The organism is Janthinobacterium sp. GW823-FHT03B06 (assembly GCF_058796955.1).
Genome location: NZ_JBXAJE010000001.1, coordinates 311,400 through 369,070, shown reverse-complemented (window position 1 = coordinate 369,070; position 57,671 = coordinate 311,400). Strand labels below are relative to the sequence as shown.

Below are 57,671 nucleotides of genomic sequence, written 5' to 3'. Positions count from 1 at the left end.
AGACGATGGCCTCGGCGATGGCATCGGTGGAGATGCCGGCGGAAGCGGTGGAAGTGTCGGGAGGTGGGGTCATGATGGATTCACAATAAAACGCTGCGGCGCGCCGGTCGGGCGCGCCGCAGCGGGAACGCTATCGCTTGCGCGATGAGCGATGAGCGCTGATTAATGAGTAATAATTAAGTCAGCGCGGAAGCGCCCTTGCGGCGGCGCGCCATGAAGCCCAGCAAACCCAGGCCCGCGACCAGCATGGCCCACGTCTGCGCTTCCGGCACTGGCGACACGGCCAGCAGGGTTTGCGAAGCTGGGTTGACGCTCGTCAAGCTCGTGTAGTTGTACAGGTTCTGGATGGCGCCATTGCCCGTGGCCACGCCCAACATGGTGTTGGCCTGGCTGACGACGGCGTTGCTCAGGTTTTTGAAGCGCAGGTCGCCCGTCAGCAGGTTCGTGTTGTCGTTATTCAATTCCCACAGGGCCAGCTGGAAGGCGGCGGCGCTGTTGGCGCTGGTCGACACAGCCGCGATGGACGAAGCGTAATACCCTTCATACAGGCGCTTGACGGCATCGCTGGCGGCGAAGGCGCCGCTGCTGTAGCTGTTCGAACTGTTGCTTACGGCCACATGGGGATCGAGGCAAAACGCCAGGAAGGTGTTGCTGTCGTATTTGACTTCCCACAAGGTCGGCGAGATGGCGCTGCCCGAGCCGAAGGCACCGCCAGCAGCCGTAAACAGGCTGACGCTGTGCGAATCGACGACTTGCAGATTGGAGGCGGCCAGGGCGCTGCCGCTGGCGAGGGCGAAAGCGGCTGCGGCGATGGCGCCGCGAACGATCAGGTGCATGGATTGTTTCATTGTGGTTTCCCTATTTCGATTATCAAGTGTGAAAAAAGCGTGGAAAGCGCCGGCGCCCCGTGACGGGCGCGCCGGTGCGGCATTGCCGGGCAGGCTCATGGCCCGGCAAGGGACATCAGGCAGCCATTTCCTGGGGCTGGGTATTTACGTGAGCCATGGCGCGGCGCAAGAGGTCGGCCATTTCGCACTGGGCCTGGGCTTCCGCGGCAGGGGCTGCGGCGGCGGCCGGCGCGGCGGCGACGGTGGTCACCGTGCCATCCTGGCCCAGCACCACGTCGAGCGTGCTGTCGTCGCGCAGCAGGTCGGCCATGCTGGGCAGGGTGACGCCGGCAGCGGCCGCATCCTTGGCATCGACGTTGAAATACACGTCCGTCATGTCGACCGTCTTGCCGTCGGCCAGGGTGGCGCTGCTGCGTTCGAGGTGCAGATTGCTGTTGGCGTCGAGGAAAGGCAGTTCCGTGTAGCTGACCGCCAGGCTGGCCACGCCGGCGTCGTGCAGGGACATCAGCTCGCCATCGTCCGTGACGCCATTGCTGTTGGCGTCGCGCCAGATGCGCAGCTCGGCGAACTTGTCATCATGCGCATCGACCACGCCGTCATGGTTCGAGTCATAGCTGGACAGCTTGGCGAAGCCCGTGCCCTTCTCGTTACCACCGAACAACTCGGAGATGTTGTCGATCTTGCCATTGCCATTGCTGTCGATGGCCAGCAAGCCGTCATGCGCCGAGACCCAGCCCGTCTGGATGGCGCTGCCCGTGCCCAGCAGGTCGAAGCTGCCGTGGAAGTCGGCGCGGGCGATCGTGTGCACGCCGTCACCGTTGAGGTCGATGACGATGGGCGTGATGGCCGCATCCCAGCTCATGTCGTTCTGACCCGACGCCAGCTTCAATATGTCCGTGTAGACCACGTTGGACGTCGTGCCGTTGCTGTTGACATCCGAATCGATATTGTCGTTCGTGCCCACGTTCTTCGCGCCCCATTTCCACGTATCCATGGCGTAGCCCGCGTGGTACACGCCCGACTTGTCGAACTTGAGCGAATAGCTGCCCGGATCGAGGTTGCTGAACAGATAGTTGCCGTTGGCATTCGTGTAGGTGGTGGCCAGCAGCACGCCGCTGCCCGAGTACAGCTGCACCTTGATGTTGGCGATGCCCGCCTCGTTGTAGTCTTGCACGCCGTCATGGTCGGCATCGCGCCACACCTTGTCGCCCAGGCTGGCCTTGCGGTAGATGCCCGCATCCCAGCTCATGTCGTTCTGGCCGGCGGCCAGGTTGATCAGGGACGAGCGCCCCGTGCTGACATCGACGTCGGAATCGGCCGTATCGCTGCCCAGATTGGCCTTGGTGTAATAAAAGCCTGATGGACGGATGACTTCCACCTTGTAGCTGCCGGCCGCCAGTTCGCTGAACAGGTAGTTGCCGCTGGCATTCGTCGTCGTCGAGGCGATGACCACGTTGCTGGCGTTGAGCAGGTTGACCTTCACGCCCGCCACGCCCAGTTCGCCCGCATCCTGCACGCCGTTGTAGTTATTGTCTTCCCACACGCGGTCGCCGATGGAGGCCGTGTTGAGTTTGACCAGGCCGGCATCCCAGTCCAGCTGCACATCGCCCGACTTCAAGCTAGCCCATGTGGTGGTGAAGCCGCTGGCCGGATTGACGTCCGAATCCGTGGCGTAACCGCCGATATCGGCCTTGGTGAAGCCGTAGCCGGCCGGCGGCACGAAGCCCAGGTAATATTCGCCCGGCACCAGGTTGCTGAACAGATAATTGCCGCTGGCATCCGTGGAGGCGCTGGCCACGACGACGCCTTGCGCGTTGTACAGATTGACTTTCACGCCACACACGCCCGCCTCGCCCGCATCCTGCGTGCCGTTGCCGTTCGCATCGAACCAGACACGGTCGCCGATGGACGCCGTCTTGTACAGGCCGGCATCGAGATCCTTGTAGTTCTGGCCCGCGGCGACCGTCACCTGGCCGCTGTTGCCCAGCGTGTTGATGTCGCTGTCGAGCGCATCGCTGCTGCCCGCATCCTTGACGGTGGTCAAATAGCCAGCGGGGGCGACGACGGCGATGGAATACGTGCCCGGATCGACATTGAAGTTGTAATAGCCGGTGGCGTCCGTCAGGGTCGAGCCGATCACGCTGCCGGCCGCATTTTTCAGCTGCACGGTGACGCCGCCGATGCCGGACTCGCCCGCATCCTGGATGCCGTTGGCGTTGCTGTCATGCCACACGCGGTCGCCCAAGGTGGCCGGCAAGGCCACGATGCCGGCATCCACGCTGTGGTTGCTGTCGCCCGAGGCCAGCAGCACTTGCGCCGTCTTGCCATCGATGGCATTGGCGTCCGAGTCACGCTGCTCGTCGCCGCCCTGGTCCTGGCCCGTGAAGGTATAGCCGGCTGGCAAGGTGGTCTTGTCGAATTGCACGCTGTAGGCGCCCGGTTTCAAATTCGTGAACAGGTAGTTGCCGTTCGCATCCGTCACCAAAGGGCTGCCGACGGCGTTGCCCGACGCGTCGAGCAAGGTCACTTTCACGCCAGCAGCACCCGCTTCGCCCGCATCCTGCACGCCGTTCTTGTTGGTATCGAACCAGACCCGGTCGCCCAGCTCGGCCGCGCGGTACAGGCCCGCGTCCAGGGTCAGGTTGGTTTCGCCCGGCGCCAGGGTCACGGGCGCCATCTTGCCGCTGGCATCGATATTGCTGTCCTTGCCCGCATCGCCGCCCTGGTTCGCCGCCGTCGGCACATAGCCGGCGGGCGCCACCACGGTCACGGAATACGTGCCCGGGTTGACGTCAAAGTGGTAGCCGCCGCTGGCGTCCGTCGTGGTGGAGGCGACCACATTGCCGGCCGTATCCTTCAATTGCACGACCACATTGGCGATGCCCGCCTCGCCCGCGTCCTGCACGCCGTTGGCATTCTTGTCTTCCCAGACGAAGTCGCCCAGGTGGGCCATCGGCACCTTGAAGGTCAGGTAATGGGGCGCCAGACTCAGGTCTTGCGCATTGCAGCCGGCCGTGCCGCCGTCATCGCGCACCTTGAAACCGAGGTCGAAGTCGCCCGCCACGGTCTGGCTCGGCACGAAGACCAGGTGGCCCGCGCGGATGTCGTCGATGGACACTTCCGTGCCCACCGTCACGGCCACGCCATTCAACAGAACCTGGCCCGCCGTGGTGGTATTCGTGATGACGATGGACTTGAAGCCGTCGTGCTCGACGTCGTCGTGGAAGCCGAAATCGCCTTCGCTGAGCACCACGCTGTTGCCATTGGTCAATGTAAACGTCTTGTCGGCCGCGTCCGGCGCGTCGTTGACGGGGTCGATGATGACTTGCAGGCTCAGCTGGACGATATCGCCATTGCCCTTGTCAATCGTCACTTCGATGGTCGAGAAGCTGCCGTTGTAGTTGGCGGCCCAGTCGCCGGGACGCACATACACGGTGTCCGCATCGAGCATGCCGAACAGCGGTGTGTTCTCGGTCGATTCCGTATCGTCAGGCAACAGCACGGTGAAATTCTTGATGTTCAGTTCGCCTTGCACCGAGTAGCCGGCCTGGATCAGCAGGTCGCGGATATCGAAATTTTTGTTGATGTCTTCGCAGACGTGGACCGTGGTCGACAGGTTGTAGGTAGTCATGCGGCCTCCTGACGGCATGCCACGGCGGCAGCAGGAGCGGAAGTACGAGGGGCCAGGGCGCGATCAGCCTGGCCGCGCAAAGCGGCGAATGTATACATAAGTGGGCTTCCAAGAAGGGACTTGTTTAAAAATGAAGCCGGCAGATCTTGTATACAATTTCGAGGGACACAGGAGCCAGACGACGCAACCACGCAGCAGGGGGTGATTGTCTTTCTGATATTAAGTTAGCGCAATTATATCCACTATCTTTTCAAAAGAGAATCATTTTCCGATGATAAAAATAAAATTTAAATAATGAAGATGCTTTATTGATATTTTTAATATGCAAGGCGGCTGGCTTGCCCGCGCCAATCTGTGGCAATGATCGAGGCGAAAACACATGCGCCCTACTCGCACGCCGCCGCTATCGCCTACAATCTCGGGATGAATCAACTTACCCTCGTCTTGCCCTTCGCCTTGCCCAACGCCGAACTGGCTGCCGACCTGCTCAAGGTCTTGCAGGCGCCCGCGCTGGCAGCGCTGCTGTCGCGCACCTCCACTTGCAATTTAGAAATTTTTGACAACGCCAACCGCTTGCTGCCGCATGAAGCGTGGCTGGCGCACACCCTGGACCTGTCGCCCGCGCCCAACGGCGCGGCGGCGCAGGCGGCCTTTGCCGCCCGGGCCATGCGCGGCTACGGCCTCGTGCCGGAACCGGGCGCACGCTACTTCCTGCTGCATCCGGCCCACCTGGCCATTGCCCGCAGCCATATCAGCCTGGAAGACTTGCGCCAGCTCAAGCTGAACGAGACCGATGGGCGCGCCCTGTTCGACATCGCTGCCCCGTATTTCGACGAGATCGGCCAGCCGCTGGCGTATGGCGACGCGGGCACCTGGTTCATGCGCGCCGACGGCTGGTCCGACTTGCAGTGCGCCACGCCCGACGCCGCCACCACGCAAGACCTGTCCGTCTGGATGCCGGAAGGCGAGCACGCGCGCGCCGCGCGCCGCCTGCAGAACGAAGTGCAGATGCTGTGGCATGAACACCCCGTCAATGCGGCGCGCGAAGAACGGGGCTTGAAAGCCATCAATGCGTTCTGGATCTGGGGCGGGAGCGTGGCCACGAGCGAAGCTGCACGCTGCGCGGCCAGCCTGCATACGCAGAATGCACCGGGCTGGTTGGCAGCGCTGGCGGAACCGGCGCGGCGCGATGCCAGTCCAAACAGTGTGCTGACGGACCAATCCGACACGATCGTCGTGCTGGGCGGCTTGACCGAAGCGGCACAGGCCCAGGAATGGGGCATGTGGCTGCAGCAATTGCAAGCGCTGGAAACGGACTGGTTCGCGCCCCTGCTGGCGGCCTTGAAAGATGGCCGCCTGGGCCAGCTGCGCCTGGTGCTGAGCCACCGCGACGCCTGGCTGGACGTCAAGACCAGCAAGCATGCGCAGCGTAAATTCTGGCGCGCGATTACCCTGAACAAGTTGAAAGCATCATGACCCGTACCCGCATCGCCACCCGTCCCTGCCCTTACCGCGAATCCGAATTGCTGCGCCAGGGAGGCATCCACCCCGTGCTGGCCCGCCTGTACGCCTCGCGCGGCCTGTCCGACGCGAAAGAACTGTCGATTGAGGCCAAGGACTTGATACCGCCGTCCGGCTTGCTGCACATCGGCGCGGCCGGCGTCTTCCTGGCCGATGCGATTGCCGCCAAGAAACGCATGGTCATCGTGGCCGACTACGATTGCGACGGCGCCACGGCCTGCGCCGTGGCCATCCGCGGCTTGCGCGCCATGGGCGCCGACGTCGATTTCATCGTGCCCAACCGTTTTGAATACGGCTACGGCCTGACGCCGGAAATCGTCGAACTGACGGCGCGCGAAAAATCGCCCGACATCATCATCACCGTCGACAACGGCATCGCCAGCATCGATGGCGTGGCCGAAGCGAACCGGCGCGGCATCCAGGTCGTCGTCACCGACCACCATTTGCCGGCCGACACCCTGCCCGACGCGGCCGTCATCGTCAACCCGAACCAGCCCGCCTGCGGTTTCCCATCCAAGCATCTGGCGGGCGTGGGCGTCGTGTTCTACGTCCTGCTGGCCCTGCGGGCCGAGCTGCGCCGGCGCGGCATCTTTGACGCGCAAACGCAACCCAAGCTCGACAACCTGCTCGACCTGGTGGCGCTGGGCACGGTGGCCGACGTGGTGCGTCTCGATACGAACAACCGCATCCTCGTCGCGCAAGGCCTCAAACGCATGCGCAAGGGCAATTTGCACGCGGGCGTGGCGGCGCTCTTTCGCGTGGCGGGCCGCGAAGCGCGCAGCGCCACGCCGTTCGACCTGGGCTTTGCCCTGGGACCGCGCCTGAATGCGGCCGGCCGCCTGCAAGACATGTCGCTGGGCATCGAATGCCTGATCACGGACGACGAAGGCCGCGCCTGGGCGCTGGCGCAGCAATTGAACGACATCAACCTGAAACGCCGCGAAATCGAGGCGGAAATGCAGGATACGGCCCTGCTGCACCTCGACGATTTCGAGCCGGCCAACAGCAGCACCATCAGCGTGTTTGACGAATCCTGGCACCAGGGCGTGATCGGCATCGTCGCTTCGCGCCTGAAGGAAAAATTCTACCGCCCGACGATTACCTTTGCACCCGGTGCCGACGGCTGGATCAAGGGTTCCGGACGCTCGATTCCCGGTTTCCACTTGCGCGACGCGCTCGACCTCGTGTCGAAACGGGCGCCTAGCCTGATCGACAAGTTCGGCGGCCACGCCATGGCGGCGGGCTTGACCATCCGCGCCGACGCCTTCGACGCCTTTTCCCAGGCCTTCGAAGCCGTGGGCCAGGCTTGGCTCAGCGCCCAACAGCTGGAACGGGTGGTGGAAACGGATGGCCCGCTGGAAGACGCGTATTACACGACGGCCTTCATCGAGCTGATGGATGGCCAGGTGTGGGGCCAGGGCTTCGCCCCGCCCGTCTTCTGCGACGAATTCCGCGTCGTCAGCCAGCGCATCCTCAAGGAACGGCATTTGAAACTGTTGCTGGAAAAGAACGGCGTGCGCTTCGACGCCATCTGGTTCGGCCATACGGATGCCCTGGGCGAAAGGACAAGGGTCGCCTTCCGGCTTGATGCGAATGAATACAATGGCACGACCAAGGTGCAATTGATGGTGGAGCACGCCGAGCCTGCCTGATGGCACCGGCCCAAACCTCGCGCGAAGCGCTTTGCCGCAACTTATGAAAATTTTGGTTGCGTGTACTAAATTTCAACACGCGGTATGACGGTTCCCCGCCATGCTCAACAATAGGAATATCTTTACACACATCGCCAGCCAGAGCTGGGCACCCCATCTACATGCAGTAAAGAGTAAAGCAGATATCCATCACTGTACTCAGCCGCGTGCTGCCAGCATAAGAGACAGATGTTAAGTCTGCTCCGCACATTCTGCTTCGGAGGTGTTCAACATCTTGCGTAGCGCCTTTGCGGACATGCCAAGATTTAGTTCAATCTCTGCCTGTCCAGCGGGATCCTTTAGCGTCTTCTGCAGTTCTTTAGATCTCAACAAAAGGGCACGGAGCCGGCAGGCAGCGGGTGGATGGGAGTCCTCTCTATATTGTTTGCTGAGTTCTTCATCACTGATGAAGGCCAGCAAGGTAGGAATGGCACCGATGAAGGAATATCCGGTCTTCTCTACCAAATCCAGTGCAAATTTATCTGCCGCATATTCATTCGCACGCGAAATCTTATTGTTTTGTGCATTATGCCTCAATGCAATATGCCCAATCTCATGAGCCACGACAAATGCAAGTGCCTCGTTCATGAGCATGTTAACAATGCCGCTAACCCGCACCTGTTCCTGTGGCGACCAAGATGCCATATCGACATGAGCCCATAATGGAAAAGTAAGAATTTCTAGCTCGACAAACACCATGCCGCGGCGCGCGGGCGGTTCCACAATAGCCCTAAGATACTGTATATATTTTAGCAAATTTCGACGCTGTGTTGGCCATTGCTCACATACGGCGAAGGCAATAGAAAGCAGCCATATCTGCGAACATAAACCTTGGTTAATGACGATCTGCATGCTATCGACTTGAGCCCGCGCGTTCATTTCAAGCCAAGGGACGATAGTAATGATATCTTCTTTATCTCTGATGTCTGGATATGCGGCCAATTTCGGGCGAAAAACTGCCAATGCACGGGACATGGATATCTTGCAAGCTATATCGACTTGAGATGCTATTTGCGTCTGCATGGCTGTGGCGGCTTGCGCCCCCGAAGCAGCTAACAATGCCGCCAGCATGTAGCAGTACCGTAAACTTGTACAGGCTCTACTCATGGTTTTCCTTGGATGTTGATCAAACCTCGCTGCTGATCGAATTTCAAAGGTAGGCTCAAGTTGGTCGGCCGCACACGCTCGTCAGTGCGACGAACAAAATCTTCGAATTGCGATGCAGTTCCCTTCAGGAAAAATTCTTGCAGCGCCCCATCATATTGCTCTTTCGCTTGCTTCCATGCCGGTACGGTTTCTGCATTCCCCATGCCATTAAAACTGGGATCCCCCCAAACCTTGACGGCATCGCGATACACGATTGCTAAAGCTTCACATGGCGGCTTTCCGCGGTTAATGCTACGCATGGCTATATAAAAATTGTTATCACAAAGGTGTTTGCGGTTGATAGCATCAACAGTGGACTTTACCAGCCGTATATCCTGCGTGCATCGAGGAGAATGGTACAAGTCCCCGCCTTCTTTACAACGCATATAAGCACATTCGCCGTCTATCCGTCCCTCGCAATGACTGTAGCAAGTATCGTGATCGTTGCAACAGGAGGCGAACGAGCATACTAGCAATGGAATTGAATTCGGTACTACCCACACGTTCCAACCACTACCGCAACCGTTCGGTGCTGCGATTGCCCAGTTCCATTGAAATAATATTATTAAAAAAAGGAAGTAACGCATGGCAACTCCTTGATATAGGCTAGGACAGGGCGTCACGCAAGGCGCACCAGCAGCCCTTTAAGCATAGTCTTGACCAAGTACTTAACTTTGATAGTTATCAAGGCTAGATAGGCTGAATCTATGCAAACAGTATCCATATCAGCAATTGAGCGAGCTCTTGTTTGGACACTGCCAGTGGTGGCGTAAACAATTTTCAATCACAATAAGCGGATAAAAATGGCCGAATGCCATCACATAAATTCATTTAATTCGTTATATTCATCAATTCAACATAAAACCCTGCATCATTGCGACAAAATAACCTCTGATCTTCCCATGCTCTCTTGATAATCTTGCTTTTAAGACTTAACAAAGCTAACAACATTCCATCCGCAATGGGCAAAATCGCCACATTTTATTGCAACAATAAAAATATTGATTGGAAATAGTTAACACTTATTTGGCAAATTCACTAGAATTGATAGCACATCAGGTAATTTCCAATGATGCATGATCAGTTCTGAGGGCAAACCCGTCGAAAGGCGGGGACGCAAAGCCACCGGCCTACCGCGCGCAAGCGCCATGGCAGCGGGGCTGCCAATGCAGGGCCGGGACCGCCAACGCGCGCCACCAGCCTCGATGCATTGTCGAGATGTGGCCCTCGCCCAACTCGGAGAGTTTCGCCATGAAAAAATTCATTCCCCCGCATGCCCGCCACGGGCGCCTGCTGCTGGGCGCCACGGCCGCCATCCTGCTGGGCGCGTGCGGCCCCGGCCAGGAGACGACGGCGCCGCCCGCCGCCATCGCCACGGCCGCGACACAGTTCAGCGTCGAGGTACCCGTCATCCCCGCCGGCGTCGGCACGCTGGTGGCGCAGCCGATGTTCCATGCGGCTCCTGCCCTCCTGGATGCGCCGGACGGGCGCGACAACGCCAACAGCAGCGGCTCGGCCCACTGGCGACCGCATTTGCAGCGCGTGCCCCGCGCCATGGCGGACATGGCCACGCGGCGCCTGACGGCGCAAAAGATCGCTGCAGCGGAACAGGCGGCGCAGAATATCGCGCCGTTGCTGTCCGGCGGCACGAGCGACACCGTCGCGCCGATGGCCGGCAGCAGCGTGGTGGCCACCTACTCCCCCGCGCAAATCCGCGCCGCCTACGACTTGCCCGCCCTGCCTGCGGCGGGCACGGCGCTGACGCCAGCCCAGGCGGCCCAGCTGGGTGCCGGGCAGACGATCTACATCGTCGATGCCATGCACAACCCGAACGCGGCGGCCGAACTGGCCATCTTCAACCAGAAATTCGGCTTGCCCGGCTGCACCACCAAAGCCATCGCCACGAATGCCGCCCTGCCATTGCCGCCAGCACCACTGAGCGGCTGCGAATTGTCCATCGTCTACAACACACCGTCGAGCACGATGACGGCCACCGCGCCCGCCTATAACTCGGGCTGGGCCATGGAAATCGCGCTCGACGTGCAGTGGGCGCACGCCACGGCACCGCTGGCGCGCATCGTGCTGATCGAGGCGCCCGACGCGTCCGTCAACAGCCTGCTGGGCGCCGTGCGTCTGGCCAACCTGATGGGCCCTGGCGTCGTCTCGATGAGCTTTGGCGCCGCCGAAGGCAGCTGGACAGCCTCCGTCGACAGCGCCTTCACGGGCAAGAACATGAGCTACCTGGCCGCCACGGGCGACTCGGGCAGCGGCGTGTCCTGGCCTTCCGTGTCGCCGAACGTGCTGGCCGTGGGCGGCACCACGCTCAGCTACAGCGGCAGCGGTGCGCGCAGCGAAGCGGCCTGGTCCGGCACGGGCGGCGGCATCAGCGCCTATACGGCCCTGCCCAGCTACCAGACGGTAAACGTGCCCGGCCTTACCAATCTGCTGCGGCGCAACGTGGCCGATGTAGCCTTCAATGCCGACCCCGCCACGGGCCAGTACACGGCCGTGATGGCACAGGGCAGCAGCACCGCAAGCTGGCTCAGCATCGGCGGCACCAGCCTGTCCACGCCGCAATGGGCCGGCCTCGTCGCCATCGCCAACGCCAGCCGCGCGCTGCAGGCGAAGGCGGCGCTCGGCTTGCCGCACAGCATGCTGTACGGCCAGATCGCCACCGTGCCCGGCACCTTTGCCAGCAGCTTTGCCGACATCACGCGCGGCAGCAACGGCACCTGCAGCGTGTGCACGGCCAGGGTCGGCTATGACCCGCTGGGCGGCCTGGGCACGCCGAACGTGAAAAACCTGCTGGCCAGCCTGTCGGGCACGCAGATCGCCCCCGCCGCACCCGTGGTGGCGCCGGCCGGCATCAGCGGCGCGGCCGGCAAGCCGCTGTCGTTCACCGTCTCGGCCACCGCTTCCAATCCACTCAGCTACACCATGCTGGGCGCACCGGCCGGCATGAGCATCGCCGCCACGGGCGTGGTCAGCTGGGCCGCGCCCATTGCCGGCACGTATGCCGTGACCATGGTGGCCAAGGATAGCGTCACCGGCCTGACCGGCCAGGGCGTGTACAGCATCGTCATCGCCCCCGTCCCGCCGCCCGTCGTCACGGCCGGCGCCATCACGGGCAAGGTGGGGACGGCGCTGACGTTCAATGTCAGCGTCACGGCCGCCAATCCCGTCACTTATGCGCTCGCTGGCGCACCGGCCGGCATGACCATCAGCAGCGCCGGCCTCGTGAGCTGGGCCGCGCCCGTGGCCGGCACCTATGCCGTCACCGTGACGGCCACGGACAGCAAGACTGGCCTGAGCGGCAAAGGCGTCTATACGGTGGCCATCGCCGCCCCGCTGCCGCCCGCGGTGACAGTGTCCAGCGTCAGCGGCAAACCGGGCGTGGCCCTGTCGTTCACTGCCACGGTGGTGGCGCCCAACCCCGTCACGTACAGCCTGTCGGGCGCGCCGTCCGGCATGGCCGTCAATGCCGCCGGCGTCATCAGCTGGGCCAGCCCCGTGCTGGGCAGCTACAACGTGACCGTCATCGCCAAGGATACGAAAACGGGCTTGACGGGCCAGGCCGTGGCCACGGTGAAAATCGCCGCCGCCGGCCCCACGATCAGCGCCGCCGCCATGACGGGCGTGGCCGGCAAGGCCATGAGCGGCAGCATCGTGCTGACGGCGCCAGGTGCGACCTCGCTGCGGATCTCGATCGACGGCGCGCCGCTGGGCATGCAGTTCTCCATGAGCGGCCTGACCATCACGGCCTACTGGCCGCAACCGGTGGCCGGCAGCTATGCGCTGAAGGTCGTGGCGCTGGACAATAACGGCTTGACGGCGCAACTGACGGTGCCGATCACCGTCACGGCAAGATAAACCAGCGTCGCCCGCCAACGGGGCGCAGCGGGACACATGTCCGCTGCGCCCCGTTTTGCATGCGCGCGGCCGTTGCAATGAATCCGAAAAAGGAGTATAAATAGTCCTTAAATAGAGTTTTATTGAAGGACATATCATGCATCTCGCCTACGCCTATCCCAAGAGCCGCTTCGAGCCGGCCGTGCTCGTCGACCTGAACGCCAAAGCCGAGCGCGAACGATTGTCGCAAGCGGCACTGAAGGGGTTTTTCAAGCTGGCCGCCGCGTGGAAACTGCGCGACGACGATGCGCGCGAATTGCTGGGCGGCCTGTCCAGCAGCGCCTGGTACGAGTGGAAGAAACACCCGGACCGCGTGCTGGAAGTGGACCGCATCACGCGCATTTCCTATTTGCTGGGCATCTACAAGGCCCTGCATATCCTGTACGGCGACAAGCTGGCCGACGAATGGGTGAGCTTGCCCAACAAGAATCCCATCTTCGGCGGCCGCACGCCCCTGTCGCAGATGCTGGCCGGCGGCTTGCTGGCCATGCAGACCGTGCGCAAGCTGCTCGACGCGCGCCGCGGAGGGCTGTGATCGTGCCGGCCGCCGCGAATTCCCTGCTGCCGCCGCTGGCCGCCTTGCGCCAGATCGACACCTGCCGCCTGATCCCGTCGCGCTTCGCCGACATGGAGGATTCCGTGCTGGCACCGCTGGCCGAAGACGACGACCACCTGCGCGAGCTGTTCGAGCTCGATAACGCCACCAACGCGCGCCTGGTGGCCGAGTACGGCGGCGCGCCAGGAATTGGCGTGGACGAGCTGGTTTTTGGCGTGCCGCACTTTCGCATCATCAACGCCGCCTACACGTATGCCCGCCCGGAAGGGGCGCGTTTCAACGATGGCGAACGGGGTGCCTGGTATTGCGCCTTCGACATGAAAACGGCGCTGGCCGAGATCATTTTCCACAAGACCGTGGAATACCAGGAAATCGACTATTTCGACGACAGCGTCAGCTACCAGTCGCTGCTGGCCGATTTTTCCGCCAGCTTCCACGACCTGCGCGGCCAGGAGCGCTACCAGGCTTGCCTGGACCCGGCCAGCTACATCGCCTCGCAAGACCTGGCCGCCATCCTGCTCGACGCGGGTTCCATGGGCGTCATCTTCCCCAGCGTCCGGCACGCCAGCGGCACCAACCTGGCCTGCTTCCGCCCCGCCCTGGTGGGCAATGTTCGCAAAGGCGTCGCCTATCGGTTAACATGGCAGGGTACGCCGACGCCGCAGGTGGAAGCCTTGCCAGGCAAATAAACCGCGCGCATCGGCACCCGACTCACCGAACATTGATATTTCGCATGCAAACCAATCCTGAAAAAGACACCGAACTGCGCCTCAAAGTAAACAGCGAAACGGCCCGCCTGGCCTGGCGCGAACTGGAAAAGCACTTCGCCCAAGGCAATGTCGTCTGGATCGCCAACGAGCTGGACCTGGTCGAAGTGGCCGTGCGCATCTCGCACGACGACAAGGCCACCATCACGCAATGGATGGTCGACGGCAAGGTCGCCAAGGTATCGGACCAGCAGGCGCTGGACTGGCAGGCGGCCGATGCGGCCCTGTGGGCCGTCGTCGTCAGCCCGTTCATTCTGGTGCAGCAGGAAAAGCCGACGAAACATTAAAGATTACATTCGAACATCAGCCGTAACGGTGCGTAGCCAAGCATGGTGGCCGTAATTATTCGCATCTATATTTGCTAATAATTACGGCAGCTGGCGCACTTGCATTAAATTTCATTACTAACACAAAAGGCTAAAAAGGAATCTCGTCACCTAAATCGTCCCTTGTGGCACGATGAAGTACAAATAAAGATTCATTTGCCTCAATCCATTCCCAAGCTTGTGGCGTTAGCTCAAGACCTGGATAACGCTCGCTGCTGTAATCCTCCTGCATCATAGTTTCTTCGATGAATTTCTTGGTCAATAAACGCTTCATCCCAAGATTGAATCCAAGACTCGTTACTCCAGCACGTTCTGCGTCCTGTTTTGCGGAATATAGCCCGGTTGGACTATGTGGACTAAGGCCGCCTGCCAAAATTGCCATTACTCTTAATTCTGGTGGAGATAAACCTGCTACAGGAGCAACAGCCTCTGCGTCAGATATAAACTGCAATGCTGCATCTTTTTTCACGTAGGCCTTTATCTTTTCCGTTATATCCGCCTTGAGCTTACTGAAATCGCTAAGTGATTCAGACTTATATACTATGATTGTACGATGTTGGATATCGAACGGAAATTTCTTGCCAAGTCGCTCCGCGTTACAAATCATTACTACTGGTCGCCCAGATGCAAACGCATATCCGAGTTCATACCAAACATTCGGGTTATCCACTGTAATATCTGCAAGGCAAACAATAGCCGATCGAATGCCATTCTCGATTGATTCAATTGGAACCGACACGCTCGGATCTTGATCGACACGATAGGCATCATATCCAGCCGCCCTAATGGCGGGTTCGTAAAACGTCGTTATACCTCTTATCGTATGGACCGCCATCAAATGGCTGGATTACAAAACACGTTGGCATATATTTTCCATAAGAAAATGGGGCGCTAACTTAATATTTATCAACCAAAATATCTGATCAATCCAAGTTTTAAATCATTAAACGCCATAAAAACTGAGCAAAAATACTCACCCTACAATATTCAGCCTATCGCATTTTTTAGAATAAAAACTAAAACTGACGCCAAAAGAAGACTACAGCAAATTTAATCACACAGCTCGAGCATTAAGTAACGCGAAGCAAGCGCCCCTTCAGTGCCCGCCCCCCAGATACGCCGCGATCACCTTCGGATCATTTTTCAGGCTTTCGGCCGGCCCATGCACGGAAATGCTGCCGTTTTCCAGCACGTAGCCGTAATCGGCCACGTTCAGGGCGGCGGCGGCGAATTGCTCGACCAGCAGCATGGTCACGCCTTCGGCCTTCAAGCGCGTGATGATGCGGAAGACTTCCTCCACCAGGATGGGCGCCAGGCCCATCGACGGCTCGTCCAGCAGGATCACTTCGGGGTTCAGCATCACGGCGCGGGCCATGGCCAGCATTTGCTGCTCGCCGCCCGACAAGGTGCCGGCCAGCTGGTCGCGCCGCTCCTTCAGGCGGGGAAACAGTTCCAGGGCCTTGTCCAAATCTCCCTTGATGTCGCCTTTCGGGCGCGCGCGCGTAAAGCGGGGGAAGGCGCCCAGCAGCAGGTTGTCCGTCACCGACATCGAGGCGAACACGCGCCGCCCTTCCGGCGAATGGGCCAGGCCGGCGCGCGCGATGCGGTGCGAGTCGAGCCCCGTGACATCCTTGCCGCCCAGGGTGACGGTACCGGATTTGGGTTTGAGCATGCCGGAGATGGCGCGCATGGTGGTGGTCTTGCCGGCGCCGTTCGAGCCGATCAGGGTCACCAGCTTGCCCTTCGGGACTTCGAGCGAAATGCCGTGCAGGACTTCGACTTTGCCGTAGGCGGCGTGCAGATTGTGAATGGTCAGCATGGTCTTCCTCTCAGTGCGCCGCAGGGCTCAGGGTGTCGGCGCTGCCGCCCAAATAGGCTTCGATCACTTTCGGATCGCTTTGGACAAGCGCGGGTGCGCCTTCGGCGATCTTCTGGCCGAAATCGAGCACCGTCACCACGTCCGACAGGGCCATCACCACGTCCATGTGGTGCTCGATCAGGATGATGGTGATGCCGTGTTCGCGGATCTTGCGGATGATGGCCATCAGTTCCTTGATGTCGGGCGCCGTCAGGCCCGCCGCCGGCTCGTCGAGCAGCAGCAGACGGGGGTTGAGGCCCAGCGCGCGGCCGATTTCCAGCAAGCGCTGCTTGCCATAAGGCAGATTGCGCGCCTCTTCGTTGGCCAGGTCCGCCAGGCCCACGAACTCGAGGATGCTGGCCGCCCGCTCGCGCGCCGCCGTCTCTTCGCGCTTGTAGCGCGGCGTATGCAGCATCACGTCGAGCACATTCGACCTGAACGTATTGTGCAGGCCCACCAGCACGTTCTCGGTGGCCGTCATCTCGCCGAACAGCTGCACGTTCTGGAAGGTGCGCGCCACGCCGCCCAGCGCGATTTCGGACGGCGTACGCCCGGAAATGACGGCGCCCGCAAATTCCACCTTGCCCGCCGTCGGCTTGTAGATCCCCGTGAGCACATTCATCATCGTGCTCTTGCCCGAGCCGTTCGGCCCGATCAAGCCGTGCACGGAGCCTTGCGTGACGTTCAGGTCCACCTGGTTCAGCGCTTTCAGGCCGCCGAACTGCATCAGCGCCTGGTCCACGCGCAGCAGGGTCGCGCCCTGCTGCCCGCCTTGGGCGTGGTCGAACGGCGCCACGCCGTGCGAAGCGACGGCCTGCACATGGCGCCGGCCCTTGCCGATAAAGCTCATCAAAAAGCCGACGATGCCGTCCTGCAGGTAGTACACGACAAACAGGGTCATCAGGCCGAAGATGGTCAAACGCCAGTCGACCATGTTTTCCAGCTTGTAGGAAAACGCGGCCAGGCCGATGGTGGCCGCCAGGGGCACGAGCACGCCGCGCACGGTGGAGCGTTTTTTCGCCAGCATGAAGGCGGAGCCGATCACGCCCAGCACGGCGGCGGACACGGCGATCTTGCGGAACAATTCGATGTCCGACAAGAGGCTGGGCAGCATGACGACGATCAGGGCACCGATCAGCGCGCCCGAACGGGTCTTGCGTCCGCCCATGATGACGGCCAGCAGGAACAATATCGTCAGCTCGAAGTTGTAGGTATTGGGCGAAATATACTCTTCCGAATACGCATACAGGCTGCCGGCCAGGCCCGCGAAACCGGCGCTGATGACGAACGCATACACCTTGTAGCGGTAGACGGACACGCCCATGCAGTCCGAGGCGATGGGGCTGTCGCGCAGCGCTTCGAACGCCCGTCCCAGGTTCGACTTCAGGATGCGGTGCACCACCACCAGCGAGATTACCAGCAGCGCGGCGACCATGTAGTAGTACTCCACTTCCGTCAGTTTGTGGCCGAACAGGACGGGCTTGTGGATCTTGATACCCATCGGCCCTTCCGTCAGGAAGCTCATCTCGTTGATCAGGATTTGCACGATGGTGCCGAAGGCCAGCGTCACCATGGCCAGGTAGGGCCCCGTCACGCGCAGGGCCGGCAAGGCCAGGATGGCGCCGAACAGGGCCGCGCCGGCGATACTGGCGGGGATGGCCAGCCAGAACGACACGCCCAGCTTGAACACCAGCACGCCCGTGGCGTACGAACCGATGCCGAACAGGCCCGCGTGACCGAGCGACACCTGCCCCGTGTAGCCGACGACGATATCGAGGCCGAACAGCAGAATGGCGTAGATCAGGATGGTCTCGGCCAGGTGGATGTAGTACGGGTTCGGGATGACGATGGGGAACAGCGCGAGCGCGGCCAGGCCCGCCGCGCTCAGCGCCAGCATGGTGATTTTCTTGTTCATGTGGTCCTCAGACTTTCTTGATCGCGGCTTTGCCGAACAGGCCGGACGGCTTGACGGCCAGCACCAGCAGCAAGAGCAGCAGGCCGGGCACTTCCTTGTAGCCGGTGGAAATGTAGTAGCCGGTGGTCGTTTCCGCGATGCCCAGGATCAGGCCGCCGACGATGGCGCCCACGCCCGACGTCAGGCCGCCGATGATGGCCACGGCAAACGCTTTCAAGCCCAGCGAGGCGCCCATGGTGGCCCCCGTCAAGGTCAGCGGTGCCACCAGCACGCCCGCAAAGGCGGCCGTGGCCGACGACAGCGCATAGGAAAAGGTGATGACCATGCCCGTGTTGATGCCCATCAAACCGGCCGCGTCGCGGTCATTGGCCGTCGCCACGACGGCCTTGCCGTAGATCGATTTGCGGTTGAATACTTCGACGGCCAGCATGATGGCCAGCGCGCCGACGATGACGGCCACCTGCATCTGCTGCACGTTGGCGCCAAACACCTGGAACGGCGCGGCCGACAGGGGCGACGGGAACATCAGGTCATCCTTGCCCCAGATGTTTTCCGCCACGTTCTTGAAAATGATGGCCAGCGCGATGGTCGACATGATCCAGCCGAATTCGGACTTGATCTTGATGGCGGGCCGCACGCCTATCCATTCGACGAACACGCCCTGCAAGGCGCCGAAGACGATGACGATGGGGATCATCAGCAAATAGCTCATGTAGGGGCCGCCGTGGATGGTGCCCACCAGCGACAGGCCCACGAGCGCGCCCAGCATCAGCGATTCGCCCTGGCCGAAGTTGAGGGTGCCGGACGTGGCAAAGGTCAGCTGGTAGCCGAAGGCGATGACGGCATAGATCATGCCCAGCGCGATGCCGCTGAAGACGAGCTGCAGGAAGATTTCCATGGTGTTCCCCGAAGGATGGGAGATAAAAAAATGGCCAGTCCTGATTCCTCAAGGCTGGCCACTGCGCGGCGAATGTCTGCCAGGCTTATTTCGCGAGGACGACTTTGCCGTCCTTGACTTCGCCGAAGACCGTCAGGTCGGCCGTGATCGCTTCATGGTTGGTCTTGCTGAACGGCTTGTTGTAGGTGGTGACGGCGCCTTCCACCTTCTCATTCAGGTTTTCCAGCGCGGCGCGCACTTTCGGACCATCCGTGCCGCCCGCCTGCTTGAAGGCGGCGGCCAGCAGGTAAATGGAATCGTAGCCTTGCGCGGCCGAGACGGCCGACGGCATGCGTCCGCCCGACGGCTTGTAGGCGGCCACATAGGCGTCGATGAAGGCCTTGCGCTTCGGCGTGCTGGCGTCCTGGATGAAGGTTTGCGGCATGCGCGTGCCATTGCCGTTCTTGCCCGCGTTGTCGATGAAATTGCCCATGGCCAGGGTCCAGCTGCCGATCAGCGGCACTTTCCAGCCCAGTTTTTCCATGCCGTTGGCGATCTGCGCCAGTTCCGGGCCGATGCCGTAGGTCAGCACGACTTCCGCCCCCGCCTGCTTGGCTTTCAGCAGCTGGGCCGTCATGTCGACGTCCTTGATGTTGTATTTTTCAACGACAACGGGCTTGATGCCCTTCTTGTCGAGCGCCTTTTCCAGGTCTTCACGGCCCAGCTGGCCATAGTTGGTGGAATCGGCCAGGATCGCCACTTTCTTGAACTTGCGGTTCTCGATCGCTTCATGCACGATCATGCCGGACTGGATCGTGTCATTGGCCGCATTGCGGAAGATGTAGTTTTCCGGCTGGTCGGCGAATTGCTTGGTGACGATGGAGCCCGTCGCCACATTGTTCATGACGGGAATTTTCGCTTCCTGGTAGAAGCGCTGCGAAGCGAGGGCCACGCCCGTGTTGATGTAGCCGACCGTGGCGGCGACCTTTTCCTTGTTGATCAGTTCCTGGGCGATCTGCACGCCGCGTTCGTTCTTCGCTTCGTCATCGCGCTCGATCAGCAGCAAGGAACGGCCCAGTACGCCACCCTTGGCATTGATTTCCGCGACGGCCAGCTTGACGCCGTCGCGCATCGACACGCCCATCGGCGCGGAACCGCCCGTAAACGGTCCGGACACGCCGATCTTGATGGGGTCGGCTGCGACTGCCGCCTGCGAGAAACCCAAAACCAAACTTGCCACGAGCAATTTCTGTTTCAAATTCATTGTCATCTCCTCTGCTACAACGTTTTAAATGCCACTTATTTTTATTGTCGTACGCTGGATAACCGCCCCATCGATAAATCATTGTAGGTGAGTAAACATGCACCAGCAACAACTACATATGACGCGTCGCAACATGCAGAAAAGAGCTAATTGCTGGCCCGATGTCAGTCTTTTGTAAGGAAAATATGACGCAAATTGGAACACACTGCACCATTTGGCAACAGCCCTGGCGCCGATACGGGGCCGCCAGGCGACTTCACAGCGAGCTGATCTGGCGCAATACTGCGACTGCCCAGCATGCTAACGTCGGCCATGCCAGCGCGTGCGCGCCGGCCCCGTCAGCCACTGCTACCGCATGGAGGCCATATGCAGCGCCCGTCGAACTCGTCCATTTCCACCCTGCTTCTTTGCGCCAGCGCCAGCCTGCTGCTGGGCGGCTGCGCCGCCAACCTGGCGCCCGTGCGCAGCTTCGCCGAACAGACGCAAAAGGTGTCGCTGCACTTCGAACCCATGCTGGCAGGCGGCGTCCACAGCTGCATGGACAAGGCCATGCGCAAGCGTCTGATCCTGGCAGAACGTTTCGATGCGCAAGCGAGCGAACAGGCGGCGCGCGCCGATTGCGCCGCCATCGCGCAGGCCAGCGCGTCGATCGCCAGCCTGAACGACGTCCTGCTGCGCTATGCCCAGACCATGGCGGCGCTGGCCGATGACAGGCTGCCCGTCTACAAGGATGAGTTTTCCGCCCTGGGCGATGCGCTGGGCGGCCTCGCGCAGCCGGGCGCCGGCGCGCCCCTGCTCGATGCGGACAAGCTGGCCAAGGTCGTCAAACTGAGCGAGCATCTGAGCCGGCTGGCCACGCAGCGCCGGCAGAAATCGGCCTTGCGCGAATTGCTCGACGAGCAGGAAGCCGTCGATATCGTCAGCAATGCGCTCAAGGAGTATGCGCAGCGCAGTTACCGGGCCGGCTTGCAGGATGAATTGCGCGACCTGGATCTGCTGCGCGGTGCCGTCGATAACGCCGCGCCGCGCGAACCGCTGGCCGCCAACTACATCCGCACGCGCTTGCACCTGGAAGGCCGGCAGTTGCAGGAAAGGGAAAAGATCGTCGCCGCGTATGTCGCTGCCGTCGACGCGCTGCAAGCGAGCGTGGCCGCGCTGCGGGCCAATCTCGACCACCTGCAGGCGCCGGAACTGGAGCGGCAGCTGGCGCAATTTTCACGCGACGTCGACACGCTGCAGCGGCAAGCGGCGTTCTATGCCCCCGCCCGCTGGTAAGCGGCGCGCACACAGGAGTATCCCATGGCCCCACTGACCGAACTGAGCGAACTGACGAAAGACCAAAGCTACGCCATCGCCGACAGCCTGGCGCAAGCGTCAAGCCTGGTGCTGGAATTGCGCATCCGCGAACGCGAGGCGCTGGCGCCGGACGAGCGCGCGCTGCTGGAACAATATGAAAATCACCTGGACCAGATGGTCGCGCTGTTCCGTGCGTATGGCATTTACCTGACGGCCGAAGGCGCCGAGCAGGCGCGCGTCGACATCGAGGGCGCCATCGCCAAGGGCAAGTCGCAGCTCAAGCGCATCGCCGACATCAAGGCGGCCATCGGCACGGCGGCACGGCTGGTCGACCTGGGCGCCGCCATTTTGTCGCGCGACCCGTTCGCCATCGGCGAGGCGGCGGCCAGCTTGCGGGCCAAGCCTAAAAAAGACGCTCAGGCTTGACCCGGCCGCCAGGCAAGCGGCTTACTCGATGCTGAGCACGCCCTGGTCCGAGCTCAGATACGTTCCTGCGCCATCGGCCGCTTCGGCCAGGCTCCAGGCGTAGCCGCCGGCCGCCGGTGCCGACGTCAACGCGTAGTGCGCGCCCGGTTTCAGTCCTGTCGCCAGGATGGCGCCGCCGGCTTGGGTAGAGACCCAGTCCATGCGGGCGGCGGGCGCCACGTCGCGGTTGAACAGCACATGCAGCTGACTGCCCAGCAACAGCGCCTCGGTGTTGGCCGCGGCAGCCAGGCGTATGGCGCTCGGCGCAGCGGCCGGTCCCGTGCCGCCGTCATTGTCGGCAACGGCCAGCACATGCAGGAAGTACTCGGGCGCGTTCAGGGCGGGCGCCGCGGGCGCCGCCACTTCCAGGCGCCAGACGCCGACATCGCTGGTCGACGATTGCTGCTTGCTGACCAGCGGCGTCTGATTGCGCCACAGGTAACTGCCATCGGCCTGGCGCCGGCGCACAGTGAAGCGGCAATCGGCGCCGTTGCCGGCAACAGCACCAGTTTCGAGATCGGTCTGCGCGCAGCCATTGCCCCCCTCCTGCGCACCGCCCACCTTGCGCACGCTGGCATTGAGCGGCAGGATCGTCTGCGCCGTCAGCATACCGCCGCCATTGCGAATGGTGGCGATGCGCTCCTGGCCGGCCTTGTAGCCCAGCTGGTACTGGCCATTGCCCAGCGCCGTCACGCCCGGCGCGCCCGATACGGGATCATTTGCCGTGTGCAGCAGGAAGGTGGCCGGCAAGGCCTGCTTGCTGCGCACGCTATCGAAGACGACAGTGACCGGCTTGCCCCAGAACGATGGCGAGCGCAGGAACAGCACGTTGCGCACGAAACCGTTGGCCATATCGAGCTTGGTGGACGCATAGGCCTTGCTTGCATTGCCGCTGGTGTAGGTGTACTGCGGCGTATTTTCGTAGCGGACGATGCCGTCGAGCGCATTCGGTCCCGCAGGGCTGATTTCCTCGATCGTCGGGTAGCCCTGTCTCGGCGCATAGAACCATTGGCCGCCGTCATTGCTGAATTCCCTGTCTCCGCGCGTGAACCGCTCGTTCTTGTCAAATATCAGCAGCGTATTGTGGGCAATGCTGCGCGTGTAGTAATTCCACCAGTGGCTGCTGCCATATTCTTCATACAAGCCCGTGTCGAGCAGCAGCGGAGCCTTGTAATTGAGCGAAAAACTGTTCTGGTCGAAGTGCTGGTGATTTTCCGCGATAAAGGACGTCGATTTGAATTCCAGTAACGTGGCATTCGCATAGTCCCAGCTATCACGCATCAGCACCTGGCCCGACGTCCTGAAATGGCGCGACAGTTCCAGCGATTCCAGCGGCGCCGCCGGCAGTTGAACGGGCCACAACAGCCGTTCCAGTATCAAGGCATCGTGCGCGCTGCGCGACGCCACGACATGCTCGCGATAAAACTTCCCTGCCACGCCATCGGCCGTATCCGTCACCGCGCCCAGCGCCAGCTGCCCGATCAATGTGCTGCCGAGCGGCGTTGTGAAATTGTCGCCGCTGGCGGGAAAGCTGCCGTCATGGCGCAAGCCGTAGATATACGGATAAATCAGCCTGGCTTGCCAGTCGGCCTGCAACAGGGGCGCCGTGCCCGTACTTTCCAGCGCGCTGCGCCACAGGAGCAGGCGCTCGGGAATGCTCGATACGCCATAGGCAAAGCCCATATGGTGGCCGCCGTCGACCGAAATAAGAGCGCGTGCAGCAAGAAAACCCTTTTCGTAGTGCGCATACGACGTTTCAATCATCGGCAACACTTCCGGATGCTCGTCAACGATGGCCAGCAAGCCAACGGTGACATTATTGACGGCGCTGAACGGGTGGCCGCTGATATAGAAACCGGCGATGGACGGCTTCGATTCGCTGCGGTCCCACTGTTCATACACGGGCTTTTTTTTGCAATCAAAACTGGTGCTGGTGATATACAACTGCTGATAGCCGCACATCGAGACAAACAGATTCTCGTGCCCCTGGCCCGTATCGGCGGCGATCGTTTCCTTGATTCGCTGCGCCGTCAGGTCGCGGTAGCTGCCGAAACCCACGGCGTCGGGCACGGCGCGCGCGCCCGTTTCGGCAAACAGCCAGTCGTACAGGATGCCCATGGCGCCGACGCGCCCGCCCGACGACCACTCGCCGCCGGCCACGGAGGGCGTCACCAGCAGCTTGTCGAGGTAATTCAGGGCGCCATTCAGATATTTCGCATTGCCAGTCAGGCGGTAGGCCATGGCCAGCATCTGCGCAGTTTCATAAATCGTGCCGCGGCTGCCAGTGGCCACGTTGCACAGCTCCGGCACGCCGCTGGGAGGGGGAATCAGCGGGCAGGCTTGAAGCGTGCTCACCCGTCCGTCGACACGCTCCATGAAGCCGTACCAGGCCTTGTTGAGCAAAGCATCCATCGCCGGTGCTTGCCACAATTCATGGCCAGCGCCATCGAGCAAACGGAAATTGCGCATGGTTTCGTTGCGCCGCATGCCTATCCTGCTGATCTGCCCATCCGCCTTCCATTCCATCGGTGGCGTGGCGCTGGTGCCGTCGACCGTTCTCCAGCCCATGGGCACGGCAACGCCATTGACTCTCAAGTCAACTTTATGGGTCTGGCTGTTCCATGACAACTGGATGTTCGACCAGACATCGGGTTTCAAATCGATCCTGGCGACAGACAGATACTGGTCCAGTCCATTGACCTGGAAACCGACCTGGAAACCGAGGCTTTCCCCCGCCGCGCCGGCCGGGCTATCGTAGGAATCGACGTGGCGGATAAAAAAGCCGTTGCGGCTCGGACTGAATTCGCCAAAAATCGGCTGGTTGACGCTATCGAGCGGATCCTTGCGCCCGGCGAACAGCTCCAGGCTGATGCTGCCGCCTGCGGCTGGGAATGCGGCCGGCAGATTTGGCAATTGCGGTTTCAGCGCATCGAAACTGGCTTGATTCAGGAATAGCCGCGGATGGCCTTGCTTGATCGGCGCTGGCAATTGCGCCATCGCGGTAGAGGCAAGCAGGCAAAACATGCCGAGCATGGCATGCGCCATTTTCCTCGGCAAGAACGGTATACCGCTTCGGCGATGGCGAAACATTGTTTTTTGTTGGCGAATCATTTGACTTTGCACACGGGCTCCCGGAATCATCCAGTTAATAAAAAAACCATATGTCGAATACTGCCATACAATTTTTTAAAAAAGCCAATAATGACTATCAAATAACAAATTATTGAAAGAAAATATAAGCAGTCAGAATGATCACGAAGAATTAATCTTTCCGATCAAAAACAAACAATTCCTTCAACACATTCCAATTGCAACAGGCCTGCCCCAGGCAGCCGGCCATGCCCTCAAGGCTCAGGCGGACGGTGCCCCATCGCATGCGTGGCCATCTTCAGATACAGGAACGATTGCTCCTCGCTGTGCGCGTAGCCCATCTGTCCTTCGGCCAGGGCGACGGATTTCTGCTGCAGCGCTTCCGGGTAGTCCAGGTCGCAGGCAGCGTCGAGCCAGTAGCGCGCCCTGGCTTCGTCGGTATCGAGCAGCAGGTTCGCCACGATGAACATGGCGGGCGCCACGCCGCGCTGCGCGGCCAGTTCCAGCCAGCGCAGCGCGGCGCCGCCGTCCTGCGGCCCGCCCATGCCGTTCTTGAGCATCAAGCCCAGGTAATACGCGGCGGGACCGCTGCCCTGCCCCGCCTCCCGTTCAAACAGGATGCGTGCCTGCGGCTGGGTCGCGACTCCCGCGCGCATCAAGGTCTTGGCCTGGGCCGTCAGGTCCGGCCCTGCCGATGCCAGCGGCGATACGGCCAGGGCGATGGCACACAACCATGCCTTCACTTCGACAGGTCCACTTGATACAGCGCAAAGCCCTTGCCCGCACCATCGTCAGCTTTCAGCTGCGTGACGTTGTCGATGCCGGCCGCTTTCGCCAGGTCGATCACGCCCGGCGCCGAATGGAACACCACCGGGCCTTTTGTGGCCACCTTCGCGAAGCGCCAGCTGCGCGCCGAACCGTTTTTCGCGCGCGTCAGGTTTTTCTGCTGCGTGACGTACGCGATCAAGAGTTCGCGGTTGTTATCGGGCGAGGCCACCACCGTCTTGCTGCCGTCGAGGCCAGGGAAATTGCCGCCGCCGCTGGCGCGGTAGTTGTTCGTCGCGATCAGGAATTCCTGCGCCGCGTCCACAGGTTTACCCTTGTAGGTCAGCGCCTTGATACGCCGGCCCGGCGGCTGCGTGACGTCGATCTGGTAGCGCACGTCGGCGCTGGTGATGGCGTCGAAGTTGTAACTCGGGTGGGCCGTGTTGACCAGTTCCTGCGCTTCCAGCTTGTTCGGGTCGATGGTATTGAAGCGCCGCGCCGACTGTTCCAGCCAGGCCTTCAGCTCCGCGCCATTCATCTTCACGCCGTACAGCGCGTTCGGATACAGATACAGGTCGGCCGCATTGTTCAGCGCCACATTGCCCGCCTTCACGTCCGTGTAGTCGGATACGCCGGCCGAGCCGCTCTTGAACGGCGACGACATCGACAGCACGGGTAAGTGCGCGTACTGCGGCAGGTTCGCCTTCACATACGCGGCCAGATAGCTCGATTGCGCCTGGTTCACGACCTCGATGGCGCTCACGTCGCCCACGTCGGCGAAATACGTCGACATACGGAAGTCCGTGGCGCCGACCGGTGTCTGCACGTAGGCGATCGTGGCCGCATGCTCCTCGGCCACCAGTGTGGCGATGGCCGCATCGGGAGTGACATAACTCTTGTCCGCGTTCTGGATGCCGCGCGCTTCCACCGTCGTGGCGCTCTTGTCGACCACCCACTGCTTGCCGTCGTGACGCAGGCGCAAGCCGATCACGCCCAGGTGCTTGCCCCACAAATTGGCCATCACGGTGGGCACGCCGTTGACCAATCCTTTGACCTTGTCGACGCCGGGCAAATTAAACTGCGGCACCGTGCTGGCGGCGTTCGGAAACAGCTGGTGCGAGTGGCCGATCAGCATGGCGTCCACGCCCGGCACTTGCGACAGGTAGTAATTGCCGTTTTCCATGGTGGGCGAATACGGGCTGTCATCGAGGCCGCCGTGCGAAATGGCCACCACCAGTTCGGCGCCTTTCGCGCGCATCTCGGGAATGAATTTTTCCGCCGTCTCGCGCACGCCCTGCGTATAGACGCGCCCTTCCAGCCAGCGCTTGTCCCAGGCCATGATGGTGGGCGGCGCGAAGCTGATGATGCCCACCTTCACGCTGCTGGTCACCGGTTTTCCATCGGGACCGGTGGCCGTGATCTGCTTGTCGATAATGTGATATGGCGCAAACAGGGGCTTGCCCGTCTTGACGCTGTAGACGTTGGCCAGCACTTGCGGGAACGCGGGGCCGGCGCAGCGCGGTCTGCCGGCATCGACGCTGTCGACGTCGAAGCGGTTGCCCGTCACCTGGCTCAAAAACGCCAGGCCGTAATTGAATTCATGGTTGCCGATGCCGCCGCCGTCCACTTTCAGCAGATTCATCGCCTTGTAGATGGCCAGGGTCTGGTCGCAAGCCAGCGGTTTTACCAGTGCCTGGTAGTCGGCCAGGGCCGTGCCCTGGATGGTGTCGCCGTTGTCGAGCAGCAGATTGTTCGGGAATTGCGCACGCGCCTGGACGATCAGGGCCGCCGTGCGTTCCAGGCCGATCGACGGTTCCGCCTGCAGCTTGTAGTAGTCATAACTGAGCACATTCGCGTGCAAGTCCGTCGTCTCCAGCAGGGCCAGGGTGGCGCTGCTGCCGGCCGGCGCGGCCGAAGGCGCCCGCGCGGGTCCCGTGGCGACGGGCGGCAAGGCGCCGCAGCCGGCCAGCAGCAGCGGTAACAGGGCGAGACGGGGAAGTTGACGCAAGGGTTGGCACATGAGAATTCCTGTGGAAAGACAATATCGCCAGCATCATACGCAGCACGATAGCCATCATCAAGGCAAAAATATTGTCGCAAATACAGCAAAATACGCATTTTATTGCCCCGCGCGGCCGCAATTGCGCTGCGGCGGCAGCGGAAACGCGCCGCGCTCGCGTATAATTCAGGGTTTGATTTCACCATAGAAGACCAGAACATTATGGAAGCCGAACGCATCAATATCATCTCCGCCCTGCTCAACGACCTGACGGTCCGCGAAGCCGAACTTCGGAGGTATCTTTGACTTCACTGTCAAGTCGGAGAAACTAGAGCAAGTCAACGAAGAGCTGGAAGATCCCACCGTCTGGAACGATCCCAAGCGCGCCCAGGACCTCGGTAAAGAGAAGAAGGCGCTGGAAGCGATCGTCTTCACGCTGACCAAGGCCGATGCCGACCTGCGCGACACCCGCGACCTGTTCGACATGGCCCGTGAAGAAGGCGACGACGAGACCCTGGAAGCGATCGAGCAGGACGTGCAGGAAATCCGCAAGGTCATCGAAAGCATGGAATTCCGCCGGATGTTCAACAATCCGATGGACCCGAACAACTGCTTCATCGACATCCAGGCCGGCGCCGGCGGCACGGAAGCCCAGGACTGGGCTTCGATGCTGCTGCGCCAGTACCTGCGCTATTGCGAACGCAAGGGTTTTAAAGTTGAAATCCTCGAGCAGTCCGACGGCGAAGTCGCCGGCATCAAGACGGCCACCCTGAAGGTCGAGGGCGATCACGCCTACGGCTTCCTGCGCACGGAAACGGGCGTGCACCGCCTGGTGCGCAAGTCGCCGTTCGACTCGGCCAACGGCCGCCACACGTCGTTCACATCGCTGTTCGTGTATCCGGAAGTCGACGATTCGATCGAGATCGACGTCAACCCGGCCGATATCCGCGTCGACACCTACCGCGCGTCGGGCGCCGGCGGTCAGCACATTAATAAAACCGACTCCGCCGTCCGCATGACCCATGCGCCGACCGGCATCGTGGTGCAGTGCCAGAACGACCGTTCGCAGCACCGCAACCGCGCCGAAGCGATGGAAATGCTGAAAGCGAAACTGTACGAGCATGAACTGCGCAAGCGCATGAGCGAACAGCAAAAGCTGGAAGACTCGAAGACGGATGTGGGCTGGGGTCACCAGATCCGCTCCTACGTGCTGGACCAGTCCCGCATCAAGGACTTGCGCACCGGTTTCGAGACGGGCAATACCAAGGGCGTGCTCGATGGCGACATCGACGACTTCATCTCCGCCTCGCTCAAGCAAGGCGTGTAAGGATGAATGCCTCCGCTCCGGCTCCGGCTCCGCGTGCCTTCCTGTTCGACATGGATGGCACGATCGTCGACAACATGGCCTTCCACACGACATCGTGGCTGGCGTTCTTTGAACGCCACGGCCATGCGCTGGACGCGGACGCCTTTTTCCGCGACACGGCAGGACGGCAGGGACACGAAATCATCGCCAAGTACCTGGGCGAGGATGCCGACCACGTCACCCTGCTGGCGGAAAAGGAAGTCGTCTACCGCGAACTGTATGGCCCGCACCTGGCCACGGTGCTTGGCTTCGACCGGCTGATCGCCAGCGCGCGCCAGCATGGCGTGGGGCTGGTGGTGGGCACGGCCGCGCCAGACGAGAATATCGCGTTCACGCTCGACGGCCTGGACCTGCGCCACCGCTTCGACGCCATCGTCGGCGCCGCCGACGTGGAACGGGGCAAGCCGCACCCGGACGTGTTCCTGAAAGGCGCACAGCTGGCCGGCGCGCTGCCGCAAGACTGCATCGTCTTCGAAGACGCGCCCCTGGGCGTGGAAGCGGCGCGCCGTGCCGGCATGCGCGTCGTGGTACTCACCACCACCCTGCCGGCCGAGGCGTTTGCCGCATTCGACAACATCATTGCCATCGTGCCGGATTTCTCCGCACTCGACGTCGACGCACTGTTTGCCAGCGTGGCGCCAGCGCTGGCACCACATCATCAATAATCACCAACGAAGAACACCATGACTACGGATATCCAAGAACAAGCCGCCGCCCCCGATGAAAACAAGATCATCGCCGAGCGCCGCGTCAAGCTGGCCGCACTGCGCGAACAAGGCGTCGCCTTCCCGAACGATTTCCGCCCCGAACACAAGGCGGCCGATCTGCACGCGCAATACGGCGGCAAGACGCGCGAAGAGCTGGAAGAAAACCCCGTACACGTGGTGCTGGCCGGCCGCATGATGCTCAAGCGCGAAGCGGGCAAGAAAGCCGCCTTCGCCACCCTGCAAGACGCTTCCGGCCCGAAGGCCGACGGCCGCATCCAGATCTACGCCACGCTTGACCTCACCGGCGAAGCGGCCATGGCCGCCCTGCACCACTATGACCTGGGCGATATCCTGGGCGTGCAAGGCACCCTGTTCAAGACCAAGACGGACGAACTGACCATCAAGGTCACGGAACTGCGCCTGATCACCAAGTCGCTGCGCCCGCTGCCGGACAAATTCCACGGCTTGGCCGACCAGGAAACCAAGTACCGCCAGCGCTACGTCGACCTGATCATGAACGAAGAGACGCGCCGCACCTTCAAGGCGCGTACCGCCGCCATCTCGTCGATCCGCCGCTTCATGGAAAAGAACGAGTTCATGGAAGTGGAAACGCCGATGCTGCACACGATCCCCGGCGGCGCGGCGGCCAAGCCGTTCATCACGCACCACAATGCGCTCGACATGCAAATGTTCCTGCGCATCGCGCCCGAGCTGTACCTGAAGCGCCTGGTCGTGGGCGGCTTCGACCGCGTGTTCGAGATCAACCGTAACTTCCGCAACGAAGGCGTGTCGATCCGTCACAACCCTGAATTCACGATGATGGAATTCTACGCGGCCTACACCGACTACAAATGGCTGATGGATTTCACGGAAGCCGTCATCCGCCAGGCCGCCATCGACGCGCACGGCACTGCCACCCTGACCTACGGCGGCCGCGAACTCGATTTGGCAAAACCGTTCCACCGCCTGACCATCGTCGAAGCGATCAACAAGTACGCGCCGGGCTACACGCCGGAGCAGTTGAACGATGCGGACTTCATCAAGGAAGAGCTGAAGAAATTCGGCGTCAAGCCGTTCGCCACGGCCGGCCTGGGCGCGCTGCAACTGGCGCTGTTCGAAGAGACGGCTGAAGCGCAGCTGTGGGAACCGACCTACATCATCGACTACCCTGTTGAAGTGTCGCCGCTGGCGCGCGCTTCCGACACGGTGGCCGGCATCACCGAACGCTTCGAGCTGTTCATGGTGGGCCGCGAGATCGCCAACGGCTTCTCCGAGTTGAACGATGCGGAAGACCAGTCGGCACGCTTCCTGGCGCAAGTGGCCGCCAAGGACGCCGGCGATGAAGAGGCGATGTTCTACGACGCCGACTACATCCGCGCGCTGGAATACGGCATGCCGCCAGCCGGCGGCTGCGGCATCGGCATCGACCGCCTGATGATGATCATCACGGATTCTCCGAACATCCGCGACGTCCTGCTGTTCCCTCACTTGCGCCGCGAAGAGTGATGAACACCTGAAAAATCTACTGCGCGTCGCGATTTGCGGCCTGCGATGCTCACTGTGCTATAGCACAGTTGCGCTTCTTAGCCGCAACTCCCATCCGCTCGCTACGATTTTTTCAGGCGTTCGATGCTTCAAGGCAAAAAAAAGCCGCCTGATTTTTTTAATCAGGCGGCTTTTTTACTGGTGCAGCCGGCCGTCAGCCGGCCAGGGTCACGCGCTGGTGGCTGCGGCTGGCCTGCTGCGCCGCCAGCGCCGTCGCCAGCGCGCGCATGCCGTCGTCGCCCGTGGCGGCCGGCTGCCCTTCGCCGCGCATGGCGCGCTGGAAGGCACGCACCGAGCGCACGTACAGGTTCTCGTGCTCGACGGGGATGTCGACGCTGCCGCCGTCGCGCGTCAGGCTGATGCTGCCGACGGGGCGCTGCGTCATCACGCCGGTGGCGAAGATGGTGCCCTTGCTGCCGATGATTTCCACGCCGGACAGCGAATACGGCGCGTTGAACGCGTCGTGCACCTGTACCAAAGTCCCGTTGTCGAACTCGATGACGGTCATCAGGCCCTCTTCCAGCCCCGCCACCGTCATGCCGCCGCTGGTGGCGCAGGCGGTCACGTGGCGCGGTTCCGAATCCAGCAGGAAGCGCAGGGTGTCGACATCGTGCACGAACATGTCGAGCGTGACGCCGCCCGACTCCGGCGCGTCCAGGCGCCAGCCGCGCAAGTGCTGCGGCAGGTTGTTCGCGTGCAGTACGCGGCCATACAGGGGCTGGCCGATCTCGCCAGCGCGTATCAACTCGCGCACCTTGCCGTGGCTGGCCGCGTTGCGCAGGTGGTGGTTAATCCCCAGCACCACGCCCGCCTCGGCGCAGCCGTCGACCATGCGGCGGGCGTCGTCCAGGTTCAGCGCCAGCGGCTTCTCGCACAGCACGTGCTTGCCCACGCGCGCCGCCTGCAAGGTCTGCGCCATGTGCCATTCGTTGGTAGTGCTGATGTACACGGCATCCGCGCCCGGATGGGCCAGCGCCGCAGCCAGGTCCGTATAGCTGGCGGCGATGCCGAATTGCCCGGCAAAGGCGGCGCCGCGCACAGCATCGCGGCTGACCACGGCCAGCACCTCGGCGTCGCCCTGCTGGCGGATCGCGTCGACCATCCATTCGCGCGCCACGGTGCTGGCGCCGACCAAAATCCATCCGGTTTTCTTCATTCGATTCTCCCGTTAAAAAGTGTGGCGCAGGCCCAGGTTCCAGGCCTGGTTGCCGGTGCCGTTGTCGGTGGCATTGCCCACCACATAGGCGGCGCCGTTGCGGTTGTCGATATGCGCGTAGGCCGCGTACAAGGTGCTGCGTTTCGACAGCGCGTACGTGTAGCCGATGCCGAGCTGGCTAGCGTCGCCGTTGGCGGCGCGCCGGTCGTCGCGCCGCACGTACGAGAACAGGATGCGGTGCGGGCCCACGGGCACGGTGGCGCCCAGCATCAGGTCCGCGCTGTCGACTGTGGTGGCGGCACCGGCCGTGCTCTTGCTGACGGCGACGGCGCCATGCGCCTTGAGCACGCCGAAGTCCCAGGTGGCGCCCAGCACCGTGTTGCGCGCCCTGCCCGTCAACAGCGCGCTTGACAGGGTGTTGGCATCCTGGTGCGCCAGGCGCACGTACAGCGGCCCGCTGGCATAGGTGGCCGCCGCGCCCATGTAGCGCCTGGCCGAGGCATCGCCCGGCACTTCGCCGAAGCCGTACGCCAGTTCGCCGGAAAGGCCACCGCGCACGGGCGAGCTGTAGGTGATGCTGTTGTCGACGCGGCTGATGTAGCCGGCCGTGAAGACGTTGCTCATCCTGCCCGCAAAACCCAGGTAAAACGGGTCCAGCACGCCCAGGCTGCTATCGATGAACGTGTACTGGCGGCCCAGCCGCAAGGTGCCCGCCGCACCGGCGAGGCCGACGAAGGCCTGGCGCCCGAACAGCAGGCCGCCCTGGGCCGAAGCGCCCGTGTCGGCCAGGATGCCCGCATCCATCGTAAAGATTGCCGTCATGCCGCCGCCCAGGTCTTCGCTGCCCTTGAAACCCAGGCGCGAACCGTTGGCGATGCCGCTCGTCAGCTTGAGCACCCTGCCCCCGGGGCCGCCGCTCTCGGACACCACGCCCAGGTCCGCGATGCCGTACATGGCCACGTTCGACTGCGCCGCGCACAGGCCGCCGCAGGCGCCCGCGCCGATGATCATTGCCCTTGCTACCTTGTTCTTCATTTCTTTCCCTGTCTGTCTTTTTATGGATACTGTTCTTAGCTGACCAGGTGGCGCGGACGCTCGCCGCGCAGGCCGGCCAGCAGGTTGTCCACGGCTTGCTGCGCCATGGCATAACGCGTTTCATGCGTGGCTGAGCCGATGTGCGGCAGCGCCACCACGTTGGCCATGCCCGGCAGCGGATTGTCCGGCGCCAGCGGTTCGCGCTCGAACACGTCCAGGCCGGCGCCGTGGATGGTGCCCTGCTGCAGGGCCTCGATCAACGCCGCCTCATCGACGATGCGCCCGCGCGAACCGTTGATGAAGATGGCGCCGGGGCGCATCAGCGCGAACTCGCGCCGCCCCATCATGCGTTCCGTCTGCGCCGTCAGCGGCAGGACCACGCAAACGAAATCGGAGCCGGCCAGCAGCTCGTCGAGCGCCACCTGTCGCGCGCCCAGCGCCGCTTCCACCTCGGGCACCGCTTCGCCGTTCACGTACAGCACCTGCATGCCGAAACCCAGCGCGGCGCGGCGGGCGACGGCGCGGCCGATGCGGCCCATGCCCAGCATGCCGATGGTCTTGCCGTGCACGTTGACGCCGTACTGGCTTTCGCCCACGCTGCGCGTCCAGCGTCCCGCCTTGACGAATTCGGCCAGTTCAACGACCCTCCGCGCGCTGGCGAGGATCAGCGCGAAGATCGTGTCGGCCGTCGTTTCCGTCAGCACGTCCGGCGTATTGGCCAGCAAAATACCCCGTTCGCGCAGGTAGTCGACGTCGAACTGGTCGACGCCCACCGAAATGGTGGAAATGATGCGCAGGTCGACGGCCGGGTCCAGCAGTTCGCGGTCCAGGCGCACGCTGGCGCCCAGCAAGCCATGCGCGCCGCGGATGGCGGCGGCGAACGCGGCGCGGTTGCCCGCGTCGATCGCCTCGAAATACGTCACATCGCATTCGGCGCGCAGGCGCGCCAGCAGCGGCTCGGCCAGCTTTTTATACACAAGCACATGTTTTTTCATGAGTTTTCCCCTGTTCGGTTCAAGATTGGCCCAGCGCGTCGAGCTGGGCGCGGGTCGGCAAGCCTTCCATGTCGCCGGCCACCTGGATGGCGAAGGCGCCGACTCTGTTGCCGCGCCGTACCGCCTGCGCCAGCGGCAAGCCTTCCAGCAAGGCGCTGACCAGGCCGGCCGCGAAGCCGTCGCCGGCACCCACCGTGTCGACCACCTTGTCCACGCGCTCGCCCGGCACCATGCCGCTGTCGCCGTCGGCCGTGCGGTAATAGGCGCCCTCTGCACCCAGCTTGATGACCACCAGGCGCGCACCCTGCTGCAGATAAAAGCCGGCGACGTCGCGCGGCAGGTCGTGACCGGTGAGGATTTTTCCCTCCCCCAGGCCAGGCAACACCCAGTCGGCCCTGGCGGCGAGACGGTTGATCTGTTCGACCATGACGGCTTGCGACGGCCACAGCGAGGGCCGCAGGTTCGGATCGAACGACACGGTCCGGCCATGCTTGCGCATGAAGTCGATGGCCTGGCCCGCGAACGCCAGGCTGGTGGCGGACAGCGCCGCGGCCACGCCCGTGGCGTGCAGGTGGCGCGCGGACAGGAAATAGGCGGGGTCGAAGTGCTCGGGCGCCAGCCGGCTGGCGGCGGAACCCTTGCGGAAGTACTCGACCAGCGGATCGGCGCCGTTCTCGGCCTTCTCCTTGAGCAGGAAGCCGCTGGACTGGCCGGCGACGGCGGCGACCCGGCTGCAATCGACGCCTTCGGCCTGCACGCTGGCGCGGATGAAGCGGCCGAACGAGTCATCGCCCACGCGGCTGAGCCAGCCGACTTTCAAACCGAGGCGCGCCAGGCCGATGGCGACATTCGTCTCGGCGCCGGCCAGGCGGCGCGTGAAATGCGCCACGGCCGCCAGGTCGCCCGTTTCCTCGGCAACGAACATCGCCATCGCTTCGCCGTAGGTGACGACGTCGAGCGCATGCGCTCCATGCATCATTTCGTGTTCCGTCATGCGGCCTCCAGCATCCGGATGTAGCGGCCCGTTTCGGCCACCAGGTCAGTAGCCTCGAGCGGGAATTCGATGGCCCGCTGCACGCCCGGCGCAAAGTGCGCGAAGACGGCGCGCCAGGCCGGATCGGCGGCGGAGACGGCGCAGGCGGACAGCCGGCCCCCGTCATCCTGGACGGCCTTGCAGTGCACATAGCGCACGTACGGCGCCAGCAGGCGCGCCGCCTGCTGCGCATCCTCGCCCACCCAGCGCCAGTTGCCGATGTCGAAGGTCAGGCCCACGGGCAGCCCGATGTCGCGCGCCGCCGCCAGGAAGCGCGCCATCGTCGCCAGCTTGCCGCCATGGGCCGTCTGGTCGTTTTCCACCAGCAGCGCCACGGGCGCGGCCGCCAACTGGGCGCTCAAGGCGTGCAAGTCCGGCGCGGCCGGGTAATGGCCCAGCGACACCTTCAGGTAGCGCGCCCCCAGGCGCGCCGCCTCGTCCAGCATCTGCTGCAGCAACTCGTGCCGCAGCAGCCCGTCCGCGTCCCACAATTCGATGGGCGTGGAATACACCGAGTACAGGCCGCGCGCAGCCACCGCCGCACCCATGCGCGCCAGGTCCGGCAAGTCGGAGGTGAACAGTTCGCGGCGGATCTCGATGCCGGCACCGCCCGCATCGGCCACCACGTCGATGAAATGGCTTTGCCCCAGCTGCCTTACCCTGCTTGCGCCATAGGCCGACGCCGCCACCAAAACGGGGCTCATTTGATCGCTCCCGCGCCGACGAACTGGCGCGCTTCAGGCGTTTGTGGATTGCTGAAAAACGCTTCCGACGGCCCGCTTTCCCACACCAATCCCTGGTGCATGAAGACCGTGACGTCGGCCATGCGCCGCGCGAACTCCATCTCGTGCGTCACCAAGAGCATCGTCATGCCCGCCTGCGCCAGCTCTTCCATCACCTTCAGCACTTCCTGCGTCAGTTCCGGGTCGAGCGCCGACGTCACTTCATCGAACAGCATCACTTGCGGCTCCATCGCCAGCGAACGGGCGATCGCCACGCGCTGCTGCTGGCCGCCCGACAGCTGCTCGGGATAGGCTTCGCGCTTGTGGTCCAGGCCCACCTGCTTGAGCACGCGCAGCGCCGTGGCGCGGCCTTGGGCGTCGGGCACTTTCTTGACGATGCGCGGCGCCAGCATGACGTTTTCTTCCACCGTCAGGTGGGGGAACAGGTTGTAGCTCTGGAAGACCATGCCGACGTCCTTGCGCAAGTCGAGCAGGTGCTCCTGGCGCGCCGTCAGCGTATGGCCGGCCACGGCGATGCTGCCGCTGTCGATGGTTTCCAGGCCGTTGATACAGCGCAGCATGGTGCTCTTGCCGGAGCCGCTGCGGCCGATCACGGCGATCACCTGGCCCCGCTCGACGGCGAACGAGACGCCCTTGAGCACATGATTGGCGCCGAAGCTCTTGCTGATATTGTCGATTTCAACGATGGGCATGGAATTTCCTTTCCAGTGAATGGCTGTAGCGCGACAGCGGATAGCACATCGCGAAGTAGATCAGGGCGACGACGGGGAAGACGATGAAAGGCAGGAAGGTCGCATTGCTGACCAGTTGCCCTGCCCGCGTCAGTTCCACCACGCCGATGATCGAGGTGATCGAGGTATTCTTGATGATCTGCACCATGAAGCCCACCGTCGGCGGCAGCGAATGGCGCAGCGCCTGCGGCAGGATGACGTAGCGCAGCTGCTGATAGCGGTTCAGCGCCAGCGCGGCCGACGCTTCCCACTGCTGCCGCTGCACGCCTTCGATGCAGCCGCGCCAGATCTCGCCCAGATAGGCGCTGGCAAAGATCGTCATCGCCGCGCCGGCCGCGATAATCGGCGACAGCTTGTAGCCGAACAGGGCCAGCCCGTAATACGTCAGGAACAGGACGATCAGCACGGGCGTGCCCTGGACCAGCTGGATGTACAGGGCGCTGATGCAGCGCAGGACCGGGCTGCGCGCCGTGCGCAGCAGCGCCACCGCGAAGCCGGCGATGCCGCCCGTGATGAAGACGATCAGCGACAGGCCGATGGTCCAGCGCGTGGCCTCGAGCAGGAATTGCAGGTTATCCCAGGAAAAGTCACTGATCATGTCAAGCTCCCATGCGCGCCGCGCCCAGACGGCGGCGGCGTTTGAAGACGATCTGGCCCAGCACCCAGAAGCCGAAGCGGAACAGCAGGGCCAGCACGATGTACAGCACCATCACGACGATGTAGATCTCGAAGCTGCGGAAGGTTTCCGCGTCGAGCAGGTGCGCCGCGGCGGTCAGCTCTTCGGCGGAAATGGCCGACACGACGCTCGAGGCCAGCATCATCAAGGTGAACTGGCTGGCCAGCGCCGGATAGACTTTTTCCAGCGCCGGCAGCAGCACCACGTGGCGCATCACCTGCCAGCGCGTCATGCCCAGCGCCTGCGCCGCCTCGAGCTGCGACGGATGCACGGCGCCGATGCCGGCGCGCACGATCTCCGCCGCGTAGGCGCCCAGATTGACCGTCATGGCGACGAGCGCCGCGCCGTTCGCGTCGAGCTGCAGGCCCAGCGACGGCAAGCCGAAGTAGATGATGAACAGCTGCACCAGGAACGGCGTGCTGCGGATGACCTCGACATACGCGCGCACCACGGCGCGGGCATAGGCGGGACCATTCTTCAGGATGACGGCGGCGCACACGCCCACCGCCAGGCCCAGCACCATCGCCAGGGCGCTCAGGCGTATCGTCAGCGCCGCGCCCCACAACAGGCGGTCCAGCGATTGCATGACGAGTTCGAAATGAAATTCATACGGCATACTCAACTCCTTGTCTGCGTGCGCATCCCCGGCCGCGCCACCGTGGCGGCGCGCCGTGCGGACGGGCACTTTCCTATGCGGCTGGCGGTATCAGAAGGTCGGCAGCGCCGGCAGCGGCGCGCCGCTCCACTTGCGCGCGATGGCGTCGAGTTCGCCGTTCAGCTTGACGTAGTAGATGAAGTTGTTGAGCCACTGGTGCAGCTCGAAGTCGCCGCGGCGCACCGCCATCGAGTTCGGCTGCAGCGAATAGGTGAAGCGGACCTCGATCTTGCCCGCGCCGCGCGTCTTGATGATGTCGAGCGCCATCGTGCTGGGAATCGAGACGGCGTCGACCTGCTTGCTGAGCAAGGCCTGGGTGACGGTGGCGTCATCCTCGAAACGCACGATATTGGTGCCGGCCGGCGCCAGGCGGCTCAGCGCCGTGTCGTTGGTGGTGCCGCGCGTCACGCCCACTTTCTTGCCCTTCAACTCGGCCAGGGCCTTGAATTTGCCGCCCACCGGCGCGACGATGGCCAGTTCGAACGCGCTGTAAGGCATGGTGAACATCAGGGTCTTGGCCCGTTCCGGCGTGGGCGCCAGGGTCGCCACGAGGAAATCGACCTTGCCCGACTCCAGCGACGGCACACGCGACGGCGCCGTCAACGGGACTATTTCCACGGGCAGGTTCATGTATTTGCCGATCAGGTTGGCGACGTCGACGTCATAGCCGACGGGCGCGCCCTTGGCGTCGATGCTGCCGAACGGCGGCGTGCCGCTGACCACGCCGATGGTCAGCTTGCCTTTTTTGATCAGGTCGCCAAGCGTCTGGGCGCCGGCATCGGCCGCCGCACCCAGGGCAAACGTTGCTGCGAGCGCGCACGCCACGATCTTCGAATACAACAGTGTAGTCATCTTCATGCTTCAGTCTCCTGTGATCCCGGTACCGGCCTCGTCGAGGCACTGCCGGGAATATTGTCAAATGGACGATTCGGATCGCCTCTTGCCGTGTCATTTCAACTTCATGCCAACCATTGCCCTGCCTGACTATTCACGCCCCTTTCCAGCGTAAAAACAGTTTATGAAACCGGTTCCATAACTATCTCAAAAAAAAGGGCAAGGCCCTCTTCCCCTCCTCAAGCGTCGCCGCCCTTGCGTACTTCGCTACCCTGGGTGGAATTGCGCACAATCAACTTGCCAGGCAACAGCACCTCGCGCGGCGGGCATTGATCGCCCTGCAGGCGCGACAGCATGCACGTCATCGCCGAAAAGCCGATGTCATAGGTCTGCTGCTCGATCGTGCTCAGGCCCGCCAGCGGCGACCATGGCAATTCATCAAAGCCCAGCAAGCCCACGTCCTGCGGCATGCGCAAGGCAAGGCGCTGCAGCATCAGCGCCAGTTCCAGCGCCACCATGCCGTTCGAGGCCAGCAGCGCCACGCGGCGGCCGCGCCACTGCGCCAGGCATAGACGCACCTGCGCGTCGATGGCGGACCGGTCGTCCAGGTCCACGGCCAGCACTTCGCCCACGCAGCCGGGATGCTCGGCCATCACGGCCTGGAACCCTTCGGCGCGCATCAGCCGCGAACTGACGCCCGTCAATGGCGGCGCGACGAAGGCGATGGCGTCGAAACCCTGCTCGATCAGATGCGCGGTGGCCAGCCGGCCCGCCTGCACATTGTCCAGGCCCACGAGGTCGAAATCGGCGCCCTCGATGCGGCGGTCGACCAGCACGATGGGCATGTCCGCCTGCTGTAAGTCGGACGACTGAATATTGCGCCCCTGCGTGTTGACGATCAGCCCTTCCACGCTGTACGAGCGCAGCGCGGCCAGCGACTGGCGTTCGCGCTGTTCGTCATTGCCGGTATTACACAGAATCAAGGTATAGCCATGCTGCTGGCAAGCCGCTTCCACGCCTTGCAGCACGGCCACCGTGTAGGGATTGAGCATGTCGGCCACGACCATGCCGATCAGGCGCGTGCGTCCCCGCTTGAGACCGCGCGCCATCTGGTTCGGCTGGTAGCCGAGACGCGCGATGGTGCTGGCGATCTGCTGGCGGATATTTTCGGACAGGGCATCGAGTTCGCCGCCGAGAAAGCGCGACACGCTCGTCTTCGACACGCCCGCCTCACGCGCCACCTGGGCGATGGTCACGGGCCGTGGCGGCTCGCCGGAGGCTGTTTTTTTGTTGCCGCGTACTGAATCCAAGGTGCTCTCCACTACCTGTTGATCTGCATATTTTTATTTTGGAACCGGTTCCAAAGATAGCACCCACGCATCGATGACGCAAGCGATTTGATTGCCTGTGGCGGCGAAGGAACACGATGGGGGCATGGATGGGAACGCGGATGAAAAGGCGCCGCCCGCCCCCCCTTGCAAACACAGGGGGCGGGCGGCGCGATGGTGTCAAGACTGTTTACTGGACCACGGTATAGCACGGCACGTAGGCCGTGCCCGCCAGTTTCATGCGGTGCTGCGCGACGAACGAGGCGAGCAGCGCATCCATGGGGCCGGCGATGGATTTGTCGCCATGGATTTCGAAGTTGCCGTGCTTTTCGATCGAGCGGATGCCGTCATCCTTGACGTTGCCCGCCACCACGCCCGAGAACGCGCGGCGCAGCTGGGCCGCCAGCAAGTGCGTGGGCTGGTTCTTGTGCAGGCTCAGGTTGCGCATGTTTTCATGCGTGGGCTGGAAAGGCTTCTGGAACTCGTGGTCGATCTTCAGCAGCCAGTTGAAGTAATACGCGTCGCTGTGCGCCTTGCGGAATTCGCGCACCTGGCGTATGCCTTCGAGCATTTCGCGCGCCACCAGTTCCGGGTCGTCGATGATGATTTTATAGCGCTGCTGCGCTTCCGGGCCCAGCGTGTCGTGGATGAACTGGTTGATCTGCACGAAGTACTCGCGCGACGTTTCCGGGCCCGTGAAGATCAGCGGGAACGGAATCTCGGCGTTGTCCGGGTGCAGCAGGATGCCGAGGATATACAGAATCTCTTCGGCCGTGCCCGCGCCGCCGGGGAAGACGACGATGCCGTGGCCGGCGCGCACGAACGCTTCCAGGCGCTTTTCGATGTCCGGCATGATGACCAGGTCATTGACGATGGGGTTCGGCGACTCGGCCGCGATGATGCCCGGCTCCGTGATGCCGAGATAGCGGCCATTGTGCAAACGCTGCTTGGCGTGGCCGATGGTGGCGCCCTTCATGGGGCCCTTCATGGCGCCCGGGCCGCAGCCCGTGCAGATGTCGAGGCCGCGCAAGCCCAGCTGGTAGCCCACTTCCTTCGAATAATTGTATTCGGCGCGGTTGATCGAGTGGCCGCCCCAGCAGACGACCAGGTTCGGGTTGAGCTGGGTTTGCAGCACGTTGGCGTTGCGCAGGATGTGGAAGACGGCGTCCGTCACGCCTTCCGTGCTCTGCAAGTCGAATTTCGGGTTGCCCGTCACTTCGTCGCTGACGAAGATGATGTCGCGCAGCACGGCGAACAGGTGCTCGTGGATGCCCTTGATCATCTTGCCGTCGACGAAGGCGATGGCTGGCGCGCCCTTGATGTCGAGCTTGATGCCGCGCTCGCGCTGGATGATGGAGATTTCAAACGACTGGTAGCGCTCCAGCAGGGCGCGGCCGTCGTCGATGGTGCTGCCGCAATTCAAGACCGCCAGCGCGCAGCGGCGGAAAGTGTTGTACAGGCCGCCCTGGCTGGTGTCGAGCAGTTTGTTGACTTCAGTCTTGGAGAGCACGTCCAGGCGGCCTTCCGGTGAAACCAGAGTATCGATAACGTCGTGTTCCATAATGCGAAAAATCCTTTAAAAATCGATGCTCGAAGGTCTTGCAGCCTTAATATACGACAAGTCAGGCAAGTTGTGCTGTGCCGCCGCAAAATCGCCCAGGCCATCCTTGCCTGCAAACCGGTTTGACTAATATGAAACAGTCATTCTTGCTAATGCGAATCGAAACCTTCGCTCCGCGCAATTTGTAGATTAGAATGCCAGCCTATTGGAATTCCCGTGCGTACGGTTCTTCATGAGAGTCCCCGCCGCCCGCAGGCTTCCATAAGTTCGTTGTATCGATTGACTATAATAATTTTTCAGGAGGAACCGCATGAGCGGTGCGACTACGCCCAACAAGGAAGCCGTTATTCCCGAGTTCAAGCAGATTATGGGCCATCCAAGCCCATTGTGGATGTTGTTCATGACTGAATTCTGGGAACGCTTCGCGTTCTACGGAGTTCGCTGGGCGCTGGTACTGTACATCGTGGCCCAGTTCCACGGCGGCGACGGTTCGGGACAGGCAGCGGCCAACCTGACCTACGGTTCCTTCCTCGCGCTGGTGTACGCCGGCGCCCTGTTCGGCGGCTACATCGCCGACCGCGTCATCGGTTACCAGCGTTCCATCCTGCTGGGCGCCATCTTCATGGCTGCCGGCCTGTTCTGCATCTCCGTGCCGAACCAGGACATCTTCAACCTGGGCCTGGCCACGATGATCGTCGGTAACGGCATGTTCAAGCCGAACATCTCGACCATGGTCGGCAAGCTGTACACGACCGCCGATCCGCGCCGCGACAGTGGTTTCACGATCTTCTACATGGGCATCAACATGGGCGCCATGGTCGCGCCTGTCTTCACGCAATGGCTGGCCGAGTCGATCTTCGGCACCAGCGCCATGCCGTCGTACAAGATGGTCTTCATGGCCTCCGGTTTCGGCATGCTGATCAGCCTGGTATGGTTCTTCATCGGCCGCCGCGCCCTGAAGGGCATCGGCGCTCCGGAAGCCGGTTCCGGCAACCCGATGCGCGTCGTCTGGGTGGCCGTCGGCTCCCTGTGCGTGATCCCGCTGATGTATTTCCTGCTGACCGTCGGCGCTGAAAAGCTGCAAATCGTCCTGACCGTGCTGTTCGTCGGCCTGGCCGTCATGCTGATGATCGAAGGCATCCGCAACGGCAAAGTGGCGCGCGACCGCGTCATCGCCATGCTGCTGATCTTTGTCTTCAACATCCTGTTCTGGATGTTCTTCGAACAGGCAGGCAGCTCGTTTACTTTCCTGGCTGACAAGATCGTCAACCGCGACCTGGGCTTCTGGATCTTCCCGACCGCCTACTTCCAGACCGTCAATTCGGTCGCCATCATCGTCTTCGCGCCGATCATCGCCGCCGTCTGGGTCTTCCTGGCGCGCCACAACGTCAACCCTTCGATCCCGCGCAAATTCGGCCTGGGCTTGCTGGGCAATGCGCTGGCCTTCGGCCTGCTGATCTTCGCTCTGTCGAGCCTGGTTGGCGCCGATAACAAGATCCCGTTCTGGACCCTGACCACCGTGTACGTGCTGCAATCGATCGGCGAGCTGTGCCTGTCGCCTATCGGCCTGTCCATGGTCACCAAGCTGGCGCCAGTGCGCCTGGTGGGCCTGGGCATGGGCGGCTGGTTCCTGTCGACCGGTATCGGCAACAACCTGTCGGGCATTTTCGCCAGCCACGTCAGCGGCACGAGCGGCATGTCGGTGCAATCGGCCCTGTCCGGCTACACCTTCGGCTTCTGGTCCCTGCTGGGCGCCGGCGTCGTGCTGTTTCTGATCGCACCGCTGATCAACAAACTGATGCACGGCGTGAAGTAAGCGTTCTGCCTTAGCTGAAAACGGCGGCCCGCGGGCCGCCGTTTTTCATTCCGGCGCCGGTTGTTGCCTTGGCGGGCGGTACAATACAGCCAGGGCCACCGGCCACTCCCCCCACTCAGCAAAGAATATTATGTCCAGCATCTCCACCACCTCGCCCCTCTCCGACGACGAATACGCCGAACTCGACACCCTGCTGGCCGCGCCCGCGCTGGAAAGCCGTGCCATGGACGTGTCGATGCTCGAAGGTTTTCTCACAGCCGTCGCCCTGAACCCGAAACAGATCGCGCAGGAGCAGTGGTTGCCATGGGTCTGGGACAAGGCGGCCGGCAGCGCCGCGCCCGCAGCGGATGCTGCCAGCGAACGGGCGGCCAGCCTGGCCCGCCGCCACCACGCCTACATGGTCGAATGGCTGGCGAAGGACCCGGACAGCTTCGAGCCCATCTACGTCTGCGGCCCCGAATGGAGCGTGCCCGCCTGGTGCGCCGGCTTTATACTTGGCACGAGCCTGGACAAGCCCCAGTGGGCGGCCCTGGCCGTCAGCCATCCTGATTACCTGGCGCCGTTCCAGCACCTGGCCAGCGCCAGCGAACTCGATGACGATGCGGCTGAAACGGCCATGGATGGCGTGATTCCCGCCGTCATCGCCATCAACGCCGCCTGGGCGCGCCAACGCCACCTGAAGCAAAGCCAGCCCGGGGCCACCGTGCTGCGCGAACTGCCGAAAACGGGCCGCAACGACCCGTGCCACTGCGGCAGCGGCAAAAAATACAAGAAATGCTGCGCCGACGCCGATAGCGCGGCCGGCTAAGGACGCATCTCCTTGCGCCAGCTGCTGACGGCCATCCTGCGCTTCCTGCTGCGCCACGCGCTGCAGTTCGCCCTGTTCATCGTCATCCTGCTGGCCGGCCGATTGCTGCTGGCCGAATGGCGCAGCTACAGCGCCGGCAGCGAGGCTGTCGCCGCCCTGCGCCAGGCTTCCGGCAGCGCCGATAGCCATGGTGCCAGCCTGGCCGAGGCGGCCACGCTGCGCGTCAACGCCTTGCAGCACGCCTCGCACGCGGCCATCGCGGCACGCCTGAAGCAAGTGCAGGCGCAACTGGCCGCCTTGCGCGCGCAGCGGCAGCCGTCGCTGTTCACCCTTCCCCTGCCCGACCCGAGCACCCTGGCCTTGCATGCGCAAGACGAAGCCACGCGCCGCGTGGAAATCGAAGTGCTGGCGCAGGAAGCCCGTTACCTGAGCGCCCTGCAGGCGGCGATCGGCGGCGAAGATGCACGCCAGACGCTGGCGCGCCTGCATGCGGAACATGTGCGCGCGTATGCCGCACTGCAACACAACCTGCGCCAGCGCCGGGAACTGGAAGCGCAGCATCCCGTGGCGGCGCGCCTGCCCGGCAGCGACGCCTACGCGCAGCTGTCGCAGCTCGACGCGGAGGGCCAGCGCTTGCGCGACACCAATCTGCAAGCCTATCAGGCCTGGCTGGCGCAGCGCGCGCGCACCAGCAACGCCACCAACATCACCCGCCCCGCGCCATTCGCCGTCGATAATGCGGCGCTGGCCGGCGCGCTGGCGCCCGTACAAAAGGCGATTGCGGCAGGCGAAGAACAACTGGCGCGCAACTGGATCGCCCGCTGGCGCGCTCCCGTGCTCGACGTGGCGCCCACGGCCGCCTTGCTGGTGCTGTCGGCCATCCTGCTGCCCGCCGCCATCAAGGCCTTCTTTTACTTCGTGCTGGCGCCCATCGCTTCGCGCCTGAAGCCCTTGTCCATCGCGCACGCGCTGGGCGTGACGGCCACTGCGCTCCCCCTGCCGCCCGATGGCCAGTCCCGCATTTCCGCCGTCTCGCAGGGCTTGCTGCTGCAGCCCGGCCAGCGCATGCTGATCCATCCCGAATACCTGCAATCGTCGCCCGTCGGCACGCATAAACGCACGCAGTGGCTGCTGGACTGGCGCTTTCCCTTCACCAGCCTGGCCGCCGGCATGGCGGCGCTGACGCGGCTGGAAAGCGACGTGACCGCATCCGTGACGATTTCCGCCAGCGACGACCCGCTGCTGGAAGTGGCCGTCGTCCACCTGCCGACCGGCAGCGCGCTCGTATTCCAGCCGCGGGGCCTCGTGGGCCTGGTCTGCGACGCGGGCCAGCCGCTGGCGCTATCGAGCCACTGGCGCCTGGGCAGCCTGCACGCCTGGCTCACATTGCAGCTGCGCTTCATCGTGTTTCGCGGCCCCGTCACCCTGATCGTGCGCGGCTGCCGCGGCGTGCGCCTGGAACGGGCGGGCCAGGGCCGCTCCATCAGCCAGTCCGCCACCCTGGGCTTTACCACCGACGTGCTGTACTCGACGATGCGCAGCGAAACCTTCCTGCCCTACCTGCGCGGCCAGCAAGCCTTGCTCAACGACCGCTTCGACGGCGGCAACGGCGTCTACCTGTACGAAGAAACCCCGCGCCACGGCAAGCAGCCGGGCAAGGTAGGCAGCTGGTTCGAGGGTTTTACTGACGCGATCCTGAAAGTGTTCGGCATCTAGCCGGAGAGACCATAATGAACGATTTCCTGTTTGCCGATTTTCTCGAAGACCACGCCGTGTATGCGGCGGCAGAGGCGTACTGGCAGGCACGTTTGGCCTTCCTCGACAGCCAGTGCGCGCCGTATCTGCGCACCGCATTTGCCAATGGCCAGCCATTTTATGACGGCAATCCCATCGTCAACCTGGCGGACCGCAACGCCGGCAAGGCGGTGCGCATCGTGCAGCAATGCCCGCAGGAGTTCGGCCCCTGCTACACGAGCTTCGGGCAAGCCATCGAGCTGGCCGGCAGTGATGGGCAGCATCGCCCGGCGCAGGAAATGGTCATCGTGCTCACGTTGACCGAAGACTCGGCGCAGAAGGCCGTCGATGAACTGCGCGCGTGGTTTGCGCCAGCATAAGGATGCCGGCTACGCCGCAATCGAATGCGACACCGTCAGCCACTCGCCCGGCTGCAAATTCGCCGCCGCCTCGCGCGCGGCCAGCACGCTGTCCGGGTCCAGGTCGGACCGGTTCAGCTTGTAGGAATAGGCGAAATCGTCGGCATCGAATGCCTGCCCCGCCTTGACGTAATACTTGAAGCCGACAAACGAGTCGGGATTGGTGACGACCGAATACTCAAGCGTGACGGTGTTCATGGCGGGCCTCGTCGGCGATGGTGATACAGCCATTATGCGTCAATTCCCGCGGCAGCGACGCGGCGGCCAATCCTTGCGGCAAGTCAATAGCCTTGCCGATGGCCGGCGCTACAGTAGCCTGAGCCAACCACCGGATGGAATGCCATGCGCGCCTTGCTCGCGAAACTCAGGAATACTCTGGCGCCGCAGGCGGGCCTGCCGGCGGCGGCGCGCATGGAGCGGCTGTCGGACCGGCGCGGCCTGCCCGCTTTTGACCCCGGGCCGCAAGCTGTCGTCGAGGCCTGCACGGCCTGGCTATGCGCGGCGCAGGACCATTCCAGCTCCAACGACGGCGGCGTCGCGCGCGATTACAGCCTGCTGACGGGCTGGGCTAGCTCCTATCCCGAAACCACCGGCTACATCATCCCCACCGTCATCGCCCTGGCGCAGCGCACGGGCGACGAGGGCGGGGATGATGCGCTGCACGAGCGCGCGCGCCGCATGCTCGACTGGTGCGTGGCCATCCAGTTCCCGGAAGGCGGTTTCCAGGGCGGGAAGATCGATTCGACGCCGCGCGTGCCCGTCACCTTCAACACAGGCCAGATCCTGCTTGGCCTGGCGGCCGGCGTGGCAGCGTACGGCGGGGCCTACGAGGACGCCATGCACCGCGCGGCACGCTGGCTGCGCGACAGCCAGGATGCCGACGGCTGCTGGCGCCGCCATCCGACGCCGTTCGCCAGCGCCGGCGACAAGGCGTATGAAACGCACGTGGCGTGGGGCTTGTTCGAAGCGGACCGCATCGCGCCGGGCCACGGCTATGGCGCGGCGGGCCTGCGCCAGGTCGACTGGGCGTTGACGAAGCAGCGCCCCAATGGCTGGTTCGCCTCGAACTGCCTGGACAACCCGCTGCTGCCCCTGACCCACACCATCGGCTACGCCTTGCGCGGCGTGCTCGAAGCGCACCGCTTTTCGGCGCGCGCCGACCTGCTGGAGGCCGCCGCGCGCACCGGCACGAGCGTCGCCAGGGCCGTGGCGGCAGACGGCTACCTGCCTGGCCGTCTCGGACCCGACTTCCAGCCGGGGGCCGGCTACGCCTGCCTTACCGGTTCCGCGCAAAACGCGCATTGCCTGTTCCTGCTGTACCAGCTCACGGGCGAGCGGCACTACCTCGACGCGGCGCGCCGCCTGAATAGTTACGTGCGGCGCGCGGTCAGCATCGACGGCCCCGCGCACGCGCGCGGCGGCGTCAAGGGCTCGTTTCCCGTCGATGGCGACTACGGCACCTGGGCTTACCTGAACTGGGCCGCCAAGTTCTGCATCGATGCCAACCTGCTGGAATTGGAGTCAGGCCATGCTTGAAGGGGCCAGGCGCACCGCCAGGGCCGCGCTGGAAACGTGGCGCCGCGCCGCCAGCGCCCGCAACATGCGCCACGGCGCGCGCCACGTGACGCGCGCCGGATTGGCCGCCGATCTGGCGCGGCTGGGCATCGCGCATGGAGATACGCTGTTCGTGCACTCTTCGCTGAAAAGCCTCGGCTACGTGGAAGGCGGCGCGGCGGCCGTGATTGGCGCCCTGCAGGACGCCGTCGGCCCGCAAGGCACCCTGCTGCTGCCCACCTACTATCTGCCGGGCGGGACCGTGCGCGCCACCTGCGACATGAAAGACTATGTGTTCGACCCGCGCCGCCATGGCACGCACATGGGGCGCCTGCCCGAAGCGTTCCTCGCCAGCGCCGGTGTCCGGCGCAGCATCCACCCGACCCACTCCGTGTCCGCGTGGGGCCGCCATGCCGCCGCGCTCACCGAGGCGCATCACCGCGCGCCATCGATTTTCGGCGTGGATTCGCCCTGGCAGCGCTTCATCGGCTGCGAGCGGGCCAAGGTGCTGGGCCTGGGCATTTCCATGGGACCGGTGACGTTCTATCACGCGCTGGAAGACGCCATGGGCGAGGCCTTTCCCGTGCCCGTGTGGGCAGGCGAGACAAAGCTGCTGACCTGCCTGGACCACGCCGGCCGGCGCTGGGACGTGCCCGTGCGCCCCTTCGATCCGGCCATCGCGCAGCGCCGCATCGACCATCCCGGGCGCGGCGACCTGCGCGACTACTTTCACCGGGAGTTCGACGCCGCCGGCCTGCGCGTCAACGGGCACGTGGGCGACGCGGCGTCGTGGTGCATACCGGCGCAGGCATTTTATGACCACCTGCGCCAAATGGCGTCCGAACACGTGACGATCTACGCAAGCGCTGCACAACTGGCGGCGCGGCCTGTCTAGCCTGGCCTTTCACGGCACGGCCGGTGACGCTGGCAACGCCGCCGCCGCGCGCCCGGTGCCACTTGCGCTGCGCTGCAGGTCGTACACACCGCCGCCATTGGCGACAAAATACAAGGCACCGCCGTCGTCACTCACCTCATCCTCGATGGGGCCGCCCGACCCGCGCTTGCGGACAGTCCAGCTTCCCGCCTGCAAATCCGTCACCAGCACCTGCATGGACGCGCTTTGTGCCGGCAGCTCGAAGGTGACGGTCCCGCCCAGCGGCAAGCCGCTCCTGGAAAACAGCACCACGCGGTCCTTGATCTGCACGCCGGCCAGCAGCGGCGAAGCGATGGCCGTCGTGGGCAGCGCTGGCAGCGCGCTGCCGGCATCCATCACCTGCATGACATTGAGGAACAAGTCCGTTTCGCTGGCGGCCGGCGGCGACACTTCCAGCCGCCAGGCGCCCGCTTCCTCGGTCGAATAGTCCGCTTCAGGCTGGATGGGATAGTTGATGCCGCCGACGCTGAATTCATTGCCGCTGCCGCCCACCTTGGCCAGCACGGCATTCGTTGGCAACACGGTGCGGTTGATCAGCTTGCCGTTGTACTGCAAGGTGCTGTTGTAGTCCCAATCCGTACGCTGGATGACCACCGTGTCGCCGCTGATTTCCGGCTCGGACTGGCTGTGCAACAGCCAGGTCTTCCTGAACCCCGCATCGCTGGCGCTGACCTTGTCGAACACGATCAGCGCGGCCGGGTGGTTCGCATCCTTGAGGTTCAAGAACACGAACGAGCGCTGAAACTGGCGCACCTTGCTGCTGTAGGCCGCCGTCAGGTCGCCCTTGATGTAGCTGAAGTCCGGCGCCTGCGCCTGGGGGCCGGACTGGTGCCGCAGGACCGTGGCCACCTTGTAGCCGTTGGCCAGTTCCGCCAGGGTTTGCGGCTCCTCGCCAGGAAAGCGCTGTCCGCCGTCATTGGCATAACCGTCAAAACTCTCGCTGGGGTCATACACCAGCATCGTGTTATGCGCGATGCTGCGCTTGTGATAGTTCATGTCGTGCGCGCTGCCGTATTCCAGGACAATGGCGGGATCGGCGACATCCCTGCCGCTGTAAATGCCCGAATCGATGGCCAGGCCGCCCTTGTAGTAAATCTGGAAATGCCCGGCGTCGTAATGCTCGTGGTTGCCGAACCAGTCGCCGCCCAGCTTCATCGTCGCCACGACATTGCCCGACTCGACATGTATGCCATCGCTCCATCCCGTGCGGGCGATCATCAAGCCGGCGGGATCGGGGAAATACTTGGTCAAGGGCAAGGTGGCCGGATTGGGCGTGCTGTCCATGCCTGTATTGCCAAGCAAAATAGGCCAGATGCTGTCCTTGGCATGGATAAAACTGGTCGACTGCTGCAGCGACTGCTTCAAATACTCATGCTTCAAGGTGGAATTGTTATAGTAGGTCGCGGGCAACATGAAGGCCAGCGGTTCGCTCCAGGTCTGCCTGCTGTTGGTATAGGAGGAATGATAGACGTCGCCATCACGCATCCATTGCCCGTCGGGGCGGCGCGTGTAGAGCCAATGATACGGCGTCATCTGCTGCACGGGATCGAGCACGGGGGCAGCGCCCATGCGCCGGAACAGCCAGGCGGCGTACATGTCCGCCAGGAAACGCACCGTGCCATAGGACGCGCCCTGGTGATAGGCTTGCGCGGCGTAGGCGTAGTTACGCGGCGCGATATAGTCGGCAAAGAAGCGCCCGGCAACGATGTTGTAGACCAGCGGCGCCTCGTCATAAAAGGCGATGGCGGCCGCTAGCTGGTCACGCAGCAGCTGGTTGTCGCTGCCATGGCCCACGACGGCGCCTTGACGCGATGGCGGAAAGCCGATTTCCATCGTGGCGGCAATCTGCGTAAAGCGCGTGACGACATAGGCGCGCTGCTGCGCGCTCATCAGATGGAAGCACCAGTCATACACCATGGCGCTGGCCAGGATGATGTCGCCTTTTTCGTTCGGGTGGCTATACCCGGGCGAAAAGCGCACGGCCGCCAGGTAGTCGAGCAGCATTTGCACGGCTTCGCGCCCCCGTTGCGCCTGCACCGGCGAACCGTCGCGTTCGTACAGCAGCGAGAACAGCGCCTTCGCCTTGATCGTGCTTACCACGTCGACCTGGTGGTTGCTCCCGGCGGGGCCGCCTGGCACGAACACGGGTAGCGCCACGACCGCCGGTGATGCGATAAACCCATTCAGGACAGCGCGATGCGTAGCCATCTCCTGTGCATCAGATTCGAACCGGCTGCGTATGGCCGCCAGGTCGCCCACCCGGGCAAACAGGCGCGGATGCTCGCCTGGCGGCGGCAGCACGGTGGGCAGCGGGTACGCGCCATAGCCTTGCGGCACAAAATCGGCGAGCGCCGTCACCAGCAGGCAATCGATGCCCACGCCGCCCTCGCGGTACTGGAGCTTCAGTTCGCGTTCGCCCGCGGCCAGCCAGCGGGTGACGGGCACCCAGGTCCACTGCGCGGCCTGGCCGGCAATGAACGGCACGGAGACGCTGGCATAGGCGCCATTGTCGAGCGCCAGGTACAGCGATGCGGCGTCCGCCGCCGGCGCCAGCACGCGCAGCCAGACCGTGTAGTTGCCGTCGCGGGGCACGGCCACCGCGTACGACAACTCGGCCGCCGCACCCGGCGTATCGGCGCGCGCCAGGTCCGATGGCGTGGACAGGTAGCTGCCGCCGGAAATCACATTACTGCCAAGATACTCCTGCGTCCAGGGACCGCCCGGCGCCCCGGCTTCCGCCTCGAACATGGCCTCGACGGGAAATGCCGCCGCATGCAGGGCGGGACTGGCCGCCAGCAAGGCGACATGGAGCCAATATTGCAACTTGTGACGGCATCGCAGCTTGAACATGGATGGAACTCCAGTTTGTTGTATTTTAAATATTGTCGATAATATACCACCCTAGGTCCATCTGATTTCATTTTTACAACAAATACTGGCTGCAGCAGCCTGCACGGCGCAAAAAAAACCGCCCGGTATCACCCGGGCGGTTTTGGCTGGCAATGCGGATCGGTCGCGCGCTAGGCCTGCGATGCCTTCTTCTCGCGCGCCACGAAGTACAGCAGCACGATGATGGCCGCATACGGCAGCAGGGACAGCGCATCCGCGTTCAAGCCCGCGTAGAACGGGTTGCCGTGCTCGGCCCAGTCGGCCATCATCTGGTCGAAGTGCGTGAGCACGCCGGCCGTGATTGCAATGATGATGCCGGCCAGCGCGCCGCCGGCGATGTAGCCGGACGCCAGCAGCACGCCCGAACTGCGGTCGCCCGCCAGCTGGCGTTCTTCTTCATTGAGCTTGGCGTTGTGTTCCAGCTTGTTGTTGCGGCGGTCCGCCAGCCAGCGCACCAGGCCGCCGACGAAGATCGGCAAGGTCGACGACAGCGGCAGGTACACGCCCACCGAAAACGCCAGCGATGGAATGCCGGCCATTTCCAGCACCACGGCGATCATCACGCCGAACAGCACCAGGGTCCACGGCAGCTGCTGGTCGAGGATGCCCTTGATGATGTAGGACATCAGCACGGCCTTCGGCGCATCGTATTTCTTCACTTCCGAACCGTCCGGACGCTTGCTGTAGTGGCCGTTGATGCCCGGATCGACCAGGTAAGCGAGTTGCCCATCTTCCTTGACAAAATATTTGCCGGCCGGGCCGCCCACGGTATCGGTCTTTTGCCAGACTTTGTACGTGTTGTGGTCGCTCTCGGCTTGCGGGCCATGCAGCTCGCCCGTCACCGTCAGCTTCGATGCATCGACCGTCAGGCCGGGCGCCACTTGCGCGGCCGGCACGTAGACGGTGCTCGCCTCGTTCAGTTTCAGCAGGATCGGACCGAGGATCAGCGCGGACGACAAGGCGCCCGCCAAAATCGCGTACTGCTGCAGGCGCGGCGTGGCGCCCACCAGGTAGCCCGTCTTCAAGTCTTGCGACGTCGTGCCCGCATTGCTGGCGGCGATGCAGACGATGGCGCCCACCGACAGGGCCGTCACATAGTAACGCCCGCCCGTCCAGCCCATGATCAGGAAGATCAGGCAAGTGAACAGCAAGGTGGCCACGGCCATGCCGGAGATCGGGTTCGACGAGGAGCCGATTTCGCCCGTCAGGCGCGACGACACGGTGGCGAACAGGAAGCCGAAGACGAGGATCAGCAGCGCGCCGAGGAAATTCATGTGCAGCGGCGTGGCGAACGTGATCACGGCGATGATGGACAGGCAGCCGATGACGACCCATTTCAGGGGAATATCCTGGTCCGTGCGCAAGGTGGAATCGGTCTTGATGCCCTTGCCGATGCCCTTCAGGCCGGCCGACAGGCTGCGCCAGATCATGGGCATGGCGCGCACCAGCGAAATCAGGCCGCCGGCGGCCACGGCGCCCGCACCGATGTACAGCACGTAGGCGCTGCGCACGTCGTCCGCGCCCATTTCGCTGATCAACTTGGTGCCCGGCGAGAGCACGGTCGTCAGGCTGTCGCCGAAGAACTTGATCATCGGGATCAAGAGCAGATACGACAGCACGCCGCCGGCGGCCATGGTGGCGGCGATGCGCGGGCCGATGATGTAGCCCACGCCCAGCAATTCAGGGGAAATCTCGGCGCCGATGGAGCCGCCCTTGAGCGGCGCGGCAAATTCCACGCCCGGCGTATCCTTCCAGCCCTTGAACGAGATATTGAAGACTTTATACAGCAAGCCGACGGCAAAACCGCCGAAGATGATCTTGGCGCGGCGCTTGGCGTCCAGCGCGGCGGCCGAATCCTTCTCGATGCTTTCGCCGGCGGCGATGCGCGATTCTTCCGTGGCGGCCGCCTTGAGCACTTCGGCGCACGCCGTGCCTTCGGGGAATTTGAGTTCCTTGTGCTGGTCGACGATCATGGTGCGGCGCATGGGGATCATCATCAGGATGCCCAGCAGGCCGCCGAGGATACCGACCAGCATGACTCTGGAGATTTCCAGGTCGAAGCCGAGGATCAAAATGGCGGGCATGGTCACGCCCAGGCCGAAGGCCAGCGATTCGCCGGCCGAACCGGCCGTCTGCGTGATGCTGTTTTCCAGGATCGACGAATCCTTGCCGCCCACCTTCTTGGCCAGGCCGAACAGGGTGATGGCGATCACGGCGACGGGAATCGAGGCGCTGACGGTCAGGCCCACTTTCAGCACCAGGTACAGCGAGGAGGCGCCAAAGACCATCCCCAGGATGACGCCCATGAACAGCGCGCGGAAGGTCATCTCGGGCAGCTTCGCATCGGCCGGGATGTACGGCTTCACGGCGCTCGGCATTGCATCTTTTGCCATAAATAAATCCTTAATTGTATAAATTAAACAGCCCGGATTGACGCCCGGGCTATTTGCTTGAAGCCGAGACTATCGCACAGCCGCGTTTCGATGAAAAGGTTTTTTGCTCCCGGTCCCGGCGCCCGGCCCGCACGGGGAGCGCCGCCGCATTGGTCTATAATCGCTGCCACCGTGCCCTGCACGCTCATGTGAGACTGCCTTGACTGCCAAACGATCCGGATTCCCCTGGCCCTCCCGCCGCGCCGCCGCGCGCGGCTTCATCATCGCCGGCGGCGCCGCGCTGGCCGCCGCCGTGCTGCTGGCCGCTTACCTGTTCCTGTACGTGCGCCCGCGCCTGCCCGAGCTGGGCGTCATCACCGATTACCAGCCGAAGATCCCGCTGCGCGTGTACACGGCCGACAATGTGCTGATCGGCGAATTCGGCGAAGAACACCGCGACTTCGTGCCGATTGCGCAAGTGCCGGAAATGATGAAGAAAGCCCTGCTGGCCATCGAGGACAGCCGCTTCTACGAACACCACGGCATCGACTTCGTGCGCGCCGGCGGCGCCGTGCTGTCGAACCTGCGCCACGGCTTCGGCCATGGCGGCGGCTCCACCATCACCATGCAGGTGGCGCGCAACTTCTTCCTGACGCGCGAAAAAGTCGCCTCGCGCAAGCTCAATGAAATCATGCTGGCCCTCAAAATCGAAGCGGCCCTGTCGAAAGAGCAGATTCTCGAGCTGTACATGAACCAGATGTACCTGGGCCAGCGCTCATTCGGCTTCGGCAGCGCGGCGCAGACGTATTTCGGCAAACCCTTGTCGGAACTGTCGATCGCGGAAATGGCCATGCTGGCCGGCTTGCCGCAAAACCCGTCGCGCCACAACCCGATCAGCAACCCGAAAAAGGCGCACGCGCGCCAGCAGCTGGTCTTGAAACGCATGCGTGAACTCGATTACATCAGCGAAGGCCAGTACCGGCAGGCGCTGGCGCAGCCGCTGCATATCAACAGCCGCGGCAAACAGGGTTTCGACACGCACGCCGAATACGTGGCCGAACTGGCGCGCCAGGCCGTGTTTGCGCAATTCAAGGAAGACAGCTATATCAAGGGCATCAGCGTCTACACGACGATCCTGAAGGCGGATCAGGACGCGGCCTACGCCTCGACGCGCCGCAACGTCATCGCCTACGACCAGCGCCACGGCTACCGCGGCCCGGAAACCTTCATCGACATGCCGGCCGATCCCGAGCAGCGCGACGACGCCATCGATGCTGCGCTGCAAAAACGTCCGGACAGCGACGGCCTGATCGCCGCCGTCGTCACGGAAGTCGCCAGCGGCAAGGTGGTGGCCGACACGGGCGACGGCGACGCCAAGGCCATCACGGGCGACGGCTTGCGCTTTGCCGCCCCGGCGCTGTCCGCCAAGGCGAGCGCCGGCATCAAGCTGCGCCCGGGCGCCGTGATCCGCATCAGCCAGGACGCCAAGGGTAACTGGGCCATCACGCAAGTGCCGCTGGTGGCCGCCGCCTTCGTTTCGCTGGATGCGGACACGGGCGCCTACCACGCCATGGTGGGCGGCTTCGACTACAACCTGCAAAAGTTCAACCACGTCACGCAGGCGTGGCGCCAGCCCGGTTCGGCCATGAAGCCCTTCGTGTATTCGGCGGCGCTGGAAAAAGGCTTTTCGCCGGCCACCCTGATCAACGACGTGCCCCTGGAAATGCAGGCGGGCGGCAAGGTGTGGGCGCCGCAGAATGACGACTTCAAGTTCGACGGCCCCATCACCATGCGCTACGCGCTGGCGCAGTCGAAGAACGTGGCCTCGGTGCGCATCCTGCGCGCGCTGGGCGTGTCGTACACGCACGACTTCCTGGAAAAATTCGGCTTCGATCCGGCCCGCCAGCCCAGCAATCTGACCATGGCGCTGGGCACGGGTTCCGTCACGCCCGTGCAGATGGCGGGCGCCTACGCCCTGTTCGCCAATGGCGGCCACCAGGTGGAACCATACCTGATCGACCGCATCGTCGACGCCAGGGGCACCATCCTGATGCAGACCAAACCGCCCGCACCGAACGACGACAAGACCCTGGCGCTGGCCCCGCGCAACGCCTTCGTGATGGACAGCATGCTGCGCGAAGTGGCCCGCACGGGCACGGGCGCGGCGGCGACGAAAAAACTGGGACGCAGCGACATCGCCGGCAAGACGGGTACCACCAGCGACGCCGTCGACGGCTGGTTCGCCGGCTACAGCGGCGGCATCGTGGCGGTGGCGTGGATGGGCTACGACGAACCCAAATCGCTGGGCGGACGCGAATTCGGTTCGACCCTGGCCATGCCGATCTGGATCGACTACATGCGCACGGCGCTTTCCACGCGCCCGCAAGTCACGCGCGACGTGCCGGCAGGCCTGAGCCAGGTCGACGGCGAATGGTTGTACGATGAATTCATCGACATGAATGGCGTGAAGACGCTGGATATGGAGGCGGAGACGCCGACGGACCCGGCAGCACTGCCGGAGACGCTGCCGGTGGAAACCACGAACTGACGCAGCTATCTTGTCGGATGACGCTTCGCTAATCCGACCTGCCTCTTACTGCATCAATCACCAGTCGTAGGTCGGGTTAGCCGGGACGGCGTAACCCGACAAGTGCCGCAGCGGCTTACACCGTCTCTTGTCGGATTACGCTTCGCTAATCCGACCTACCTCTTACTGCATCAATCACCAGTCGTAGGCCGGGTTAGCCGGAACGGCGTAACCCGACAGGTGCCGCAGAGGTTTACACCGTATCTTGTCGGATTACGCTTCGCTAATCCGACCTGCCTCTTACTGCATCAATCACCAGTATCTTGTCG

The 57,671-nt window shown here is 63.1% G+C and carries 45 protein-coding genes and 1 riboswitch (1 of these 46 only partly in view); of the genes, 18 read left to right on the top strand and 27 right to left on the bottom strand.

What is annotated here, in order from left to right:
- The 3 genes from AC1RBA_RS01695 to AC1RBA_RS01685 form a co-directional block, all read right to left on the bottom strand.
- Positions 1-73 carry the start of a type I secretion system permease/ATPase gene (locus tag AC1RBA_RS01695; protein WP_492416222.1) on the bottom strand. It extends 2,081 nt beyond the left edge of the window, so only the first 73 of its 2,154 coding nucleotides appear in the window; its start codon is at positions 71-73; the stop codon falls past the left edge of the window.
- 103 nt (positions 74-176) lie between these two features.
- Positions 177-848, bottom strand: a complete 672-nt coding sequence (locus tag AC1RBA_RS01690) for a PEP-CTERM sorting domain-containing protein (RefSeq protein WP_492402893.1) — start codon at positions 846-848, stop codon at positions 177-179.
- A 115-nt stretch (positions 849-963) separates the two neighbouring features.
- Entirely contained in the window at positions 964-4,479 is a 3,516-nt protein-coding gene (locus AC1RBA_RS01685; protein WP_492416220.1) for an SdrD B-like domain-containing protein, read from the bottom strand.
- A 423-nt stretch (positions 4,480-4,902) separates the two neighbouring features.
- Here AC1RBA_RS01685 and AC1RBA_RS01680 point away from each other — a divergent pair, with 423 nt between their 5' ends.
- Positions 4,903-5,955, top strand: a complete 1,053-nt coding sequence (locus AC1RBA_RS01680; protein WP_492416218.1) for a hypothetical protein — start codon at positions 4,903-4,905, stop codon at positions 5,953-5,955.
- On the top strand, positions 5,952-7,652 hold the full coding sequence (gene recJ, locus AC1RBA_RS01675; RefSeq protein WP_492416216.1) for a single-stranded-DNA-specific exonuclease RecJ: 1,701 nt from the start codon (positions 5,952-5,954) through the stop codon (positions 7,650-7,652). The genes AC1RBA_RS01680 and recJ overlap by 4 nt, the downstream gene beginning before the upstream one ends.
- Before the next feature lie 231 nt (positions 7,653-7,883).
- Here recJ and AC1RBA_RS01670 read toward each other — a convergent pair whose 3' ends face one another.
- Entirely contained in the window at positions 7,884-8,798 is a 915-nt protein-coding gene (locus AC1RBA_RS01670; RefSeq protein ID WP_492416215.1) for a phage exclusion protein Lit family protein, read from the bottom strand.
- On the bottom strand, positions 8,795-9,424 hold the full coding sequence (locus AC1RBA_RS01665; RefSeq protein ID WP_141750090.1) for a hypothetical protein: 630 nt from the start codon (positions 9,422-9,424) through the stop codon (positions 8,795-8,797). The genes AC1RBA_RS01670 and AC1RBA_RS01665 overlap by 4 nt, the downstream gene beginning before the upstream one ends.
- Before the next feature lie 494 nt (positions 9,425-9,918).
- Positions 9,919-10,005, top strand: a riboswitch (cyclic di-GMP riboswitch).
- An 83-nt stretch (positions 10,006-10,088) separates the two neighbouring features.
- On the opposite strand from AC1RBA_RS01665, the gene AC1RBA_RS01660 reads away from it, so the two are divergent.
- The 4 genes from AC1RBA_RS01660 to AC1RBA_RS01645 all read left to right on the top strand — a co-directional run bounded on the left by AC1RBA_RS01660 (position 10,089) and on the right by AC1RBA_RS01645 (position 14,356).
- Entirely contained in the window at positions 10,089-12,707 is a 2,619-nt protein-coding gene (locus AC1RBA_RS01660; RefSeq protein ID WP_492416213.1) for a S53 family peptidase, read from the top strand.
- Between the two features lie 136 nt (positions 12,708-12,843).
- Positions 12,844-13,281 (top strand): MbcA/ParS/Xre antitoxin family protein, encoded by a 438-nt coding sequence (locus tag AC1RBA_RS01655; RefSeq protein ID WP_070219985.1) that lies wholly within the window; start codon positions 12,844-12,846, stop codon positions 13,279-13,281.
- Positions 13,278-13,991, top strand: coding sequence for an RES family NAD+ phosphorylase (locus AC1RBA_RS01650; RefSeq protein ID WP_240453385.1), 714 nt, complete (start codon positions 13,278-13,280; stop codon positions 13,989-13,991). Before AC1RBA_RS01655 ends, AC1RBA_RS01650 begins: the two co-directional genes overlap by 4 nt.
- A gap of 44 nt (positions 13,992-14,035) precedes the next feature.
- Entirely contained in the window at positions 14,036-14,356 is a 321-nt protein-coding gene (locus AC1RBA_RS01645) for a DUF2288 domain-containing protein (protein ID WP_492416211.1), read from the top strand.
- Between the two features lie 130 nt (positions 14,357-14,486).
- On the opposite strand, the gene AC1RBA_RS01640 is transcribed toward AC1RBA_RS01645, so the two are convergent.
- The 5 genes from AC1RBA_RS01640 to AC1RBA_RS01620 all read right to left on the bottom strand — a co-directional run bounded on the left by AC1RBA_RS01640 (position 14,487) and on the right by AC1RBA_RS01620 (position 20,309).
- Positions 14,487-15,134, bottom strand: coding sequence for a hypothetical protein (locus tag AC1RBA_RS01640; RefSeq protein ID WP_492416209.1), 648 nt, complete (start codon positions 15,132-15,134; stop codon positions 14,487-14,489).
- A 357-nt stretch (positions 15,135-15,491) separates the two neighbouring features.
- Complete coding sequence (locus AC1RBA_RS01635) at positions 15,492-16,214, bottom strand: ABC transporter ATP-binding protein (protein ID WP_492416207.1); 723 nt, start codon at positions 16,212-16,214, stop codon at positions 15,492-15,494.
- Positions 16,215-16,224: 10 nt separating this feature from the next.
- Entirely contained in the window at positions 16,225-18,168 is a 1,944-nt protein-coding gene (locus AC1RBA_RS01630) for a branched-chain amino acid ABC transporter ATP-binding protein/permease (RefSeq protein ID WP_492416205.1), read from the bottom strand.
- A gap of 7 nt (positions 18,169-18,175) precedes the next feature.
- Positions 18,176-19,066: a branched-chain amino acid ABC transporter permease gene (locus AC1RBA_RS01625; RefSeq protein WP_010398938.1), complete on the bottom strand. Its 891-nt coding sequence runs from the start codon at positions 19,064-19,066 to the stop codon at positions 18,176-18,178.
- Positions 19,067-19,151: 85 nt separating this feature from the next.
- Positions 19,152-20,309: an ABC transporter substrate-binding protein gene (locus AC1RBA_RS01620; RefSeq protein WP_070219975.1), complete on the bottom strand. Its 1,158-nt coding sequence runs from the start codon at positions 20,307-20,309 to the stop codon at positions 19,152-19,154.
- Between the two features lie 366 nt (positions 20,310-20,675).
- On the opposite strand from AC1RBA_RS01620, the gene AC1RBA_RS01615 reads away from it, so the two are divergent.
- Entirely contained in the window at positions 20,676-21,584 is a 909-nt protein-coding gene (locus tag AC1RBA_RS01615) for a hypothetical protein (protein WP_492416203.1), read from the top strand.
- A 24-nt stretch (positions 21,585-21,608) separates the two neighbouring features.
- On the top strand, positions 21,609-22,031 hold the full coding sequence (locus AC1RBA_RS01610; protein ID WP_230506737.1) for a hypothetical protein: 423 nt from the start codon (positions 21,609-21,611) through the stop codon (positions 22,029-22,031).
- Positions 22,032-22,052: 21 nt separating this feature from the next.
- Here the strand turns inward: AC1RBA_RS01610 and AC1RBA_RS01605 are convergent, their stop codons facing one another.
- The 3 genes from AC1RBA_RS01605 to AC1RBA_RS01595 form a co-directional block, all read right to left on the bottom strand.
- Complete coding sequence (locus AC1RBA_RS01605) at positions 22,053-25,103, bottom strand: heparinase II/III domain-containing protein (protein WP_492416201.1); 3,051 nt, start codon at positions 25,101-25,103, stop codon at positions 22,053-22,055.
- Positions 25,104-25,414: 311 nt separating this feature from the next.
- Positions 25,415-25,903, bottom strand: a complete 489-nt coding sequence (locus tag AC1RBA_RS01600; protein ID WP_139143152.1) for a tetratricopeptide repeat protein — start codon at positions 25,901-25,903, stop codon at positions 25,415-25,417.
- Positions 25,900-27,945: a bifunctional 2',3'-cyclic-nucleotide 2'-phosphodiesterase/3'-nucleotidase gene (locus AC1RBA_RS01595; RefSeq protein WP_492416199.1), complete on the bottom strand. Its 2,046-nt coding sequence runs from the start codon at positions 27,943-27,945 to the stop codon at positions 25,900-25,902. Before AC1RBA_RS01595 ends, AC1RBA_RS01600 begins: the two co-directional genes overlap by 4 nt.
- Before the next feature lie 201 nt (positions 27,946-28,146).
- On the opposite strand from AC1RBA_RS01595, the gene prfB reads away from it, so the two are divergent.
- The 3 genes from prfB to lysS all read left to right on the top strand — a co-directional run bounded on the left by prfB (position 28,147) and on the right by lysS (position 31,503).
- Positions 28,147-29,251 (top strand): peptide chain release factor 2 gene (prfB, locus tag AC1RBA_RS01590; RefSeq protein WP_121669803.1). Its coding sequence is split into 2 segments (ribosomal slippage): positions 28,147-28,227 and positions 28,229-29,251, totalling 1,104 coding nucleotides; the frame shifts between segments, so codons are not numbered across the junction.
- A gap of 2 nt (positions 29,252-29,253) precedes the next feature.
- Positions 29,254-29,955, top strand: coding sequence for an HAD family hydrolase (locus AC1RBA_RS01585; protein WP_492416197.1), 702 nt, complete (start codon positions 29,254-29,256; stop codon positions 29,953-29,955).
- An 18-nt stretch (positions 29,956-29,973) separates the two neighbouring features.
- Positions 29,974-31,503, top strand: a complete 1,530-nt coding sequence (gene lysS, locus AC1RBA_RS01580) for a lysine--tRNA ligase (RefSeq protein ID WP_034755402.1) — start codon at positions 29,974-29,976, stop codon at positions 31,501-31,503.
- A 193-nt stretch (positions 31,504-31,696) separates the two neighbouring features.
- Here lysS and AC1RBA_RS01575 read toward each other — a convergent pair whose 3' ends face one another.
- The 11 genes from AC1RBA_RS01575 to ppnN all read right to left on the bottom strand — a co-directional run bounded on the left by AC1RBA_RS01575 (position 31,697) and on the right by ppnN (position 42,289).
- Entirely contained in the window at positions 31,697-32,698 is a 1,002-nt protein-coding gene (locus tag AC1RBA_RS01575; protein WP_492416195.1) for a Gfo/Idh/MocA family protein, read from the bottom strand.
- A gap of 12 nt (positions 32,699-32,710) precedes the next feature.
- The gene (locus AC1RBA_RS01570; RefSeq protein ID WP_070313560.1) at positions 32,711-33,733 is read right to left on the bottom strand and encodes a porin; all 1,023 of its coding nucleotides are present in this window, start codon (positions 33,731-33,733) and stop codon (positions 32,711-32,713) included.
- Positions 33,734-33,768: 35 nt separating this feature from the next.
- Positions 33,769-34,728, bottom strand: a complete 960-nt coding sequence (locus tag AC1RBA_RS01565; RefSeq protein WP_070219956.1) for a 2-hydroxyacid dehydrogenase — start codon at positions 34,726-34,728, stop codon at positions 33,769-33,771.
- Between the two features lie 19 nt (positions 34,729-34,747).
- Entirely contained in the window at positions 34,748-35,707 is a 960-nt protein-coding gene (locus AC1RBA_RS01560) for a sugar kinase (protein ID WP_492417159.1), read from the bottom strand.
- Positions 35,708-35,718: 11 nt separating this feature from the next.
- Positions 35,719-36,465, bottom strand: coding sequence for a sugar phosphate isomerase/epimerase family protein (locus AC1RBA_RS01555; RefSeq protein WP_492416192.1), 747 nt, complete (start codon positions 36,463-36,465; stop codon positions 35,719-35,721).
- Entirely contained in the window at positions 36,462-37,196 is a 735-nt protein-coding gene (locus AC1RBA_RS01550; RefSeq protein WP_070291567.1) for an amino acid ABC transporter ATP-binding protein, read from the bottom strand. Before AC1RBA_RS01550 ends, AC1RBA_RS01555 begins: the two co-directional genes overlap by 4 nt.
- On the bottom strand, positions 37,183-37,833 hold the full coding sequence (locus tag AC1RBA_RS01545; protein WP_492416190.1) for an amino acid ABC transporter permease: 651 nt from the start codon (positions 37,831-37,833) through the stop codon (positions 37,183-37,185). Before AC1RBA_RS01545 ends, AC1RBA_RS01550 begins: the two co-directional genes overlap by 14 nt.
- Before the next feature lies 1 nt (position 37,834).
- Positions 37,835-38,527 carry an amino acid ABC transporter permease gene (locus tag AC1RBA_RS01540; RefSeq protein ID WP_121669805.1) on the bottom strand — a complete coding sequence of 231 codons (693 nt, stop codon included), beginning with the start codon at positions 38,525-38,527 and terminating at the stop codon, positions 37,835-37,837.
- Positions 38,528-38,617: 90 nt separating this feature from the next.
- Positions 38,618-39,424, bottom strand: coding sequence for a transporter substrate-binding domain-containing protein (locus AC1RBA_RS01535; RefSeq protein ID WP_070219948.1), 807 nt, complete (start codon positions 39,422-39,424; stop codon positions 38,618-38,620).
- Between the two features lie 215 nt (positions 39,425-39,639).
- Complete coding sequence (locus AC1RBA_RS01530) at positions 39,640-40,710, bottom strand: LacI family DNA-binding transcriptional regulator (RefSeq protein WP_070313555.1); 1,071 nt, start codon at positions 40,708-40,710, stop codon at positions 39,640-39,642.
- Between the two features lie 208 nt (positions 40,711-40,918).
- On the bottom strand, positions 40,919-42,289 hold the full coding sequence (gene ppnN, locus AC1RBA_RS01525) for a nucleotide 5'-monophosphate nucleosidase PpnN (RefSeq protein ID WP_070219944.1): 1,371 nt from the start codon (positions 42,287-42,289) through the stop codon (positions 40,919-40,921).
- Between the two features lie 310 nt (positions 42,290-42,599).
- Here ppnN and AC1RBA_RS01520 point away from each other — a divergent pair, with 310 nt between their 5' ends.
- The 4 genes from AC1RBA_RS01520 to AC1RBA_RS01505 all read left to right on the top strand — a co-directional run bounded on the left by AC1RBA_RS01520 (position 42,600) and on the right by AC1RBA_RS01505 (position 47,027).
- Positions 42,600-44,105: a peptide MFS transporter gene (locus AC1RBA_RS01520; RefSeq protein WP_070219941.1), complete on the top strand. Its 1,506-nt coding sequence runs from the start codon at positions 42,600-42,602 to the stop codon at positions 44,103-44,105.
- A 130-nt stretch (positions 44,106-44,235) separates the two neighbouring features.
- Positions 44,236-44,913, top strand: a complete 678-nt coding sequence (locus AC1RBA_RS01515; protein ID WP_492416189.1) for a UPF0149 family protein — start codon at positions 44,236-44,238, stop codon at positions 44,911-44,913.
- Between the two features lie 12 nt (positions 44,914-44,925).
- Positions 44,926-46,629 carry a hypothetical protein gene (locus AC1RBA_RS01510; protein WP_492416187.1) on the top strand — a complete coding sequence of 568 codons (1,704 nt, stop codon included), beginning with the start codon at positions 44,926-44,928 and terminating at the stop codon, positions 46,627-46,629.
- A gap of 14 nt (positions 46,630-46,643) precedes the next feature.
- A complete protein-coding gene (locus AC1RBA_RS01505; protein WP_492416186.1) occupies positions 46,644-47,027 on the top strand; it encodes a hypothetical protein in 384 nt (127 codons plus the stop codon).
- 9 nt (positions 47,028-47,036) lie between these two features.
- Here AC1RBA_RS01505 and AC1RBA_RS01500 read toward each other — a convergent pair whose 3' ends face one another.
- Entirely contained in the window at positions 47,037-47,264 is a 228-nt protein-coding gene (locus AC1RBA_RS01500; RefSeq protein ID WP_070219933.1) for a hypothetical protein, read from the bottom strand.
- A 144-nt stretch (positions 47,265-47,408) separates the two neighbouring features.
- On the opposite strand from AC1RBA_RS01500, the gene AC1RBA_RS01495 reads away from it, so the two are divergent.
- Together AC1RBA_RS01495 and AC1RBA_RS01490 are read left to right on the top strand one after the other, a co-directional pair.
- Complete coding sequence (locus AC1RBA_RS01495; protein ID WP_492416184.1) at positions 47,409-48,602, top strand: prenyltransferase/squalene oxidase repeat-containing protein; 1,194 nt, start codon at positions 47,409-47,411, stop codon at positions 48,600-48,602.
- On the top strand, positions 48,595-49,515 hold the full coding sequence (locus tag AC1RBA_RS01490) for an AAC(3) family N-acetyltransferase (protein WP_492416182.1): 921 nt from the start codon (positions 48,595-48,597) through the stop codon (positions 49,513-49,515). Before AC1RBA_RS01495 ends, AC1RBA_RS01490 begins: the two co-directional genes overlap by 8 nt.
- A 9-nt stretch (positions 49,516-49,524) precedes the next feature.
- Here AC1RBA_RS01490 and hepB read toward each other — a convergent pair whose 3' ends face one another.
- Both hepB and AC1RBA_RS01480 read right to left on the bottom strand, forming a co-directional pair.
- A complete protein-coding gene (gene hepB, locus AC1RBA_RS01485) occupies positions 49,525-52,404 on the bottom strand; it encodes a heparin/heparin-sulfate lyase HepB (RefSeq protein WP_492416180.1) in 2,880 nt (959 codons plus the stop codon).
- A gap of 170 nt (positions 52,405-52,574) precedes the next feature.
- Positions 52,575-54,836 (bottom strand): OPT family oligopeptide transporter, encoded by a 2,262-nt coding sequence (locus AC1RBA_RS01480; protein ID WP_492416178.1) that lies wholly within the window; start codon positions 54,834-54,836, stop codon positions 52,575-52,577.
- A 199-nt stretch (positions 54,837-55,035) separates the two neighbouring features.
- Here AC1RBA_RS01480 and AC1RBA_RS01475 point away from each other — a divergent pair, with 199 nt between their 5' ends.
- The gene (locus AC1RBA_RS01475) at positions 55,036-57,363 is read left to right on the top strand and encodes a penicillin-binding protein 1A (RefSeq protein WP_492416177.1); all 2,328 of its coding nucleotides are present in this window, start codon (positions 55,036-55,038) and stop codon (positions 57,361-57,363) included.
- The last annotated feature ends 308 nt before the right edge of the window (positions 57,364-57,671 follow it).

Bases quoted from the DNA above. Each gene is read 5' to 3' on its own strand.
- AC1RBA_RS01605 (WP_492416201.1), bottom strand. From the start codon at position 25,103: ATGCTCGGCATGTTTTGCCTGCTTGCCTCTACCGCGATGGCGCAATTG.
- AC1RBA_RS01670 (WP_492416215.1), bottom strand. From the start codon at position 8,798: ATGAGTAGAGCCTGTACAAGTTTACGGTACTGCTACATGCTGGCGGCA.
- AC1RBA_RS01570 (WP_070313560.1), bottom strand. From the start codon at position 33,733: ATGAAGAACAAGGTAGCAAGGGCAATGATCATCGGCGCGGGCGCCTGC.
- AC1RBA_RS01500 (WP_070219933.1), bottom strand. From the start codon at position 47,264: ATGAACACCGTCACGCTTGAGTATTCGGTCGTCACCAATCCCGACTCG.
- AC1RBA_RS01655 (WP_070219985.1), top strand. From the start codon at position 12,844: ATGCATCTCGCCTACGCCTATCCCAAGAGCCGCTTCGAGCCGGCCGTG.
- AC1RBA_RS01550 (WP_070291567.1), bottom strand. From the start codon at position 37,196: ATGCCCATCGTTGAAATCGACAATATCAGCAAGAGCTTCGGCGCCAAT.
- AC1RBA_RS01540 (WP_121669805.1), bottom strand. From the start codon at position 38,527: ATGCCGTATGAATTTCATTTCGAACTCGTCATGCAATCGCTGGACCGC.
- AC1RBA_RS01685 (WP_492416220.1), bottom strand. From the start codon at position 4,479: ATGACTACCTACAACCTGTCGACCACGGTCCACGTCTGCGAAGACATC.
- lysS (WP_034755402.1), top strand. From the start codon at position 29,974: ATGACTACGGATATCCAAGAACAAGCCGCCGCCCCCGATGAAAACAAG.
- AC1RBA_RS01490 (WP_492416182.1), top strand. From the start codon at position 48,595: ATGCTTGAAGGGGCCAGGCGCACCGCCAGGGCCGCGCTGGAAACGTGG.
- AC1RBA_RS01575 (WP_492416195.1), bottom strand. From the start codon at position 32,698: ATGAAGAAAACCGGATGGATTTTGGTCGGCGCCAGCACCGTGGCGCGC.
- AC1RBA_RS01690 (WP_492402893.1), bottom strand. From the start codon at position 848: ATGAAACAATCCATGCACCTGATCGTTCGCGGCGCCATCGCCGCAGCC.
- AC1RBA_RS01565 (WP_070219956.1), bottom strand. From the start codon at position 34,728: ATGAAAAAACATGTGCTTGTGTATAAAAAGCTGGCCGAGCCGCTGCTG.
- AC1RBA_RS01595 (WP_492416199.1), bottom strand. From the start codon at position 27,945: ATGTGCCAACCCTTGCGTCAACTTCCCCGTCTCGCCCTGTTACCGCTG.
- AC1RBA_RS01535 (WP_070219948.1), bottom strand. From the start codon at position 39,424: ATGAAGATGACTACACTGTTGTATTCGAAGATCGTGGCGTGCGCGCTC.
- AC1RBA_RS01645 (WP_492416211.1), top strand. From the start codon at position 14,036: ATGCAAACCAATCCTGAAAAAGACACCGAACTGCGCCTCAAAGTAAAC.
- AC1RBA_RS01545 (WP_492416190.1), bottom strand. From the start codon at position 37,833: ATGATCAGTGACTTTTCCTGGGATAACCTGCAATTCCTGCTCGAGGCC.
- AC1RBA_RS01505 (WP_492416186.1), top strand. From the start codon at position 46,644: ATGAACGATTTCCTGTTTGCCGATTTTCTCGAAGACCACGCCGTGTAT.
- ppnN (WP_070219944.1), bottom strand. From the start codon at position 42,289: ATGGAACACGACGTTATCGATACTCTGGTTTCACCGGAAGGCCGCCTG.
- AC1RBA_RS01680 (WP_492416218.1), top strand. From the start codon at position 4,903: ATGAATCAACTTACCCTCGTCTTGCCCTTCGCCTTGCCCAACGCCGAA.
- AC1RBA_RS01515 (WP_492416189.1), top strand. From the start codon at position 44,236: ATGTCCAGCATCTCCACCACCTCGCCCCTCTCCGACGACGAATACGCC.
- AC1RBA_RS01495 (WP_492416184.1), top strand. From the start codon at position 47,409: ATGCGCGCCTTGCTCGCGAAACTCAGGAATACTCTGGCGCCGCAGGCG.
- AC1RBA_RS01585 (WP_492416197.1), top strand. From the start codon at position 29,254: ATGAATGCCTCCGCTCCGGCTCCGGCTCCGCGTGCCTTCCTGTTCGAC.
- AC1RBA_RS01635 (WP_492416207.1), bottom strand. From the start codon at position 16,214: ATGCTGACCATTCACAATCTGCACGCCGCCTACGGCAAAGTCGAAGTC.
- AC1RBA_RS01480 (WP_492416178.1), bottom strand. From the start codon at position 54,836: ATGGCAAAAGATGCAATGCCGAGCGCCGTGAAGCCGTACATCCCGGCC.
- AC1RBA_RS01660 (WP_492416213.1), top strand. From the start codon at position 10,089: ATGAAAAAATTCATTCCCCCGCATGCCCGCCACGGGCGCCTGCTGCTG.
- recJ (WP_492416216.1), top strand. From the start codon at position 5,952: ATGACCCGTACCCGCATCGCCACCCGTCCCTGCCCTTACCGCGAATCC.
- AC1RBA_RS01665 (WP_141750090.1), bottom strand. From the start codon at position 9,424: ATGCGTTACTTCCTTTTTTTAATAATATTATTTCAATGGAACTGGGCA.
- AC1RBA_RS01620 (WP_070219975.1), bottom strand. From the start codon at position 20,309: ATGAATTTGAAACAGAAATTGCTCGTGGCAAGTTTGGTTTTGGGTTTC.
- AC1RBA_RS01560 (WP_492417159.1), bottom strand. From the start codon at position 35,707: ATGATGCATGGAGCGCATGCGCTCGACGTCGTCACCTACGGCGAAGCG.
- AC1RBA_RS01555 (WP_492416192.1), bottom strand. From the start codon at position 36,465: ATGAGCCCCGTTTTGGTGGCGGCGTCGGCCTATGGCGCAAGCAGGGTA.
- hepB (WP_492416180.1), bottom strand. From the start codon at position 52,404: ATGTTCAAGCTGCGATGCCGTCACAAGTTGCAATATTGGCTCCATGTC.
- AC1RBA_RS01630 (WP_492416205.1), bottom strand. From the start codon at position 18,168: ATGAACAAGAAAATCACCATGCTGGCGCTGAGCGCGGCGGGCCTGGCC.
- AC1RBA_RS01610 (WP_230506737.1), top strand. From the start codon at position 21,609: ATGGCCCCACTGACCGAACTGAGCGAACTGACGAAAGACCAAAGCTAC.
- AC1RBA_RS01625 (WP_010398938.1), bottom strand. From the start codon at position 19,066: ATGGAAATCTTCCTGCAGCTCGTCTTCAGCGGCATCGCGCTGGGCATG.
- AC1RBA_RS01615 (WP_492416203.1), top strand. From the start codon at position 20,676: ATGCAGCGCCCGTCGAACTCGTCCATTTCCACCCTGCTTCTTTGCGCC.
- AC1RBA_RS01520 (WP_070219941.1), top strand. From the start codon at position 42,600: ATGAGCGGTGCGACTACGCCCAACAAGGAAGCCGTTATTCCCGAGTTC.